The organism is Sorangium sp. So ce385 (assembly GCF_051474135.1).
GTDB lineage: Bacteria > Myxococcota_A > Polyangia > Polyangiales > Polyangiaceae > Sorangium > Sorangium cellulosum_D.
Genome location: NZ_CP150337.1, coordinates 10,093,593 through 10,151,263 on the forward strand (window position 1 = coordinate 10,093,593; position 57,671 = coordinate 10,151,263).

Here is a 57,671-nt window from a genome sequence, read left to right on the forward strand (position 1 = left end):
GCCGCGAGCCCCCCGGGAGGTCGCAGAGACGTCACCGGTGCAGGCTCCCCCTCGCGGCCCGGTGATCCCCTTCGCGGCAGCGGCTCCCACGAGGCCTGGCGGAGCGCTGGCAGCATCGAAGCCCGCTCCGCCGGCCGCAGCAGAGCTCCAGGAGACGTCGCTGAACCTCGTCATCCCCCGTGAGCTGCTGACGCACGCCGCGTCCACGCCGGCCACTGGGACCGGAGCTGCCGCAGCATCGCCGCTTTCCGGGCCCTCGAGCACGGCCGGCGGCGGAGGTGCAGCGCCCCTCCCCGACTCGCTGGACACGATCCTGCCGCTCGCCGCGTATGCCGCGCTCTGCGCGGAGCTGGCCCTGTCGCCCGCCACGGCCGAGGAGATCTTCCGGCGCTACGGCCTGGGTTCCGGCGAGATGCGGTCGGCGGTCGATGCGGCCTGGAAGGAGCGGCTCCGCGGGGACCCGGCGGAGCGCTCGAGGTGGCAGGACATCTACCAGCGCTACTACGCGCACTTCGCCAGGCGAGGCGCGCCCCCGCGGTGAACCGTCACCAGGACGCGTCCTGGTCCCCGCGCGACCGCGCTCGCCCGCGACCACGACGCGTCCTGGTCCCCTCGCGATCGCGCTCGCCCGCGACCACGACGCGTTCTGGCCCCCCCGCGACCGCGCTCGCCTACAACCACAACGCGTTCTGGCCCGTCGCGACCGCGCTCGCCCGCGACCACAACGCGTTCTGGTCCGTCGCGACCGCGCTCGCCCGCGACCACAATGCGTTCTGGTCCGTCGCGACCGCGCTCGCCCGCGACCACAACGCATTCTGGTCCGTGGAGATGCATCCTATGAAGAACGCTTGTCTTTTCACAGAAACGCAAGCCGCTTCACAGCATTAAGCTCGACTCACGCCGGATCGGCCAGGGCCTCCTCTTCCGCTTCCGGCGGCGCGGCGGGCGCGGAGGGCGCCTCGGTGTCGTCGCCGGCCTCGCTGCTCGATCCAGCGGGCCGCGACTCCCACGCCGCCAGCGGCGCGAGCAGCGCCGCGCTGACCTCCTCGCTGCCGGGCACGTCCGGATCCGCGTGCGCGGCGACCCGGGCCGCGTAGTCGCGCAGCGCCGCGAGCGTCGCCAGGAACGCGGCGCGCACGTCGCCCGTCGGCGCGCTCTCGGGCTTCGGCGCGGTGATGTGCAGGGCCCGGCCGTAGGCCTCGTGCGCCGCCTCCAGGTGAGCGAGGAACGCCTCGCCGCCCAGCTTCTTGAACGTCCTGTCGTGCCGCGCGCTCCGGATCGCGTCGAGGCGCGCCTTCGACTCCTTCCATTCGAGCTTGTACGGGAGCCGGGTAAACGAGAGGCCGTCCGGGTAAAGGAGCTTGAACAGCTCCTTCGCCTCTTCGAGGCTCGGGTTCCGCTCCGGCGGGAGCTTGCACCACCCTCCGAGCCAGTCGAACGTCCCGCTCCACGCGTTGTCGAGGAGGCGATCGGCCTTCGGCTTGGTCTTCGTCTCCACCGGATCGCCCCCTTGCGGCCGGGTGAGCGCCTCGAGCGTGGCGACGGCGGCGGCGAGGCGGCCCTTGGACCGCCCGATCGCCTCGGGGAGCTTCTTCGGCCTGAGCTGCTTCTCCCTCGCGTCAGCCACCGTGATGAGCTCCGTGGCGAGCACGACCGACTCGGCGGCATTGAGACGGGGGAGAGCGACGAGGTCCTGGGAGGTGAATGAACGAGCCATGGTGAACTCCTTCCCTGAAACGGCGCAATCGATCGCGCCGGGGAGGAGCGCCATGGCAAGAACGAAGCCACGCGCGGCACCTCGGAGACCCGTGCTCTCCACCGCCCCGCCCATGCTTCTGGCCAGGCTCGGCAAGCCAGGCCTGGCCGGCCAAGGCAGGCCAGAGGCCGGCCAGGCCACGTACACCGGGGATCATGGCTCGAGCGTGAACACTGCCCTCCGGCGCGCCCCCTCCCCCTCAGAACGTGGCGTCGAGCTGGAGGCGACCGACGTGGCGGCCCTCGGAGGCGTCCTTGCCGAAGATGTAGAAATAGTCGCCCTGGAGCTTCAGGGCGTAGCCGTTCACGTAGTAGTTGAGCCCGCCGCCCACCTGCTTTCCCTGCGTGTCGACGAGCTCGACGAGCTTCGGATCGGTGCCGCGCTCGGCGAAGATCTGGTCCCAGCGCGCGGCGATCTCGAGCCGCTCGGTCAGCAGGAAGCCCGACTGGACGAAGTAGCCGTAGCCCGACCGGGTCCACTCGCGCGCGGGCGCGCCGTCGACCTCGCCCTCGATCGCGTCCCGCGCGGCGTGGCGCGCGACCGCCTCGGCCGAGAGCGAGAAGCCGGCGTACTTGAAGACGAGATCGGCCGCGCCATGCAGGTAGTCGGCCGCGCCGAGCGAGAGCGTCGCGCCATAGGTGCTGTTCTGTCGGTTCGTCTGGTGGTTGTAGCCGCCCGCGACGCCAATCGCGAGCCGGGGCCGCGCCTCGCGGGAGAGGTCGCCCTCCTGGTCGTCGTCGAACGCGCCGAACGGGCGGAAAGACAGCCGCGCGACCGCCAGCGGCCCGTGCTTCTGGCCCCCGAAGCGGTTGCGCCCCTCGCCGCCGCCCACGAAGAGGTTGTACGATAGCCTGCCTTCGAGGCCGAAGAGGTCGGGCGACGAGAGCATCAGGCCGACGTCGCGATCGAGGGTCAGCTCGCGGACGGCGATCTGGCGATCCACCAGCTGGAGCGTGAACTCGCGCGTGGTCCGCGCCCGGTCGAACGGGACGAAGAACTGGCCGACACGCACGTTGAGATCGCGGATCCCCGTGTACTCGACGAAGGCGTCGAAGATCGGAGAGGCGCTGTCCTTCTCGAAGTCGTTGCCGCCGAAGGCGAGCTGCACGCTGTACTTGAGGTCGGGCGAGAGGACATGGCCGCTCGTCACGAGGCGCATCGTCTTGACGTTGATCTCGCTCGTGTCGTCCTCCGCCGTGTGCGTGATGGTCTCGCGGATCTGCACGCGGGCCCGGATCGTGGACGAGAAGGTGTCGTCCGCCGTCCTGACGGTGAAGCCCTTTCCGGGAGCGGCCGTGACCTTGACGTCGCCGCCCTTGTCCTTCGCCGGCTTCGGCCCGGCGGCGGCCTCCTTCTCGGCCGCCGCCCGGCGCTCCGCGTCGAGGCGCTCCAGCAGCGCGCGCTGCTGCTGCTCGAGCTCTGCGACCCGGCGACTCAGCGGCTCGACGCCCTCCGCCGCCCCGATCTCCTGCGGCGCCGGGGGCGCCGGGGGCGGCGGCGCGGGCGCCGGGACCGGCGGGGGCGCCGCGGGCGCCTGCGCAGACGCCCGGAGGGGGAGCGCGGCGGCGAAGAGCGAGAGCGCTGCCGCCGCGCGGACCGTGTGCGACTTCTTTCGATGGATCGATTTCAAGCGTCCTGTCCTCGGATCAGACCCTGTGCTGCGCGCCCGGCGGCACGAGCCGCCGGCGCGAAGGCGCACCACGCCCTCGCCGACGGCGACCCCGCGCTCCCCGCGGCCTGCGCTTCGCGCCACACGCGCAGACGCCAGACCGCCGCCGCGAGCGCCCAGCTGGGATCAGCCACGCCAGCGGAGAGCCACCGTGCAGACGTCCAATATAACGGACATCGACAGCTGTCAACACATCCTGAATCATCGACAATGGCGCTCAAAACCGAGGAATGTGCGCCAGAGCACGCGAGCGACACCATCCGTCATACCGGACACTTCGGCGCCGGCGGCGGCCGGCGGCGCCCGCCGGGGCGCGGCGGCGGAGGGCGGGCGCCGGGGGCGGCGCGGACGTCCGATCGCGCGAAAGAGTTCCAACCTGCCGCCGCCGGGCCACTAAGATGACCCCGACGCACGCACGAGGCGCTCCGATCGGCGCCCCGCCGCGGTGCGTAGGGATCTCATGAGCCAGAACCCGGACCGCCGCGATCCGCTCAACATCGCCGGAAGCCTGATCGCCGACAAGTACAGGATCGATCACGCCGTCGGCGAGGGCGGCTTCAGCGTCGTCTACAGGGCCGAGCACGTCATCTGGAAGCAGCCCGTCGCCCTCAAGTGCTTCACGCTCCTCGCGGACGCGCCGACCGACCAGCGCGAGCAGCTGCTCCAGGCGTTCATCCAGGAGGGCAAGCTCATGGCGGAGCTCTCCAGCCGCTCGGCCGCGATCGTCCAGGCGCGCGACATCGGCACGTTCAACGCGCCGGACGGGCAGTGGCTGCCCTACATGGTCCTCGAGTGGCTCGACGGCAAGCCGCTCGACCAGGTCCTCTACGAGGAGACGAGCCGGCGCGCGCCGCCGCGCGATCTGCTCGCGACCATCGCGCTGCTCGAGTCGGCGGCGGTCGCGCTCGAGCTCGCGCACTCGCGCGGCATCGCGCACCGCGACATCAAGCCGGCGAACCTGTTCGTCATCGGCTCGCCGCGCGACGCCTCGACCTTCGTGAAGGTGCTCGATTTCGGCATCGCCAAGGTGATGGCCGAGCACGCGGCGGCGGCGACGGCGCTCGCCCACACCGGCAAGGACATCACCGCGTTCACCCCGAGCTACGGCGCCCCCGAGCAGTTCAGCCGCACCCACGGCGCGACCGGGCCCTGGACCGACGTCTTCGCGATGGCGCTCATCATGATCGAGGCGATGCTGGGCGGAGCGCCGGCGCTGCAGGGCGACGACTACCTCCAGCTCGCGGTCGCGAGCCGCGATCCGTCGCGCCGGCCGACCCCGCGCACCCTGGGGCTCACGGTCAGCGACGAGGTCGAGGCGGTCTTCGAGAAGGCGCTCGCCGTCGCGCCGGCCGATCGCTTCCCCACCATGGGCCGCTTCTGGGCGGCGCTGCACCGGGCCGTCTTCCCGGACGATCCGGCCTGGGCCGTCGCCACGGGCAACGGCCCGCCCGCGCCCACCTCCGGGGCGCCGACGGCCCGCGGCTCCGCCCCGCGCATGTCCTCCGCCCCGCGGCTGTCCTATCCGCAGGTCGCGGCGACGCTGGCGGCGCCCCCGACGGCGCCCGGGCCCGCCGCCTCGGCCAAGCCGACGTCGGTCGCCGCGGCCGACACGAGCAGCACGGGCGGCACCGCGAACGACGCGGCGACGCAGCGGTCGGCGGCGGCGCCGCGATCGAAGGGCGCGCTGGCGCTGGGCGGCGCCGCGCTCGCGCTCGCGGCCGGCGGCGCGCTCGTCTGGGGCCTGCTCCGCTCCGAGCCGCCCGCGCCGGAGGCGGCGCCGGTCGCCCCGGTCGCCACCGCGTCCGCCGCGGCCGTCGCGACGGCGAGCGCCACGGCCGCCGCGGCCGCGGTCCCCGCGCGGCGGACCGAGTGCCCCTCCGGCATGGTGCTCGTGCCCGGCGGCAAGTTCTTCATGGGCTCCGACGAGCCGGGCTTCAAGCTGTGGCAGCCGGCGCACAAGGTGACGGTCGACACGTTCTGCATCGACATCCACGAGGTGACCGCGGGCGACTACAAGGCGTGCTCGGACAAGGGGGAGTGCAAGCGGCCCCCGACCGCGCCCGACTACCCGAAGGCGGACGGGGTGTCCGACCCCGAGCACCAGAAGACGCTCAAGGCGCTCGCCGAGCTCTGCACCTTCGGCAAGCCCGGGCTCGAGAAGCACCCGATCAACTGCGTGCCGTGGAGCCTCGCGGACGCGTACTGCGAGGTCAACGGCAAGCGCCTGCCGACCGAGGCCGAGTGGGAGTACGCGGCGCGCGGCTCCGACGGGCGCAAGTTCCCCTGGGGCGACGAGCCCGGCGACAAGACCTTCATGAACGCGTGCGGCACCGAGTGCACCGCGTGGGAGAAGGCGCGCGGGCTCACGCCGAGCACGCGCATGTACGACGCCGACGACGGCTTCTACGGCACGGCGCCGGTCGGCTCGTTCCCGAAGGGCAAGACGAGGTTCGGCGCCCACGACGTCGTCGGCAACGTCTGGGAGTGGACCGCGGACTGGTTCGAGACCTACAAGGACGAGGAGCAGGTGAACCCGAAGGGGGCGCCGGCCGGCGATAAGAAGGCGATCCGGGGCGGCGGCTACAACGGCGGCGTCCTGCTCTGGCTGAACCCGGCGTTCCGCTACCACCAGCTCGCGACGGCGAGCGCGCCGGGCATCGGCTTCCGCTGCGTGACGAACCTGTAGCCGTGCCGGTCCCCGCCTCGCAGCTCGCCAACCCCTCGATCGCCGGCCCGCTCGGCACGCTCGCGTTCTCGCAGGTCCGCCCGCTGAGCTCGTCGCTCGCGCTGCGCGCGATCCGCTGGCACCAGAGCCTCGAGCGGCTCGGGGTGGTGCTGCCGTTCGCGATGGTGCACGACGCGGGCCTGCTCTTCTCGACGCCGCGCGAGCAGCTCGAGATCGGCCCGCGCTGCGACGCGAGGGAGCTCGCGGGCCGGCTGCGCGACGCGGAGCGCATCCTGGAGGGGTACCGGTCGATGCTCCGGGAGCTCGCCGAGAGCGAGGCGGCGCGCTGCGCGGCGCAGCTCCGGATGAGCGACGATCTGGTCACGGTCGTGCTCTCGCGGCTCTTCGGCGCGGTCGCGGCGCGCACCCACGCGGCGCCGGCCTACCGCGCGATGCTCCCGGCGGACGCGGCGCTCTTCGAGGGGATCGAGCCGCAGCTGCGCGGCCTGTTCCTGTCGGCGCGGCGCGAGTTCGAGCAGCGGGCGCTGGAGGCGCTCGACGTCTCGCGGCTGTACGTGCTCACGATGTCGGACGCGCTCGACGTCGAGACGCTGCGCCTGTTCGGGATGCTGGGCTCGGAGGCGTCGGCCGGGGCGCTCGCCCAGGTCGACCTGCTCGCGGCGCTCTCGTCGCCCGAGGCGAACGACATCGTGAACTTCTCGCTGGAGATCCTGCCGAGCGTGCTCGAGACGAAGACGCGCCCGGCGGCGGGCACGTCGGCGGCGCACGGCTACTCGGGGCTCGGCACGCGCGGCTCGATCGACAGCATGGTGCTGACGGAGCTCGCCTGGGACGACGTGGAGCTCGCGCGCCGGATCGCCGACAACGAGGTGCTCTATTTCGCGCGCGAGCAGAGCCGGGACGAGCAGCGGCGCATCCACTACCTCCTCATCGACGCGTCGGCCTCGATGCGCGGCGATCGCCAGACGTTCGCCCGCGGGATGGCGATCGCGACGGGCAAGCGGCTCCTGCTCGAGGGCGAGGACGTGGCGTTCCGCTTCTTCGACGCGCGGCTCTACGAGCTCTACCGCGCGAAGAACGGCCAGCTCCCCACGGCGCACCTCCTGTCGTTCAAGGGGGAGCGCGGCAGGAACCCGGCGCGGGTGTTCGCCGAGCTGGCGACGGACCTCGACCTGACGCGGCACCACGATCCGCGCACGCCGGTGGTGCACCTGTTCACGCACGCGGCGCTCTACATCCCGCGCGAGATGGTGCAGGCGGTGCAGAGCCACGCGCACATCTCGGCGGTGTTCATGCTGCCGTCGGGGGGGCAGCTCGATCTCGACTACCTGGACCTCCTGGACGCGCACTGGGTGGTCGACCACGCGACGGTGGCGAGCGGGGCGGCGAGGGCGAGCGCGGCCAAGGCCATCCTCGTCGAGAAGGACCGGCCCGAGGAGGGAGGTGGCGGTGCACGGCGCCTGGGGGCCCCGCCGAACTCGCACGCGCCCTGAACCTTACCCTGCGGGTAAGGCTCAGGGCGCGTGCTCAGACATCGGCCCATCCCCCAGGCGCCGTGCACCGCCACCTCCCTCCTCGGGCCTACGGGGGTAAAAGGGGCGGGCTCGACGATCGCGGGGGGAGACGCGTGAAGGGGGCGATTTTGCGGGGGTGAGCGCGGCGGAGGGCTCGGGCGGATCGACGGGGTGGGAGCGCGGAGGAAGGTTCAGTGGCGCGCGACCATGCCCAGCACGTCGAACGGGCTCGCCTCGTACTCCTCCTGGGTCAGGAAGTTGTCGAGATCGAGCCACTCGACGAGCGGGCGGCATTCATGCGCCTTCCACGGGCTCATGAGCGCCGCCATCTCCTCGGGTGTTTGCGGGTAGATCTTGATGCCGGCGGGGGCCACGGCCTTGTTCAGCTGCTGCGCCGCGGAGGCGACGCGCGGCACGACGAAGCTGAGGGCCAGCACGCTGCCGGGGGCGCAAAACGAGTGCAGCCGCCGCAGCAGGTCGCGCGAGTGGTCATCTTCCATCATGTACACGATACCGATGCACCCCACCGCGATGCGGCGCTCCGCGCCGAAGAACTGCGCCGCCGCCGCGAGGAGGGACGACGGCTCCCGGAGGTCGGCCTGGACGTAGCGCATGTTCGGCTTGCCGGCGAGGATCTGCTCGCCGTAGATCACGCTCACGGGATCGATGTCCGAAAACAGGATGCGCGCCTCGGGCAGGTAGTCGTTGAGGTGGCCCTGCGTCGGGAGCCCCGAGGCGAGATCGAGCACGTTCGTGATGCCCGCGTCGGACCATCGCTGTCCCACGAGCTGGATGAACCAGCGGTTGAGCTTCGCCCATTTCGGATAGGTCGGTACGAGGTTCATGATCGCCGCGGCCGCGCGGCGATCGACGTCGTAGTTGTGGTGCCCGCCGAGAACGTAGTCGTAAACCCGGCCGATGTGCGGCTTGGTGATGTCGATCTCCATGGTGCCCTCCTAGATCGAGCGCGCGGCGCGCCCCTTCAGCGGCCGCGGTACGAGCGAGCAGCCCCGCGCTGCGGGGGCGGGCTGCCACACACGTCGAGCCCTTCCCGCCGCAGCGCATGCATGATGCCGCTTTGAAGGTTGGCCAGGACGACGATGCCCGCGAGGGGGATGCCCTGGTCGGTCAGCGCGCGGGCGGCCTCCGGGCGGATGCCGACCAGCACCGGGTGGGTGCCGAGGAGGTCGAGCGCGCGCGCGGTGCGCACGAGCGCGGCGACGGCCTCCGCGTCCATGGACGGCACGCCGGTCACGTCGATGATCGCGGTGCGCGCCTGGCGCTCCACCACCTCGCGCAGCAGCGATTCGGTGATTTTGCCCGCGCGCTCGGCGTCGAGCTTCCCGATGAGCGGCAGCACCAGGATGTGGTCGTGGACGGGCATGATCGGCGTCGAGAGCTCGAGGATCACGCGCCGCAGCTCGCGCTCGCGGTTCTGGATCGCGCGCTCGAGCGCGAGCTGCATCTCGTCGCGCTGGACGCCGATCTGGCGGCTCTCCTGCTCCGCCACCGCGTCCACGAGCAAGGTCAGATAGTCGTTCACGCGCGCCACCTGCTCCAGCGCTCCGGGCGCGTTGTCGGGCAGGCGCGCCAGGACCTCGCGCAGGAGAGCGCGGCTCAGCCCGAGGAGGGCGCGCAGCCCGAGCCCCTGCTGCCCGAGCTTGTGCCCGAGCGACAGGACGGGCGCCGCGTCGCCGGTGGCGAGGAACTGGAACAGCTCGTCCAGGATCTGCTGCGCGACCTGCGACAACCGGAACGGCGGGAGGCCGCTGCGGTTGTGCACGGCGTTGTCCTTGAGCGCCTTCGCGGCGCTCTTCGCCAGCACCTGGCGCTCCGGGTCGATCCAGATCTGCATAGGAGGTCGACTCCCTTGGCCCTGGCCTTGGCCATCTTGTGTCGTAGGGGTGCTCATGGAGTAGGAGAACAAGCCACCTTCGGATCGCGCAAGTCGAGCGGCGCGCCAGAGGAGGGTGAAGCTCGGCGCGATGCCGCGATCTGCTTGCCAGGCAGATGGATGTCGTGGCTTCGCAAGGTGCTCCCCCCCGGAGATGCGGCCTCAGGCGCGCGCAGTGTCTCTACATTACCAGTGTCCTGGCCCCCTGTGGTCCATGACAAACGCAGCCCGCGGCAGCGCAATCGCCGTACCAGGCAGGACACGCACCTCCCGCGTACGAGGACGGATCCGACGGGAGCGATGGCCGGCGACTCCTTCTTATGGATCCCTCGACGCACGGCGCCCTGGGCCTGCCGCGGCTCGGCTTCAGGACGTCAATGTCGTCCGATGGCGCACCCGGTACTATGTTGCCGACGTGAAGCGTCCGCGCCGGCCGGATTCGGTGCATCGTCCGGAGCCGGCGATGCGCGTGCTCGCGTGGCTCCGCGCGGAGGTCTTCCCGCCCCGCTGGCCGGCGAGATCGCCTTGCCCGGAAGCTCGACCGGTCGGGGTCGACCTCACCTCGAATTTTTCGGAAGGATTACGAGATGCGGCCGTAATACTCCGGCTCATTGCCGGGCTGCGGAGCTGCGATCTGCTGGCGATACGATCGTGGAATCCCGGTCGGCGCGCTCGGCAAGCGGGCACTACACCCTGTAGACCCACCAGACACGCATCACCCCGTCCCAGGGATCCAGCGCGGCAAGCACCCGGTACCGTCCGATGCGCAGGCGCACGATGATGGCATTATCCGCGGGGACGCGGTGCACGGCGCCCTCGCCCGTCGCGGCGAAGCGCTGCACGGCCGCGTCGATCCGACCGGCGTCGAGCCAGTGGATCTGGTGCAGCGAGGCGATGCCGGCGGGGGTCCATTCGACCTCCCAGCTCACCGAGGACGGCCAGCCGGCACGCGCGCGAGCGCGTAGATCTCGTCGAACTCCGCTCCGGCGCCTTCGGCCTCGGCCCTCTTCCGGAGCTCGGCGGTCACCGCTTCGCCGGGGATCCCCGGGCCGTCCACCCCCGCCTCCATCGCCGCGCGCTCCTCATCCGTCAGCGGCTCGTCGTCGATGGGCGCTCGTAGAACGGCCTGCCACACAGGGTCGTTCTCGGGGATCACGGGCTGCCGAGCAGGCGCGGCGCTGTCTCGTCGAGGGCTCATGCTGGAAGGGTACACCGGGCTTCGCGCAGGATCGACGGCGCCGGACATGGAAAATGTGCGCGGCGAACAGGAATACTCGCGCCTCAGCCAAGGCGCTCCCCTGTTTCAGCGTTCCTGGTACGCGATCGCGTCGGCGTCGGCGGCGGATCGGGTCGAGCGGCCGCCACGGCGAGCACTGGGACGTACGCCGGTTGTAATTTCTACGAAATTCGCCCGTAATACTCCGGCTCATTGCCGGGCTTCCACTTGATGTTGCACCCGATGCTCGGGCGCTGATCCGAGGGGATGGGCGCCGACGCGAGCACCGCGTCGATGGCGGCGCGGAGGTCGCGGCCGGTCACCGGGACGTCATTGCCAGGGCGGCTGTCGTCGAGCTGACCGCGGTAGACCAGCCGGCGATCCGGGCCGAAGAGGTAGAAATCCGGCGTGCAGGCCGCCCGATAGGCCTTGGCCACCTGCTGCGCCTCGTCGAGCAGGTACGGGAACGTATAACCGAACTCGCGCGCCTCCCTCGCCATCGCCTCGGCGTTGTCCGCCGGATAGGCGACGATGTCGTTCGGATTGATGGCCACGACGGCCACGTCCTCGGGGCGATAGTCGCGCCGCAGCCGGGCGAGCTCGTGACGGACGTGCTTGACGAACGGACAATGATTGCAGATGAACATCACGAGGAGCGCCCGCTCCCTGGTGAAGTCCGACAGCGCCACCTGCTTTCCGTTGAAATCCGGCAGCCGGAAGTCGGGCGCCGGCGTGCCGAGCTCAAGCATCGTGGACGGGGTGCGTGCCATGGCAGAAATCTCCTCTCGCTGTGACGGCGCGCACCATACCACGCGGCGAGACGGCCGCGCTCGCCCCGCGGACGGCGCGGCGACCCCGCGCGCACGCGCGGCGGCCCGCCTGCGCGCCGCCCCGGCCCCGCCCGAGGTCGCCGGCCATCGCTCCGCTCGGCCGCCCCGGGCCGGCTTCCCCGCCGGGCCGCGCGACCACGACCGCCCGGCAGCCGGCGCGCGACAGGCCGAGGCAGCGCCGGCGGCGCCACGAACCCCCGAACAGCCGGGCACGCCGGACAGGCACGTACAGAGAGACGACCTCGTCATGCCGCTGACGGACAACGCACGATGGAGAGACGCTGTCATGGCTCATCATGCCACGCGCACTACATTCATCGCATGCGGCTACAATCGCTGGACATCTTCCGCGGCATGACCATCGTCGCGATGCTCCTCGTCAATTTCCAGGACAGCTTCCCGGCCATCTATCCGCCCCTCGCCCACTCGTATTGGGATGGCTGCACACTCGCAGACACGATATTTCCCTGCTTCCTCTTCATCGTCGGCGTGACCCTGCACATCTCCATGTCCGGGCGCCGCGCGCGCGGCGCGACCGACGGCGAGCTCGCCCTCCAGATCGTCCGGCGCGGCGCGATCTTCGTCCTGCTCGGGCTGTTCCTGTCGGCGTTCCCGTTCTTTCCCGAGGAGCGCCTGACGGCGCTGCGCATCCCGGGCGTCCTCCAGCGCATCGGCGCCGCGTACGTGCTCGCGGCGCTCCTCTGCCTCAAGACCACCGCCCGGCAGCAGGCGGGCATCATCGCCGCGGCCCTGATCGGCTACTGGCTCGTCCTCCGGCTCTATCCGCTCGACGATCCCCAAAAGACGCTGGCGGCCCGGGTGGACCGGTATTTCCTCGACGGGCACATCGCGCGCAAAGGCTGGGACGCGATGGGCATCCTCCCCACCCTCCCCGCGGCGATGACGGTGATGCTGGGCAGCCTCGGCGGCCGCTGGCTCACCGCGCCCACCGGGCTCCGCGCGCGCGTCGCCGGGCTCCTCGCCGCCGGCGCCGCGGGGATCGCGCTGGGCGCCGCCTGGGCGCCGTGGTTCGCGTGGAACCGCAGCCTGTACTCGAGCTCGTTCGCGCTGTTCACCGCCGGCGTGGCCGCGGTCGTCCTCGCCGCCTGCGTGTGGATCGTGGACCTGAAGGGGTGGCGGCGCTGGGGGGCTCCGTTCCTGATCTTCGGCGCCAACCCCATCGCGGCTTACGTGGGCTCGACCATGATGGGACACCTGCTCTATCACGTGAGCAGGACCGGAGACGACGGCGCGAGGACGAGCGCGCTACAGCTCCTTTACACGCGCCTCTTCGCGTCGTGGCTCTCGCCGCTGAACGCCTCCCTCGCCTTCGCGCTCGCGGCCGTCGCCCTCTGGCTCATGCTCCTCTACCCCCTCCACCGCCGGGGCATCTTCCTCAAGGTCTGAGGCGCGCTCAAGGTCTGAGGCGCGCCGCGGTCACCTCGGGAAGTGGCGCTCGATCATCGAGAAGAACGCCGCCCCGCCCGGCTCGCCGCCGATGCTCCAGTACGTCACCCCGCCGAGCCCGCCCCGCCTGGCGGCGGCGACCTTCTCCTCGAGCGACGCGAGGTCCTCGAAGAACACGTGCTCTCCGCTCGCGAGGACCTGGTTCGGCGCCCTCCCCGCCGCGAACCGCGCGGCCCCGTCCTCCGGGCACCGGCGCATGTGGTCGGTGCTCGTGTCGTAGCCGTCGCCCGCGAGCTCCAGGCACTTGCCGAGCGGCTCGCACCCCACCACGGCGCCCCCGCCCTCCGGCGCCTCCGGCCCGAGCAGGCCGTAGTTCGGCAGGCCGAGGATGAACTTCTCCCGCCGCGCGCGCGGGTCTACGCCGAGCCCCCCGATGTACGCGACGGTCCGCTCCACCCACCCGAGCGGCGCGACCGGGCCCGCGTGCGCGCCGCCGCCAAAGTGATAGTCGTAGCTCATCACGTGCACGTGATCCGCCGAGGCGCTCAGCGCCTCGTAGTCGAACACGCCCGTCGCGGAGGCGACCGCCGGGACCGCGAGCGAGAGCGCCTTTCCGGCCGCGTGGAGCGCGCGCGAGAGCTCGTCCATGAACGCCGAGAACGCGGACCGCTCGGCCTCCACGGTCTCGCCCGGCCCGAGCACGGACGCGAGGTGCTCGTAGTCGATGTCGAGCCCGTCGTAGCCGTTGTCCACCGCGAGGGCCACGAGGCCCGCCACGTGCTGCGCCCGGAGCGCGGGATCGTGGATCATCGCGTGCACCGCGACGACGTCCGGCCGGTCGACCGCGGCGACGAGCGGGACGAGCCGGGTCCGCCCGCCGCCGCCCGTCGTGCGGTCGAGGACGCGCGGGTCGTGAAAGCCCGCGAACGGCGCCGACCGGCCGCGCGGGTGGTTCTCGAACGTGGTCGGCGAGGCGACGCGCCACCACTTCGGGTGGACGGCGTCGAACGCCTCGGCGCGGGCCGCGAAGGTGTCGTAGCCGAGCTCCGTCGACGCGGGATCGCCGAGGAACTCGTGCAGCCACCCGCAGAAGCGGTGATCGCCCGCCGCCCCCGCGCGCGGCGCCGCGGCGCCCGGCGCGTCGGGCGCCCCCGGCGCTCCCTCGCGCGGCGCCGCGGCGCCCTCCACCTCGACGACGAGCGGCGTGCGCTCCACCCCGCCGCCGCACGAGGCGGCGGCAGCGGCGGAGCAGATGAGCGGCAGGATCCGGAGAAGCTGCTTCATGGCGGCCGCCCCTCTAGCAGCCCGCCGCGAGGACTACAGCCGCGATCGCGCGGTTCCGCGGGGCGCCTCACGATGCGCCCGCGATGCGATGTTCTACGGCCGCTCCCTCGCCGCGCCCCTCCGGCCGCCGCCGCCGTGGTGTACTACGCTCGCTCCGCGCATGACCCAAGGCGTCCGCCCCCTGCACGAGCTCCGCGACGAGGCCCGCTCCGCGCTGGCCAGGAGCGATCTCTCCCGCGCGCGCGACGCGCTCTTCAGCGCCCTCCAGCACACCATCGCCCGCGAGGACGACTACGTCGCCATGACGGACGAGCTCCGCGACGTGCTGGTCCGGCTCGGCGACCCGAGGAGCGCCCTCACCGTCGCCTGGTACGCGGGCGGCGAGCACAGCCAGCGCCCCCTCATCGCGCACGTCCCGCCCATCGACCGCGCGCGCACCGTGCTCGCCTGGGCCGAGCGCGAGCAGGACCCCGAGCGGCAGAAGCGGCTCTACGCCCGCGCCGCCGACGAGTACGAGGCCGCCGGCCTCGTCGCGCAGGCCGCCATCGCCCGCGAGCGCGGCCAGGACTTCGCCCGCGCCCGCGCCCTCTGGTCGCGCCTCGCCCAGCTGCTCTCCTCGTCGGGCAGCGACCTCTACGCCGCCGGCCTCGCCCGCTTCAACCTCGCCCGCACCTCGCTCCGCACCGGCGACGCCACCGCCGCGCGCGAGGCCGTCTTCGCCTCCGTCCACCTGCTCGAGGAGGCCGCCGACCGGTACGAGACCATCGGCCAGCGCGAGCGCGCCTTCGACTGCTACCAGGTCCTCATCGCCGTCGGCCGCGAGAGCCGCGCCTTCGAGCACGTCCTCGAGGGCTACGTGAACGTCATCCGCATCCTGCGCGAGGACCACCTGCGCTACTACGCGCTCCAGTCCTACGAGGAGGCCGTCGCCGCGGCCGAGAAGCAGGGGGAGATCTCCGCCGCCGCCACGCTCGCCCGCGAGATGGCCGCGTACGCGCGGAAAGAGGGGCTCACCGCCGTCGCCAACTTCGCCGTGCTCGCGCAGGCCCGCCTCTGGCAGGAGGTGTCCGCCGTCTCGCAGAAGCGCGCCGCGCCGCCCGAGATCGCCGAGAACGCGCTGCTCGCCGCCGTGATCGCGCTCGGCGAGGCGGGGCAGTACAGCAAGGTGGGCAGCGTCTACCGCGCCCTCACGCAGCTGCCGCTCGAGGAGAACCGGAAGAAGCACTACGCCCGCGCCGGCGGCCGCTACGTCAACGCGCAGGACCTGCCGATCGACGCGTCGCCGCTGCCGGCGCACCTCCGCCACGAGCTCGGCTTCCCCGACGTCTGGCACATCGACCTCGTCGAGTGGGAGCAGGCCGGCAGCGCCAGCCAGGCGTGCGGCGACATCGTCCTCGACCCGGGGCAGTGGTCCGAGGTCACCCGCCGCCGCGCGATGCTCGCCCGCCTGACCGCGCTCGCCGTCGAGGGCGCGACGCCCGAGGCCGCCCCGGCGCCGCGCTCGCCCGCGCAGCAGCTCATCAGCCTCGCCGAGCAGCTCGCGACCGTCGAGCTCTACACGATCCTCTCGCCGCTCGAGCACCTGTTCCGCCGCCCCGAGCCGAAGATCCGGGTGGCCGTGGTCCGCGCGCTCTCCCGCTTCCTCTACAAGCGCACGTTCATCACGCTCCGCGACGCGCTCGTGGACCCCGACCCCACCGTCGTCCACGAGGCCGCCCGCGCGCTCGAAGAGCTCCGCTTCGCCCACGCCTTCGATCCGCTCGCCCGCATCTACCGCGAGTCGCAGGCGCCCGCCGTCCGCGCCAGCGCCGTGCGCGCGATCGCGAAGATCGACACGCTCGAGGCCGGCGAGATGCTCCTCGGCATCCTCCAGCACGAGGGCGCCGAGGAGCGCGCCGCGGCCGTCGAGGCGCTGAAGCGCGCGCGCGGCATGAAGTTCGTGGAGCTCGCCCGCGCCTCGCTCGCCGAGCTGCCCACGTCCGCGCAGGCCGTGGTGCGCGAGATCCTCCAGAGTCGCGGCATCAGCCCATGAGCGTACGAGCGCGCCTGTCCGCCCCCGGCCGCGCCGCCCCGCGCCGGGCGACGCCAGGGTAGTTGCCTGTCTGGACGGCGACAGCTGGCTGCGTCCGCTCCTCACCCCCGCTCACGCGCTGGAAAACCGCCTCCGACGAGCAACCCCGCGATTGTGCGCTGCGGCAAGGGGATTCCCCTAACGACTTTGTGTCTGGCGTCGCGATGGGGGGATGCGCTGCGCCCATGAGTCGGGATACCCTGCACGCGCCAATCCAACTCATCCCGAAAGCTTCTCGGCGCGCGATGTCGTAAGCATGGAAGCGGACGGAGCGCTTGGGGGAGCGCTGGGAAACCGCCGTCCGGGCTCCCGATGGTGCGCTGCTCGACAACGGTCGACTTCTCAGCGCGCCACCGGCGGCTCTTCTTGCGTGGCAGCAGCTGGGCGCCGCGGCGCGGCGCCCAGCTGCCCAGGCAGACCCTTCGCTGCCGGGGCGGATGGGCGCCCGCTCCGCCGCGGGCGCTCGTCGGCGCGGGGCTCTCGCTCAGCGGCTGAAGGCTCTCGCTCAGCGGCTGAAGATCGACTCGAGCGCGGGCATCAGCTGGGCGTAGCGGAACTTGTAGCCAAGCTCCTCCGCCCGCCGGGGATAGGCGCGCTGACCGGTGGTCACGATCTCGGCCGCGTCGCCCATCCCGAGCTTCACCACGGCCTCGGGCACACGGAGCCATGACGGCCGGCGGAGCACGGCGCCGATCGCCTGCGCGACCTCCTCGCCGGTCGCCGCGTGCGGCGCGGTCACGTTGAGCGGGCCGCGCACCGCGTCGCTGTCGAGGGCGAGCAGGGTCAGCGCCACGACGTCGTCGCGGTGGATCCACGGGATCACCTGCTTGCCGTCGCCGATCGGCCCGCCGAGGAAGAACCGGAAGGGCGCGATCATCTTGTCGAGCGCGCCGCCGCCCTCGCCGATCACCACGCCGATCCGCAGCTGCACCGAGCGGACGCCGTGCTGCTCCTCGATGGCGCGCGCGGCCTCCTCCCAGCGGACCACGACGTCGGCGAGGAAGCCCTGCCCGGGCGGGGCGCCCTCGTCGAGCACCTTCTCGCCCGGCTGCGGGCCGTAGTAGCCCACCGCGGAGGCGCAGACGAACGCGCTCGGCTTGCGCCTGGCCTTGCCGATCGCCTCGCCCATGAGGCGGGTCGTGTCGATGCGGCTGTTCACGATCTCGCGCCGCGCGTCCTCGGACCACCGCTTGACGATCGACTCGCCCGCCAGGTGGATCACGCCGTCCACCCCGTCGAGCTCCTCGAACCACGGCCCCGCGCTGTAGGGGCTCCAGGACACGACGCGCGCCCCGGGCAGCGACGCCTGCGTCCGCCCGACGTCGCGCGTCAGCACCGTCACCCGATCCCCCCGCGCGAGCAGCTCCTTCACGAGACCGCGCCCGATAAACCCGCTGCCGCCGGTGACAAGAACCGTCTTCACGGGATCCTTCTATCACGGCTCGGACGGAGCGGGGCGCCCCCTTCGGTCGCGACGGGGGAGCGCCGGGACGGGCGGCAGCTGTCCAGTCGTGACGCGGAGCGCGGGAGACGGTAAGACGCCGGACGTGATGGATGACCTAGAGACCTTCAAGAAGCTTCCTCTCGGCGGCCTGGATCGGCGCTCGTTCGTCGGCGCGCTGGCCGAGCACGGCGCGCGCGTGGCGAGCGAGCAGCTCGCGGCGCACCGCGCCCGCATCAGCCCGGCGGGCACGCAGATCGCCCCGGACACGGCGGTGCTGATCCTGGGCGGCTCGAACGGCATCACCCGGGCGCTCGCGCTGCAGCTGCTCTTCGGGGAGCGGGCCGCCGTGTTCGCGGTGCACTTCGACAGCGAGAAGATGCAGATCGGCCCGCACCACGTGAAGGCGATCACGGACGCGGCGGCGGCCGAGGGGCTCACGGCGCGCTTCTGGAACAACGACGCCACGAGGCCGCAGGTGATCGACGAGGTGGTCGCGGCGCTGAAGGAGCGGTATCGGGCGGTGCACCTCGTGAACGGCATCGCGGCCGGCGCGATGAAGCGGTACGCGGAGCACGGGCCGACGAAGGTGAAGGACCTCGACGTCGCGTTCGACCCGGTGCTCCAGGTGCCGGATTTCTCGCGCCCCGAGAACATCCGCAAGCTCGGGCTCGTCGAGGTGGACGTCGCGAACGACGCGGACATCGAGCGGACGAACAAGTTCATGGGCACGTCGTCGCTCCTGTGGGCCGAGCCGCTCGCCGCGGCGGGGCTGCTCGCGAAGGGCGAGAGCGTGGTGTCGTTCTGCGACTACGACTACCCGAGCGACGATCCGGTCTACGCGATGGGCCCGCTCGCCGGCGCGAAGAAGCTGCAGCGCCAGACGATGGCGGAGATCCAGGGGAAGTTCGGGGTGAAGACGGCGCGCATCTGCTACCCGGCCCTGGCGACGACGGCGCTCGGGGCGATCCCGGGCGGGCTGCTGATGTACGGGCTCAGCACGCAGATCCTGAAGGAGCGCGGGCAGTTCAGGGACGTCATCGACCTCGCGCGCGACACGATGGAGATCTGGCGGCCGAGCTGGGACGGGAGCGATCTGCGGGTGGACGCGGCCTATCAGGCCTGCCTCCCGGAGTTCAACGTGCGCAAGGCGCAGATCGGGCCGAAGGACGTGCCCGGCGCGTTCCGGCTGCTGTTCGAGTAACCTCGAGGGGGTCGGCGCGCGGGGCATCGGCGCCGCGCGCCTCGCTCCGCGGCCTCGCGGACCGGCCGCGCTGCGCGCGCGGTCTCGCGCACCGGCCGCGCTGCGCGCGGCCGGGGGAGATGGTCGCCCCTACCCTTCGGCCCGCGCGACCTCGGGCTCCAGCCGGGCGACCTGGACCTTGTCCGACATCTGGAGGATGCCCAGCCAGGCGAACACGCGGATGACCTGGTAGGCCGGGTCGATCTCGAACCACCGCACCGCGAAGTTCGGGCTCATCGCGTACTTGTGGTGGTTGTTCTGGAAGAGCTCGCCGAGCGTCACGAGGTCGAGGGCCAGCGTGTTGCGGGAGTCGTCGTCGCTGTTGAAGTTGCGGTAGCCGTAGCGGTGGCCGCACCAGTTCACGATCGCCCCGTGCAGCGGGCCCATGGTCCAGTGGAGCGGGAGGAACAGGAACTGCCACCAGTGCGAGGCGAAGGCCGCGTAGAAGACCACGTAGCCCGTGCCCCACGCGAGCCGGCTGATCCACGAGTTGCCGATGCGATCGAGCGTGCGCCACTCGGGGTAGCCGCCGCGGAAGCGCGGCTCCACGTCGGCCGTGCCCTCGTAGATCTCGTCGTAGCGCTTCGCGGTGTCGAGCATCATCGGGACGACGCTCGAGTAGTACCGCGGCGAGTGCGGGTCCTTCTGCGTGTCGCTGTACGCGTGGTGCATGCGGTGCAAGATCGCGTAAACCCACGGAACCAGGTACGAAGAGCCCTGCGTCAGGTACGTCAGGAAGTGAAAAATCCGCTCCCATCGCTTCGACATCGTGAACATCCGGTGCGAGGCGTACCGGTGCAGGAAGAAGGTCTGGAAAAAGACCGAAAGCGTAGAGTGGGCGATGAGGACGATCGCGATCTCCATGCTCGGGTCGTAGCCCGGTGGTCCGCGGCAGGGGGTCAGCGCACGGTCACGTTTCCATAACGGGGGCCGCGATCCCGCGTGTTTTCTCGCGGATCCGCAGGTCCCTGGGCTCTCCCGAGGCCGTTCGTGGTAACGGCGGAGCCGTGAAGGCCGTGATCATCGGGGCGGGCCGGGGCAGCCGGCTGCGTCACCTCACCGAAGAGCTGCCGAAGACGCTGGTGCCGATCCTCGGCCGCCCGATGCTCGACGGCATCCTCGACGCGCTCGCGGCGGGCGGCTTCAAGCGGTCGGACGTCGTGTTCGTCTGCGGCTACAAGGCCGAGGTGATCCGGGCTGCGTACCCGGACCTCACGTACGTCGAGAACCGCGACTGGGAGCAGAACAACATCCTGCTCTCGCTGCTCTGCGCGCGCGAGCACCTCGAGGGCGGCTTCGTCTCGACGTACGCGGACATCGTCTACCGGCCCGGGATCGTGGCGGATCTGGTGCGCTCCCCGCACGACATCGCGCTCGCCTGCGACACGGACTGGCGGCGCCGCTATGTGAACCGATCGCAGCACCCCGAGACCGACGCCGAGAAGCTCCGCGCCGACGGGGACCGCGTCGTGGAGATCTCGCGCCGCATCCCCTCGGAGGCGGCGACGGGCGAGTTCATCGGGGTGATGAAGCTCTCCGCGCGGGGCGCCGCGCGGTTCCTGGACGCGTTCGACGCCGCGCGCGCCGCGTTCTCGGAGCGGCCGGAGTTCCGCGAGGGCCGCTCGTTCCGGCGCGCCTACCTCATCGATCTGCTCCAGCACATGCTCCAGTCGGGCGCGGCCCTGCACAAGATCGACACGCACGGCGGCTACATGGAGATCGACACGCTGGAAGACGCGTCGCTGGCCGACGCGTGGTGGCGCGGCGGGGCCTGAGCCGGCCGGCGCGCGGGCGGCGGAGCGGCCCGCCCTAAAAAGCGTCGGCGAAGTCGGCGCCTTGCGCGAGGAGACCGGGGAGCCCGCCGGTGTGCAGGAACAGCACCCGCTTGCCCGCGAGCTCGCCCCGCTCGGCCATGTCCCAGAGCCCGCAGAACGCCTTGCCGGTGTACACCGGGTCGAGGATGAGCCCCGACAGCCGCGCCGCCTTCACGATCCGCGCCCGCTGCTCCGGCGTGGACACCCCGTAGGCCGGCCCCCGCGCGGAGTCGTCGATCACGAGGTGGGCCGGCGCGCCGAGGCGCGGATCGAGCGAGCGCGCGTCGTCCATGATCGCGACCGCGACGCGCGCGAACGTCGCCTTGTCCTCGCACACCGCCATCGCGCGCACCTCGCCGGCCACCTCGTAGCGGGCCGCGCCGAGCGCCGCGCCCGCCGCCGTCCCGCCCGACCCGCACGCGTGCACGACGACGTCGAACGGCTTGCCCCCCGCAATCCCGAGGTCGAGCTGCTTCCGGATCTCCTCCATCGCGCGCACGTAGCCGAGCGCGCCGAGGCCGTTCGAGCCGCCCTCGGGGATCACGTACGGCCGGCCGCCCGCCGCGCGGATCTCGGCGGCCGCCTCGGCCATGACGGCGTCGCGGCCCCGGTACGCCTCGGGCGAGATCAGCCGGATCTCCGCGCCGGCGAGCCGGTCGAGCAGCACGTTGCCCCCGAGCGGCGCCCCGGCCGACGGATCCGCGGTGCGCAGGAACAGCACGGAGCGCAGGCCGAGCGAGGCGCTGAGCAGCGCGGTCGCGCGCGCGTGGTTCGACTGCAGGCCGCCGCAGGTGATCACGCAGTCGGCGCCCTCCTCCCGCGCGGCGGCGAGCAGGTACTCGAGCTTGCGGATCTTGTTGCCGGCCTCCGCGCCGGCGGTCATGTCGTCGCGCTTCACGTAGAGGTCGACGCCGAGCGCCTCGGCGAGCCGCTGCGGGCGCTGGATCGGGGTCGGAAGGTGGCTCAGCGCGAGTCGTTTGCGCATCGTTTCTCTCCCATGTCTCTCCTCCGGAGGGCGAGGCCGCGGCCGGCGCCGTCGCCCGACCTCGACGAGCCGCGCGCCCGCCGCGCCGCACCCGCCACGCAGACGCCCTCTACCACCCTGGGCGGCCCTCGTCTGCCGTGTCGCGCGCGAGCCCGCGCGAGGGCCGGCGAGCCCCGGCCGGATCAGTGGATCACGCCCAGCTTGAGCGTGAGCAGGTACTGATCGGGGAGCTCCGTGCCGGCGACGTCGTCGAACGCGCCGCCGGGGAAGAGGACGCCGGCCTCGGTGCCGAGCTGGATGGTGACGAGCCTGCCCATCGCGATGCGCGCGTCGACGCCGAGGTCGAGCTCGACGCCGAGATCGCGGCGGCGCTTGTCCCCGCCGTCGTAGTTGGCGAGGAGGCCGCCCGCCCGGGGGTTGTGCGGGTCGACGACGTCGGCCGTCGCCTCGGCGATGACCGCGCCCGCCTTGAGGTCGAGCCAGCGCGCCGGCCGCACCACGATCCGCGGGTTCACGTAGGCGGCGCCGAACACGCCCCCCTTGGAGGGCAGCGACCTGATCCCGGGCTCGGGGGACGCGGCGAAGAGCTCCCGCTCGGCGATCGTGGCCGAGCGCGCCGTCTTCCAGGCGAGCACCTGGTCGAAGAGGATGAGCCCGACGTTGTGGCTCGGGTCGAAGGTGAACCGCCGCGACACGTCGTCCCTGGGGTCGTCGTCGCCCGACGCGTAGCCGGCCTCGAGCTCGGTCACGACGCGCCCCCACCGATCGGCCGGCCGCCGCCCGCGGCCCGCGACGTGCACCGCGCCGAGCGTGGCCGCGCCGCCGACCGAGCGCACCGCCACGGGCGCGCGCCCCGCCGCCGCGCCCGCGAGCGGCTCGGGCCCGCGCGGGACGAACGACGCGGAGCCCAGGATCACCGCGGCCTCGAGCGCGCCGTAGACGTGGGCGCCGCCCCCTGGCACCGGCGCGTCGAACTTGCCGGCCACGTCGATCACCGCCGCCGCGAGCGCCTCGGTGAACCGGGCCGGGCTCGTGTTCGCGCGGCGCTCGCGGGCTTGCCGCCGCAGGGCGCCGTAGATCCCGACCTCGCCGCGCCGCGCGCGCCAGAGCGCCGACACGACCGCCTGGACCGCGCGATCGCCCTCCCCTTCGTCCTGCCCCTCGACGTCGTTCCCGAGCAGGTCGGCCGCGTTGTCCTCGAACACGAGGTCGGCCGCGACGGTCACGACGAGCGGCCCGGCCCGCCCCATCGGCGTCGCCTCGAGCATGACGCGCTCGACGAGCGAGCCGCGCTCGTAGTCGCCGAAGAAGCTCGCGCGATCGCCGTCGTTGGCGACGAGCCCCATCCCCCAGTGCGCGCCCTGCTGGCCCACCCGGAAGACGCCGACGGACGACGGCAGCTCCAGGTAGAGGTAGCGCGGGTGCACGTCGTACCAGGCCAGGGCGGCGCGCGCGTCGCGCACCTGCTCGACGTGCCGCGTGGTGTCGCCGGCGATGAGCCCGCGGACGACGTCGATCTGGGCCACGATCGACGCCTTGTCCTTGTAGTGGAAGCGCGGCGAGAGGCGCAGCCAGTGAGCGATGTACTGGTTCTGCCCGAGCGTCGTCGCGCCCGGATCCGAGAGGCGCGGCGCCCGGAGCCGGAGGTCGGTCATGGCGCGGTAGCGGAGCTGGTACTCGCCCTGCACCGAGAACGTCGACCGGGTCGGGTCCGGCGGGGGCGGCGGCGAGCGGCCGGTGTCCAGCACGAGCCGCTCCTCGAAGCGGTCGGCGTCCGCCGCGGCCGGCGGCGCTGCCGGCCCCGCGCTCGCGCCCCGGGCGGGCTGAGCGGCGCTCGGCGAGGCGAGCGCGACGGCGAGCGCAAGGGGGGCGAGGTGGGCCAGGGCGAAGCGCATCGGAAGCAAGCGGCCGCGCGCCGGCGCAGGCCGGAGCGCGCCGGCAGGATAGGCGGATCGATCCCGGCGGGGCACTGGATTCTTCTTCCGTCGCCGGCGGGGCGACCCGCCGGCGGCGGCAGAGCACGATTCCGCGCTTTCCAGCCGGGGCGCTGCCGGGCCTCGTCCGCCGCCGGCGGGCGGCCGAGCGGCGCCGCGGATCGCGGCGTCAGCGGCTTTTCTCGAGGCATCCGCCGCTCTAGCGTGCGCTCCCGTGACCCTCTCCACGCCGCGCGCCGCCGTCTCTCCTTCTCGTTCTCCGTTGCTGCTGGGCCGCCCGTTCTCGCTCGCGGATCTCGAGGAGGTCGCGCGGCGCGGGCGGCCGGTGGCGGTCTGCGCCGAGGCGCGCGAGCGCGCCGCGGCCTCGCGCCGCGCGATCGACGCGATCGCGGCGGCGGGCGACGCCGCGCCTGCGGTGTACGGGATCAACACCGGCTTCGGCGCGCTCGCGGAGACGCGCATCGCCGATCACGACATCCGAGCGCTCCAGCGGAACCTCGTGCGGAGCCACGCCTGCGGGGTCGGGCCGGATCTCGGCGACGCCGAGGTGCGCGCGATGATCCTCCTGCGCGCGCAGGTGATCGCGCTGGGGCACTCGGGGGTGCGCACGGAGGTGCTCGACCTGCTCACCGCGCTGATCGAGCGCGGCGTGTGCCCGCGCATCCCGGCGCAGGGCTCGGTCGGCGCGTCGGGCGATCTCGCGCCGCTCGCGCACCTCGCGCTGTCGCTCATCGGCGAGGGGGAGGCGCGGCTCGAGGGGCAGCTCATGCCGAGCGCGGTGGCGCTCGCGAAGGCGGGCCTCGCGCCGATCGAGCTCGCCGCGAAGGAGGGGCTCGCGCTGATCAACGGGACCCAGTACATGACCGCGCTCGGCGCGCTCGCGCTGCGGGACGCGGCCGCGCTCTGCACGGTCGCGGACATCGCCGGCGCGGTGAGCCTCGAGGCGCTGATGGGCTCGAAGCGCCCGTTCGACGAGCGGCTCATGCGGGTGCGCCCGCACCCGGGTCAGGCCGGCACGGCCGGCAACCTGCGCGCGCTGCTCGGGGGCAGCGAGATCATGCAGAGCCACGCGGACTGCCCGAGGGTGCAGGACGCCTACTCGCTCCGCTGCATGCCGCAGGTGCACGGCGCGACGCGCGACGCGCTCGCCTGGGCCGCCGAGGTGCTGACCCGGGAGGTCAACAGCGTGACGGACAATCCGACGGTGTTCCTCGGGGAAGGAGGCGAAGAAGGGGGCGGAGAGGGGGTCGCCGAGCTGATCTCGGGCGGCAACTTCCACGGGCAGCCGGTGGCGCTGGCCCTGGATCTCGCCGCGGTGGCGGCGGCGGAGCTCGCGAACATCAGCGAGCGGCGGGTCGAGCAGCTGGTGAACCCCGCGCTCTCGACCGGCCTCACGCCGTTCCTGGCGCCGCGGAGCGGGCTGCACTCGGGGTTCATGATCGCCCAGGTGGCGAGCGCGTCGCTGGTCAGCGAGAACAAGGTGCTGTGTCACCCGGCGAGCGTCGACTCGATCCCCTCGAGCGCCGGCCGCGAGGACCACGTGAGCATGGGCAGCATCAGCGCCCGGAAGCTCGCGCAGGTGATCGAGAACGTCCGCAGCTCGCTGGCGATCGAGCTGATCACGGCGGCGCAGGGGGTGGACCAGCGGCGCCCGCTCCGCCCGAGCGCGGGGGTGGCCGCGGCCCACGCCGCCATCCGCCGCGTGGTGCCCGAGCTGGTCGAGGATCGGCCGCTCTACCTGGACATCGCGGCGGCGACCGAGCTCATCCGGAGCGGAGCGCTGATCGCCGCGGTGGAGGAGGCGGTGGGTCCGCTCAACTGATTTTTTCTGTTTCCACAATTACAACTGAGACGATCCTGTGGAAATCTGATGCGGCTCATCGGAATGCAAATGCTCCATCGAACGGCGAGTTGCTGTACATTGGCGCAGTGCCCATTCCGGTCAGCACCCCGCCGTTTCCATTCGATGCCGTTCGAGATCTGCTCGGCGTGGTGCGGGCGATCTATGCGGCGGCGAAGGACGGGGGGGCGTCGCGGGAGGAGCTCGCGCGGATCGCTCGGGTGGGTCGGGAGCTGAGCCGAGCGCTGGATCTGGCGGGGTCGCCCCAGCAGGGGGTGTCGGGTCATTCGGCGGCGTGGAAGGTGACGGACAAGGCGATGCTCCAGGTGAACGACCTGGTCGATCCGCTCACGCCGGCGGCGCCGCTCCTGCTGGCGGCGCGGAGCCGCGTGACGGGGAGCCGGCTGGCCATGCGGAGCAAGCCCCAGGGGCGGTAGGCGGCGGGCGAGGAGCCGGGCGGGGGCGGGAGAGGAGCCGGGGGGCGGCGGAGGACGCGGGGCGAGGGCGTCGGGAGGGGGCCGGGAGGGTCGGGAGGAGGTTCCGGGCGGATCGGCCCCCGGAGGGGCTGTTCTCCGCGCGGTGTGGGGGCCCCGCCGAACTCGCCTTTGCCTTTGCCCCTCCGGCAAGCCGGAGGAGCAAAGGCAAAGGCTCAGACATCGGCCCATCCCCCACACCGCGCGGAGAACAGCCCCTCCGGGGGCCTACGGTTCGGTCTGGAGCGAGGGACGACCGGTTCGGTCTGGAGCGAGGGACGGCCACAGCAGAGGCGCAACAAGCGGAGGCTCGGCGGGAACGGACAATCCAGCCGGCACGCTCAGGGGGCGTACTGTGTGGGTAGAATCGTCAGCTGCGGCCGAAGAACCTGCGGCTGCGGGACCGCTCGGCATCGCGCCGGATGCCCTGCATCACCACGCGAATGAGCTCGCGGGTGTAAGCACGCCTGTCATGACGCTTGTGCTCGGGCAGCCTGACGCCCAGAGCGTGTGCAAGACGTTCTACGTTCTCTACCTTCGCCTCACGCAGACAATCGATGTCCAGATCCATGTAGTGGCGCTCCCATTACTCGAGTCCGCTTGGTTTGTCGAGCCCCAGAGGACCCCCAGCGGGGTGCGCGCCCCTCCCCTTCAGACCGCGACAAGCGCCATCAGACCGTGACGGGCGCGCGACGTCCCCGGCAGGTCGGCACCTGGTCGGCGCAACGTGGGACACAGGGCGACCTGGTCCCGTTCGAAGCGGGCAGCGCCGCCAGCCTCCGGGGTGAGGATCGAGCCGCCCGGCCGCTTCAGCTGGCAGCACCGAACGCTCCCATCACGTCAGCGCGGGCCAGCTCGGCACGTTCCCATGAGGTAGCCCCGGCCGGACTCGAACCGGCACGCCCGCGAGGGGCCGCGGATTTTAAATCCACCGCGTCTGCCATTTCGCCACGGGGCCAAGTTGTTGATTTTACTTCTTTTATCCGGATTTTTGTCCCACCCCCACCCCTCTCTGTGCCGTTTCCTGTGCCTTTTCCCCCGAGCTCCGGGATCGCCTCGGCGAGGGAAGCTAGCTCGCCAAGGCCTAGCTCTGCAAACGTCCTGGCCGCCCGGCGATACCTCTGGATCATGATCGAGCTCCGGTGCCCGGTCCGGTCGGCGACCCAGGTCTCGCTGCGGCCGTTCGCCAGCGCGACCGTGATGAAGGTCGAGCGCGTGTCGTGGGCGCGCACCTGCTGGCGCTCGTCGGAGTCCTCGAAGAGCTCCGGGCGATCGATGCCGGCAAGCTGGAGATGAGCGCGGAAGCGCTCGGCCGCGTGCTCGACACTGAAGAGATCGCCGTCCTCGTTGACGAAGAGCGGCGCAGAGGGAGCCGGGTTGCCGCGGAGCGCGAGCCATGCGCGCAACGCCTGCGGCACGCCGGGCGACAGCGCCCATGCGCGCGGATCGTTGGTCTTGTTCTTCTCGAGGCGCAGCGCGCCACGGTCGAGGTCGACGTCCTGCACCTGCAGGCGCGCCGCCTCGCTGATGCGCGGGCCCTCGCGGTTCAGGAAGCCCCAGAGAACGCGCCAGCAGAGCGGGATCGCGGTGCAGGCCAGCAGGCGAGCGTCCTCGTCTGGGTAGAGGCAGGCCTTCGCCTTCGCAGGGCCGAGCTTCGGGAGGAAGCCGCGGGGGAGCGGGTTCGTCGCGAGGAGGCGGCAGGGGAAAACGGCCATCGCCATGAGCCGGTGCAGGAGCTGCGCGATGTGACGGCGCGACGCAGGCGACATCGCAGGAAGCGCGCGCATGACGCGCTCCGCGTCGTCGAGCGTGAAGGCCGAGACGGGGACGCGGCCGGCGATCGGATAGACGTGGCGGTCGAGCCGGTAGACGTCTTGCTCCACGCTGCGCTTCGGCTTGACGTGGTCGGGGTACATGCGCGCGAGCTCGCCCGAGGTCCAGAGCTCGCCGAACTGCTGGAGTGTGACCTGCTTCGGCACCGAGCCGACGCCGGGGACGACCTTTGCTTGTGCGCCGCCTTTGCAGACGACGTCGACCGCCGCAATGACGTCCCGGAGCGCCCTCCCCTCGCCCACCGCAGCACGCTCCAGCAGCGCGACGATCGCGTCGCGTGTGACGTTGCGCGAGGCGCGCAGGCGCACGGCCAGGTCGGCAACGAGCTCCTTGCGCTGCTCAGCCTGCTTCGCCGTCAACTTGGGGTCGAGCGGGAAGCTCTCGCGGTCGTTGTCGCCGACGAGGACGCGGACGTAGAGCCGACCGGCGTCGTTGCGGAAGAGCGATCCCGTGGGCCTGCGAGGCATGGCGGCTCTCTTCTACCGCGATTTGCGGCCGCGCTCACGCCTACGGCGCCCGCCAGCGTAGGGACCGGCGCGAGGCCGGCCTTACGGAGCACCGCCGCTGCGCCGCCGCTGTGCTCGGCGTCGTCCTCCGGGAGCGCGGGGGCGGCGTGATGCTTCGTCTCGAGCCGGGTCGAGCCGGGCCATCAACGCCGCTCGCCCGACAAGGTGATGACGAGCGGCACCTTCTTATACTTCTCGTTTACGACGTCAGCACGGAACGTCTGATATGCTCGTAATGTGCCCTCCTACCGCCGCGACCGCTCCGCCGCCGAGATCCTCCGCTCCGTTCCGCCGCGCGACCGCGCCCGGATGCTCCGGTTTGGCCTCGACCTGGACGACCCTGAGCACGCGGCGCTCTTCGTCTCGGGTGTCCGCGCCGCGGACGACGCGATCGCGGCGCAGGAGCGCTGGGAGCGGCAGAACGCGCTACGTTGAAGTGGAATCCCGCACGAAGAGATCATCGTCAAGGTAAGAGCGCGCCGGCCTCGATGACCTGACCTTCTGCTGCTGCTCTGAAGGCTCGGCATCGATTACTGCTACGATGCCGGCGTGCACAGGCGCAGGACCGCTGAGATCGCCTCTGTCAACATCGCTGCGCTTGCCAGTGCCGCCCGACGCGGCGAGGTCGATACGGATGTCGAGCTCGCCATCACCGGCACGTGCCTCGTGCTGGCCGGGACGATCACCGTGCAGCTCGAGACGACCCGCGTGGCCTCCGGCGGCCTCCGGCTCTGGGCGCGGTGTCCCGGCTGCTCCGCGCGGGCGGCCGTGCTGTACCTCGCTGCGCCGGGCCTGCGCTGCCGGCGCTGCGCCGGGCTCGTCTATCCTGCGACACGGCAGCGTCCCGAGGAGCGTGTCCTCGAGCAGGCGCTCGCACGGCGTGCGAAGGCGCGGACCGCGCTCGGCGCTGGGCCGGACCCGCGAGAGCCGATCCCGCGACGACCGCCGGGCGTGCGCTTCTCGATATGGGGACGTCGCCTCGACGAGCTCCACGAATCCCAGGCCGCGGTGCAAGCCGCGCTCGGCGCGCTCGTCGACCGGCTCGGTGCCCGCTCCGGAGCGCTCGCTCAGGACGCCGGCTCCCCTTCCCCGGCGCCGCCGCCCGCGCCCACGCCTGAGACGCCTTCGAGAGAGGGCCGGCAAGCTCGCGAAACCACCCCCTGAGGGACCTCCGGCGCCCTCGAGCGTGACGGTGCTCCACCTCGGGGCGGCCTCGCGCGGACTCGGGGCGGCCCCGCGCGGAGCGCCCAGCACCGGGAGCTGGGAGACCGGCGCTGTCGTAGCTGGCCCCCCGGTCTGCCACGCACGCCCACGCGACGCCGCTGGCAGCGCCAAGCGGACCCGCGCTACCGCGGCGGCAGCCTGCCACGCCTCGCGCCTTCGGAAGAGGCGCTCGCTCGGCCGGCCCGCGGCTGCCGGACCGGCTCAAGGCCGGCAGCCGCCAGCACCGCCGCAACCCCGGTCCGCTCGTCCTCCGCTGGGGCTCGACGCGGTCCCCGGTCACTGGCCAGCGCCTGGAGGTAGGCGACGAACGCCTCGCGCCGGACCAGGCGCAGCTTGCCGAGCTTCGCGACCGGTAGGGGAAAGCCCGGCGCGCGGATCGTATCGAGGAAGACGCGCGCCGGGATCCCGGTGACCGACTCGACGTTCTTCTGCGAGAGCATCTCCGGCTGCGGCGCCGTGATCGTGAGCCCGTCCAGCGGGATCGCAACCGTCGCCGTGGCCATGGCGGAGGAGCTGACGGCCCTGGGGCTCCGCGATCCGTCGACGGGCGTCTCCAGGGTCGTCCTCTCGATCGCGCGCATGCTGTTGTCAGACTCACGAAGAGCAAGGTGTGACGAGCCACGCGCGAGAGCCACCGATGCCATGCCGTACCTCCATCCGTGTAGGGTTCGTGAACAACCGTGACCGAGGTCTCCCGAGAGCGCCCGAAAAGGTATCTCGGAGACAAAGGTATCTCTGCACGAGATACCTTTGGACGCTCGTGGGGCAAACCGCTGTCATGTCGCTGGGTTAGGTGTTCCGGAAGGCGCTGCAGAACGGCCGAAAATGGGGGAAGCAAAGGGGGCGATTTGGTATCTCGGAGCGACCCCGCGGTGCCGCTTGGAGGCGACGGCGAACCGTGCGCCGGGACCGCCTGCGATCGCGGGCGTGGCCGGCCGTCGCGGTGGGGTTCATCGGCGGCACCACATCTCCTCCGTCGCACATTGGCGCTTGCTGCCAACGGAACTGCGTCAATTTCGTGCGGAGTCGCTCATGGGGCGCTCATCGTCGGCAACGAGCTCGGGCAGCCTCCATGCGCCCGGCGTGCTCGGCGAGCACCTCCAGCCGCGGGTTGGCCTCGTCCTCGGTCCGGCACGTCGGCGGGCTGGCCGTCCACGTGTTCGTTCGCAGCCGGACGGAGCCGGCGACGTTGGCGCGCCTTTCCCCTGCCCGCCTGCCCGGGCCACGGGAGGGGGAGGCCCGCTTCGCGCGCTCCGTCGAGTTCGCCAAACCTGACGAGTCCGTTACGGGCGCAGCTGCCTTCCCTGCCGATGAGGGGCGCCCACCAGAGCGGCTCGCCAGCGCCCGACGCTGGGTCGAACCTGCAGCAGGACCGATGGAGTAGGAAGAGCAGACGAGCGCTTGGAGCGCGCCCGTCAGCGCAGCGTGACGGCTCGCAGACGTCGTGCAGCCCCAAGGCGCGCGGCGGGCAGTGCGCTCTCACGGCGACGTCGACCGGCAGCCGGTGCCAGCAAGTCGACAAGCACTCGAGCCGCGCAGGCAGCTGCACGCAGGCGCACGCTCTGGACGGTACGACCCATGTCCATCGTGCTGTTCTCCCATAGATTCCGGTTGACGCCCAATCCTACCATCAGAAGGATGGGGCGCATCGCTACGTTGTCCGGGTATTGCGGAGGGGGGAACGAGATGGTGAGAACACTGGCCCGGCGGATCCCATCGACGGCGCTGGTCGCTCTCGTGCTTGTTCCGACGCAGATAGAAGCGTCCGAGCTGAGCGCCGGTGTGAGCCTCGGGTGGATCCAGGCCGGCACAGCCCTGCGCCTCGCCGTGGGGCCGCATGCGGGGATATCATGGCACATCGACCGAGACCTCTTGTTCAAGATTCACGAACTGTGCAGCGTCGTGCCTCCGATCCAGGTAGGTGGGGCCGGCGTTTACAATCACACCTCCATCGCCATTGGATATGCCTGGAAGAGCGGCAACTTCAGCGCGGGGCCGTCGGCTGCGATCTATTTCATGCCAGCGTGCGGCAACACCTTGTGTGGACGCATCGCCGGGATGGCGGTAGGCGGGCACGCGCAAACCAACGCGTACGTTGCCGGGCCACTTGGCGTGTCAGTCGACGCTAACGTGGACTGGATCCGCGGGAGCAGCCTTGTTCTTCCTGGTCACGTGTCGGTGATTGTTGTCGCCGGTCCAGTGCTTCGATGGAGTGCCCAATGAACGCGAAGCGAAGTTTGCTGCTGATCGTGGCCATCGCCATCTGGGTGCTGGCGGCATGTAACTGGACGGTCGGAGACTGCTATCCTCGCGAGGAGTGGGAGAAGGGTGGAGGGGCAGGTCCGCCGGTCCATGGGCCAGTTCCCGTCTTCAGCTCCAGCGCGTCGGGTGACTTCGGGGCGGAGCCGCCGGAAGGCGGCGAGCGCAAGATCCAGTGCAACAAGACGGAGGACGAAGACGAAGACGAAGAGGAAGAGAAGGAGGAAGAAGAAGCGCGCCCTACGCCCAGCCCAGAGAAGCCGGCAGATCCCTGCCAGCAGAGCGGCGCTCCGAGCATGGGGTGCGTGTCTATAAGGTTCAGGCCGTCGGATTTCAAGTTTGTCACGCTCGTTCCCGACGATGGAACTGATAAGGGAGGTGGTTGGCAGGAGGCAAAGACAGGGCTAGCCATCTACCTAGAATCTGGCGTAGCAACATGTTTTCTTCGCATCGGGATGCCTATACGAAATAGCCTTTGGGGGTTCATCTCAGCTGACAACGCAGCGATGTACAGCGCTGAAGTAACGAACGCGGTAGCAAGCGAGATGGAGAGAACGGGTCGTTTCGAGCTGCCACCTGGCATCTTCTGCTTAGAGTTCTATACGAAAGTAAAAGAGGTATTCGGAAAACAATACAGGAACCTTGGCGCGGTGGTCAACAAGTCATGAGACATACAATCGGTCAGCTGCTGGAAATCGCCTACCGATATCACCCCCGTGGGATCGGGGGCCCCGACCCGCACCAATTTTGGCAGGACGATTCACGCGGCGAACAGACGGAAGAACACGCCCGGCTCGTGGCCGCGCGGATCCAAGCATCCAAGGACGAACGCTGGCATGCTATGCGGCGTCGCATTTCAGAGCGATTCCCTGATGTACCACTCATGAACCGATCACTCCACCTCCCTGCCGGCCTCTATGATGCGTGCTATTCGTTCACAGTCGATCTGCCTAACGCGGCCGACCGTCGAACGCTTTGGTTTCATGTGAGCTTTCTGGCTCCGTACTATGTCGTTTACAGCTATCGCATGATCGATCTTGTCAGGCCGCCTGTCGGCTTTGTGGTTCCGTATGGCATCAATTTCTCCATTCCACGAAGTGCTTTGGGGCCCGATCTCGTACTGAACCCGGAGGATGAGAGGCTACATAGCGCGACCGTCACACGACATGAGATTACCTTCGATCTGACGCCCGAAGAACGGCCTTACGCGACGTGGATTGCCCATGAGATCGAGTCGACCTTCGGAAGTGAGCCCATGCCGCCGGAGGTCGGTACCACTCTCGTGCCGGACGTGGTGGTAGGCATGCGCGGTGCGACGCTTTACGATTGCCTTTTTACCATAGATCGTCAGTGGGTGGAGCCATCGCCATCCGAGAGCGGGGCGGTCGTGACGCTCGACCCGAGTAGCTTGACAGAACGGTTCATTACGGTGCTTACCGTGCTCCGCGCGCACCACCAGATTGGAATGACTCTCGCGTTACCTGAGCTGCTTCAGAAGATGCCAGAGCCATATCGAAAGTCGCCAGCGGTTTATTGGTCAGCATCTACAGACGGCTTCCTGCACAAGGATAAGATGCTGGCGGAGCTTGCGAACATGCGTCCGCACGACGAGTCGCCGGAGACTCTCCGCGCGATGGCTGCCAAGCGCGAGCTCGAAGCGCTGGTCGCTTCATGGGACGGTCACGGCGAGCCGCCGGCCGCCATGGTCGCTTGGGCCTCCAGGTTCCTCGCGAGTTGGCCCTTGGACTCGGTTCTCGAAGCTTCGTCCTAGCCGTCGTGGAGTTCCGTGCCGTCCTCCAGTGGTGTGCCTCGGGCTATTCGGGGAAGCGAAGCGTCTCGTGGCTCTCGCCGCTCGGCCCCATCGTCGTCGAGCCATCGTGATTCCAGCTCATGCCGCCACTGCCCGGCGGTCCGATCTCGAAGATGACGTCCTCCAGCGTGAGCTGGTCCTCGTCGAGGTAGGCGATGCCGATCGAGTCGCCGCCGCGCCCCGGGCCGCCGTAGCCGCCGGGTCCTCCCTGCCCGCCCCTGCCACCCAGGCAGGACTGAAAGCCGTTCCCCAGGGCGCCACCTGGAGCGCCCCGACCGCCTCGGCCGCCGTCCTGGGGTTCCCCGCCGTTGCCGCCCTGGCCGCCAGAAGGCGTCTTGATCTTGCTGTCGCGCACGGTCACCCGGGCGTGAAGCGCGAGGACGCCGATGGTCGCATGTCCGTTCTGTCCGCCGCGACCCCCTCGGCCGCCGCAACCGCCGGCCCCGCCCGAGCCTCCGCCTGCCCCCCCTTTGGACGCCACGCCGCACACGGCGAGCCCGCCCCGAGCACCGCCGCCGCCGCCGCCGCCCTGGCCGGGCGTGCCCCAGCTCCCCTCGGCCCCCGTGTCGCCCTTCCAGCCTGTCTCGGTGAGGCGCCCGATGCCCTCGCCGGCCGCGCCTTGCGTGCCCGGGAACCCCGGGGCCCCGTCGGATCCGCTGGCACAATCGCGGATGTCCTCCGCGTCACCACCGACGCCTGATGGCGAAGGCTCCCGCTCCGAGGCTGGCTCACCGTCGCCTCCGCCCTCGGCGCTGTCGGGCATCCCGTCCCCTCCCTTGCCGCCGACGCTCGTGAGCCCGCTCGCGCACCGGTTCACGACCGCAGGCCCGCCGGCGACGCGGGTCGCCGAGCACGCGTCCCCACCGAACATGCCGTCCGGTCCGTCCGGTTGGATGGATGGCCACGGCTCGCCATCGCTGCCTGACAACGAGCCGCTCGGGCCGATATCGCTCCGCACGATCTCCACCGCCGTGTTGGACAGGACGAGTATGCCGAGCGGGCCCCACGACTTCATCTCGATATTGGCGAGCGTCGAGACCCCGTCCGCGACTCCGCTGTCCTCCGGGCCCGCGGGCCCGATCGTCAGCATGGGGGCGATAGCCGACGTGGGCTGAAACGTGGACTTTGGGCGTAGGGGGTCGGGCACCCACTTCCAGCAATGAAAACCCCCGAGGAGGTCCACGCCGGAGGGCAGCGTGATGGGACTCACCCTGAATCCGTCGTTGCAGATGAACACGCGCCCTCGTCCAGCGCGCGCGAGCTCGACGGCGTGCTCGACGGTGTACACCGGCTTCGCCTTCGTGCCGGGGTTCCTGTCGTCGCCGCCCCCGAAATTTCCAGCGACGAACACGCCGCAGCCGTCGTCGAGGATACCAGCGGCGACGTGCTCGACGCAGACCGACTCCGGAGGCGGCTCGTCCTCGCACGAGGTGCCCTCGCAAGGCGCCACGCCGGGGTCGACCACGCTGGGCGAGGTTCCGCAGCCGGTCGCCCACGCGGACAACACAAGGAGCAGGGGAGCGGCGGTGGTCGTTCTCATGTGCATCTCCTGATGTGTGCCGCCGGCACAGGGCGGTTCATCGAGGCGGTTCCTGATGTGGCGCATCGAACCTGTACCAGAACAGCGTGGGCCCCTCTTGCCCCTGGCCTAGCGTATCGCCGAGCGTTGTATTGCCGCCGCGGCCACCCTGGCCAGGTCGCCCGGGCAAGACGGTCGCATCCTGCACGAGGGTCACGGAAGCGCTCATGGAGGCGATGCCGAAGGACGCACCCCCGAGACCACCGCCGCCGTCGCCCCCGCGACCGCCGTTGCCGCCGCCGCCGCCGGCGCACCCTCGCGACAGGTCGGTCAGAACAGCGTGTCCGCCGTAGCCGCCGTCGGCGCCCAAGCCTCCCCGCTGGCCCGTTCCGCCGACCCCGCCATCGCCGCCCTTGCCCCCGAGGACCTTGCTGGCCTCGACCGTGAGGGCGCTCCCCTGCAAGGCCACGATCCCGATGCTCGCGCCGCCGTAACCGCCACCCTGGCCCCCCTTGCCACCGCACCCGCCACTGCCGCCCGCTCCGCCGGCCGCACCGCCCTGGGGCCGATCCGCTGGACACGCGCTCGAGGGGCCGCGCCCTCTGCCGCCGCCGCCCCCGCCGCCACCCTGGCCGACGCCGCCCCGCTTCCCGTCCTCGCCGCGGACGCCGGTCCATCCGTCTACGCCCAGGAGGCCAGCGCCAGCCGCTCCGGCAGCGCGCTCCGCAGGGGCGCCGTCTGCTCCGTCTTGCCCGTCCGTGCACGGCATGCTGAACGCGCCGCCGCCCGCCAGGCCGCGAGCGTCGGCATTCCCAGCCGGTTCCGGCAGCCCTGACGTGCCGTCGCCGCCCCTCTCGATCCGGCCGTCGCCCCCGTAGCCGCCCGTCGACTCGATGCCGTCGTCGCATACGGTCACGACCGGAAGGGCGCCCATCGCCACGTCCGCGGTGCAGGCGTCCGCGGCGTCGTTCCCCATCACGCCAGCCGTCGCACGGAAGCTCGGCGCGTCCTCGCCCGGCTCTCCGTCCTTGCCATTGCCAGCGAGGATGTCGCTCTCCCGCACGGTCGCCCTGGCCCCCGGGCTCAAGATCATCGCGATCGACGACTTGCCATCGCTCGCGGCAGCGTCGGCCGCCACGGCGCGCACGCCGAAGATCATCGACGTCGCGTCGTCACCCGCTGTGACCGCGTCGTCCCCCGCGATGACACGCACCGGGATGCCCAGGAGCGGCGCGATGACGGTCAACTCATTCGGCCCGCCGAACGACCCATTATAGGACCAATCGCCGCCGTCACACAGACGGGCGCCCCAGAGGTCGACGCCCGATGGCAGCGTGATCGCCTCCTGGAACCTCCCGCCGCATGCGTATACGCGCCGGGTCGGCGCCTCGCCGTTGCCTCGGCCGCTCGCGGCGAGCCCGATCCCGTGCTGCAACGTCTTCACCGGCGCGCCCTTCGTGCCGGGGTTCCTGTCGTCGCCGTTCTCGCTGACGAACACCCCGCACTGGTCGAGCGCCGGTGCGCTTTCGGGCTGCCCCTCGCACGGTCCGGGCGGCGGTTCCGGATCGGGGGCGCACGCATACACCTCCCAGCAAACATCGGCGTACGTGCACGCCGTCAGTGAGCTGGCGCTCCACGCGCAGAGCGCGAGAGCCAAGACGGACGTCCCGGTGCTTCGGCCTCCCTGCGAACGCGTCTCCAAGGCTCCCGGCGTACTCACCACAGCCCCTCGATTCTCACGCCGACCGCTTGCCCGGTCGCCGCGGGCGAGACGTGGATCCGTTCCCGAGCCGGCGTGCGTCCCAGGAAGGAAAAGTCCGTAAAGAAGGACGCGGCGGTTGCCGCCCCGATAACACCCCCCACGATGACCAGGGCCGTGCCTGCGACTCCGGACAGATTGCGCTCGTCCCGCAGCCGGAGCAGCTCAGCACACGCCGAGCGTTGCGGCGCCTGCCAGCACATGGACGAGTTCGTTGTCGGCTCGCGGTTGAGCCCGTCACGCCGCTCGCTCAGATCGCCGTCAAGCCTGCTGGCCCGGATCATGAGGAGGCTGCCCACCGACACGGTAGCCGTCGTGACGGCGATCCCCGCGATACGCAGCGTCCCCGGCCACGAAGCCCACCGGCTGGGGGCCTGCGTCGGAACAGCCAGCGCAGAGCTCAGCGCCTTGGGGGCTTCCTTCGGTGCTGCCGCCGCCACCTCCTTGGTACTACCTGAGGAACGCGGCAGCTGCATCAGCATCTCGTGCTCCTTTCCCGGCATGGCTGTGAACACCTGGAGAGACTCCTCGCGTCCCGGCGCGCGGGCCCGCACCATGTGTTGCCCGGACTCGAAGAACAGCTTGTGCGTCCGCGCGGTCCTGCCTACGGGCTTGCCATCGACGAGCACCTCGGCGTCCGGCGGGTCGACCGCGAGCAGCAGCGTCGCAACGTGCGTCGTTGCCTTCCGCAGTCCTTCCTCGAAACGCAGTTGGAGCGCTGCAGGAAGCGCCTCGCGCTGCTCAAGGCTCCAGGCCAGGTGCTCGGCTGCCTCGCGGTACTTGCGCAACACAAGCGCGCAGAGCCCGAGCTCCCCGGTGATCTCCGCGCGCTCTCGCTCTGTGGTCGACGCTGGCTCTGCTGCCTCCAGGGCTGCCTTGTAGGCATCATATGCCTCGGTCCACTTTCGCGCTGCACGAGCCCTTTGCCCAGCGCGTACAAGGTCTATCACTGTCGAACCGTCGCTCCGTCGCGGCGTCCCAACGATGCTCTGAGCGCTGGCCGGGCTCACAAGGCCGGTGGCGGCACCCAGCATCAAACAGATGAACAGTGAATGTGGAGCGCACCGCACGTGGGCGACGGTACTGACGCCAGCCTCGCGGCGTCAACCCTCAGGGATTTTCGTTAAATGCTCCATGGACGAGAAAAAAACAGAGCAATCCCGGAACGTGCTGGATCGTTCCACCACGACGGAACTGGAGGAGGGGCGCACGACCCTGCTACAGTGGCACACATTATCCGACCGAAGTTGGCCGTCCCTTCATTTTCCTGAACCCTTCAGGGCGGCTCAGGTGTGCTACCCGCCGTGGCCAAGCGCGCGCTCACGTCCATCGGCTTCGACCTCTTCCGGCGCCTGGCGATCCGTCGCGGTGTCCCGGCACGAGACGCGGAGGACGTCGCTCAAGAGGCGCTGCTGCGCGGCTTGGAAGCAGCTCAGCGGATCGAGCCGGGCAGGGACTCGGCGCCGTACCGCGTCACGATTGCCCTCAATCAGGCGCGCAACCACGTGCGCGACGCGGGCCGCCGCGGCGAGGTTCTGACGTCCTTCGACGAGCGCGAGCTCAGAGGGGAGGATCCCACGCCGGAAGACCTGCTCCGCCTGCGGCAGCGGGCAGAGCTCACGCGGCGCCTGATCGCTCAGGTTGACCCCAAGTACCGGGACATCCTCATCAGGCACGAGCTGGAGGAGACGCCGCTGGTCGAGATCGCGGCCGAGCTCGGGCTCAGCATCCAGACGGTGAAGACCCAGCACCGGCGGGCGCGCGAGGAGCTGGACGCGCAGAAGCGACGGTGGGATGCGCAGCAGCATTCCCACGGCTGGGACGACGATGCCTGCGTGGTGGCACCGCTCGCCTTCGGGTCTCGCGATCGCGCGTCGTGGGTGGCCACCCTGCGCCGTCTGGGGCAGAGAGTCGTCGTGCAGGGGGCGTTCGTCGTTCTGGCGGGCGCGCTCGTCTCCGGCGTGGCGCCTGTGCCTGGCCTGGCATCGTGGCTGCGATCGGCGGCGGTCCACGCGCCTGAGAGCGCGCCCGCCGCAGCGGACGTCAGGGAGCCCGCGGCGGGCGCGGTCTCAGATGGCGCCGCCATCCCCGCGCACGCGGTCTCGTGGTCGGCGAGAGCTGGCAACGCGGGCGCTAGGGTCGCAGTGAATAGCACGCCCGCTTCCCCGGTGATGGCAGCTCGTCATGCCGCGTCGCCGGGGAGCGTCGTGCGCTCCCCCGTCGGCGAGCGGGAGAGAAGCCTGGTCAACCAGGCCCGGAGGGCAATCGAGGCCCATACCGCCCTCGGTTACCTCGAGGCGCGCCGGCTGCTCGAGGCCCACGCGCGGGAATTTCCGCGCGGGCCGTTCGCTGCGGAGCGCGAAGCGCTACTCAGGCAGATTCGCTGAATCGTCGGCTGTTCACTGACGGTTAACAGGCGGTAGCTCCGATGCTGTCGTCGACAGCAGAAGGCCGAGATCCGTCTCGCGTCGGGCAAGAGGCGCACGTCCAGGAGGAGGAACACGTGGAGGAAGTGCTGGGTGCGATGTGGCTCATCTCGCCGATCGTCCTCGCGATGATGGCCTGTGTTGCGATCGGGTTCGCGGTGACCGCCCGCGAAGCGCTGGGCCGGGAGCGCGGGCTCCGCGAGGCACGCGAGCAGGCGCACGAGGACGAGGAGCTGGCCCTCACCGAAGCCAAGGAGAAGGCAGAGCGGGAGCTGGAGCGATACCGGCGCCTGCTCGACTGCCATGTGGACGCCCTCATCGCGGCGACGACAGAAGTCCGCGCGCGCCACGTCCCATGGCCAGGCAGGGTCCTCGAATCGTTCTGCGCGACGATTCCCTCGTGGCAGCACAAGCTGGCCGAAAGCACCGGACTAGAAAGACGGAACCTCGAGCGGCTGCTGAACAGCGACCACCCGATGACGCCCGGCCTCGCACGGCAGCTGGAGGTCTTCACCGGCACGCCTGCGCGGTACTGGGAGCGCCTGTGGCGTCTGCACGATGACTACCGGGCGGACGCGGAGGACACGTTGGTAATCCAGTTCGGCGAGCCCGCCGCCAAGCGCGAGCGCTCGGCGTGTGCGGCGGCGTCGTCATCGTCAAGCACGACGTCGACGAGTCCGGCCGCCGTTCCCCCTCGGGCGCCTGATGTTCCCCCGCCCGTGCTGCCTTGCTCTGACCTGGCTGCCCAAAGCCCAAGGGCCAAGCTCCAGCCGCGGCTTCGGTCGCCGCTCCCCGCTCGCACGATGTCGGGCGCTGAGTTCGCGTGTCCCGCTGCCGCACTGACGAGCTTTCCGGTACAGCACGACGACGGTGGATCCAGCCTTGCACGAGGGGCCGATTGGGAGGACATCGAGCGCTCTGCGTTGAACACGACGCTGCCAGGTGTGGGAAGCCATGAGGTCACCTAGCGTGAGTCTCGCTCGAGATACCTAAAATCGGCGCCGCCATCGAAGCCACATTAGCAACGTGCCACACATTGAATACGTCAGGAGTGGGCGATGTTGACGTCCAATGTACATGCTCGATCGTGGATGGACGACCGACCGTCTGGCGATCAAGGTCGGCGGAGTTGCTGATGGCGACGAAAAGGATATGCGGCGAAAGGAACGTCGATGATATCGATTGCTCGGATTGCGCGTCGGCAGCCGATTGATCGACTCGGCGGAGTGGGCACCCTGTCATTGCAGGGCAGGAGATTGCCAGGGTAGAACCATGTGTTGCCTGCCGAATGAAGACGAGCGCGCCGCCGCGCGCGCGCAACTATTTTCTCCGATGCTGGTTCGTGCCGTACTGCGCTGGCTGGCGATGCTGGGGGTTCCACAATGCCACCGTGACGACGTTGCGGGCCAAGTATGGGTTCAGGCGTGGGAGAGCTGGCCTAGCTTCGATCCGAAGCGGGGCAGGCCGGAACGCTGGCTGAACGCGATCGTCGTACACGTCGCAGCACACTACCACGAGCGTGCGCAGCACCGCAGAGAGGAGCTCCTGGACTCTCTCAATGCCATCGAGGTGCTCGATCCAACGCCGGACGCTGCTGCAATGATGGATCTTGACGACGTCAGAATCGGCACGATTCATGCTGTGAATGAGCTCGATCCGCATCTGCGACTTGTTGTCGTGGCTCACGACCTGAATGGGATCCCGATGGTCCAGCTAGCCGAAGATGCAAACTTGTCTCTCTCTACGCTGTACCGAAGACGTGCGAAGGCCATCGAAGCGCTGCGCGATGTCTTCTGCCGCCGGGAGCGGTGGAGGTCATAGTAGCTGTGGCATCGGCCACCGCTCAGGAACCGAGCCTTATTCCGCAGAGCCACTCTACTGCTGGCCCCTAAGCACCAAGGTTGCGGCATCAACGCCTCGCATGACCCTCAAGATGGGTGTTTGCTCTTCCGGGATCTGCTGAAGCTTCAGTTCATTGCACGCAAGCCGAAATGCTCTCGCGACGGGCTCGTGGAACGCGAGCGCCTGGTAGAAGGAGACGGCGAACGCTATCGCCGCATCGTCGCCGATAGCCTGGCGCATGCCGATGGCGCACTCGACGTGCTGCACCAGCGCCTTGGCGAGCGGCTCGGTGTCGCAGGCATTGAGCACCACGAGCCGCAGGCGGTGCTTGAGAATCCCGATCAGGTCGGCTAGCGCCTTCTTCGAGACAGGGGCGGCGTTCCCTTCGTCGTCCTCGAGGAAGAGCTGCGCGCGCGTGGAACCGTGGCTGGAGATGTGGAGCACGTGGGGCTTCTCTTCGAGGAGCAACCGCTGTAGGTCACTGCGCCGGACCGCCCATCGCGTCACGAGTTCGAAGGCGTCCCGGTGCTTGCCGACCCCGAGCCGATCTTCGATCCGTCGCACCTCGCGGGTGAGGTGGAGCGGGGTCGTCGAGTTCGGATTGGAGGCGAGGATGAGAATCTTGATGCGATCGCTGGCCGGCGGCCTAACGGGCTCGGCGGTGGTGGCGGCCGGGACGGCAGGAACTCCGGTGCCGCGGGCGGACGTAAGAAGGGGGGCGCCGCTGACCGATGAGGTGAGAATGTTAGTTGTCACCGGGACATGTCGCGTCGCGAGCCCCGGGTTGAATTCGCGGTGCTGCGGACGCGCCTCCGTCGCGTCGCGCACGGCGGCGAGCCGCGAATCGAGCGGTCCGCGCGCTTCGGCCGACGGAGAGAGCCAGTCGAGGACATGGAGGCTGCCGGCACCGTCGCCCGCAAGGAACGTGCAGCCGTCGGGATCGACGGCGCAGCTCAGGAGGGGCGCGTGCGCTTCGAGCGTGGCGATGCAGCTGCCGTCGGAGAGATCCCAGACTCGGAGGGTGGCGTCCTCCGACGTGGAGACCGCCAAGCGCCCGTCCGGTGTGACCGCCACCCCGGTCACCGTGCTGGTGTGACCAGTGAGGGTGTACGTTCCCCGCCCTGTCGCGAGGTCCCACACCTTGAGCGTCTTGTCTTCCGACGCAGAGATGACTAGATGACCATCCGGCGTCACCGCCACTCCGGTCACTCCCAACGTATGGCCGGCAAGCGTGCGGACCTCACGACCGCTCGACAGCTCCCATACCTTGAGCGTGGCGTCCTCCGAAGCGGACACGGCCAGACAACCATCCGGCGTCACCGCCACCCCGGTCACTCCCAACGTATGGCCGGCAAGCGTGCGGATCTCACGGCCGCTCGACAGCTCCCATACCCTGAGCGTGTTGTCCGACGAAGCGGAGACGATCCAGCGCCCGTTCGGTATGACCGCCACCCCGGTCGCGCTCCACGTGTGACCGGCGAGAGTGCGAACCTCACGGCCGCTCGGCAGCTTCCACACCTTGAGCGTCTTGTCCTCCGACGCCGAAACCGCGAAGCGCCCGTCCGGTGTCACCGCGACCCGCATGACCAGCGAGGTATGTCCCTTCAGCGTGCGGACCAGAGCACGGCTTGACAGTTCCCACACTTTAAGTGTTCTGTCCCAAGATGCCGAGACGGCCAAGCGGCCGTCCGACGTCACCGCAACCCCGGGTACGGCGCCCGTGTGTCCTTCGTGCGCGCAAGCCGCGCGCCCGCTCGACAGTTCCCACACCTTGAGCGTGTTGTCATGAGACGCCGAGATAGCGAGGCGACCGTCCGGCGTCACCGCTACTTCCTTCACGGGCTCGGAGTGACCAGCAAGCGTATGGATCTCGCGGCCGCTCGACAGGTCCCAGACCTTGAGCGTGTGGTCTGATGCGGAGATAGCGAGGCGACCGTCCGGCGTCACCGCAACCCCGGCCACCCAGCCGTCGTGACCGGCGAGCGTGCGGAGCTCACGGCCGCTCGACAGATCCCATACTCTGAGCGTGCTGTCCGCCGATGCGGAGACGACGAGGCGACCGTCCGGCGTCACCGCAACCTCCATCACCGAATCGGTATGGCCGGCAAGCGTCCGAACCTCACGCCCGTTTGCGAGCTCCCACACCTTGATCGTGCTGTCCTCCGAAGCTGAGATGACCAGACGTCCCCCCGGCGTCACGACCACCCCGTTCACAGCAAGACCATGACCGGTGAGTGTGCGAACCTCGCGCCCGTCTGTGAGATCCCACACCTTGAGCGTGCTATCTGCCGACGCGGAGATGGCGAGGCGACCGTCCGGCGTCACCGCCACTCCGTACACAGAAGAAGCGTGGCCGACTAGCGTGTGGCGCTCACGTCCGCTCGCGAGCTCCCACACCTTGAGCGTGCCGTCCTCTGACGCCGAGACGGCGAGGCTCCCGTCTGGCGTTACCGCTACGCCATTTACCTCTGAAGCGTGACCAGCCAGCGTGCGGAGCTCGCAGCCGCTCGATATCTCCCACACTTTGAGCGTGCCGTCGTGAGAAGCGGAAATTGCCGAGCGCCCGTCCGGCATCACCGCAACCCCCCACACCGAGGAGGTGTGGCCGGCCAGCGTCCGCACCAGCGCGTCGGACTCCCGACTGGTGCGCAGCCGCTCGCGCAGCCACGTCCACCTCCGGGCCTTCAGCGTTGCCTCGGCTTGCTCCTGCATTTCTTCGATCCCTAGCTCGAAGCTGACGTTGCGAACCTGCTGCAAGAAGAACCCGGGCTCCCGCACCGGATCCCACCGGCGTAAGCAGTGTGCCTCCCGATCGAGCGGGCGTAGCAGCCGCCGGAATCTCTCCCGCCCTTCCGCTCCCACCAGTTCTTCCCCGAGCCTCAGATCTGCGAGCACGGCATCCAGCCCCCGCGCCCGGACCTCAGCGTCGAGCCGCCCCGCCTCACCAAGCGCCTCGCCGAGCTGCCTCGCGCACGCCGCGGCGAACGCTTCGCGTTGCTCGATCCGCGCCGCGGCGAACTCCCGCACGAGCGGGTGCAGCCGGATCGCCTTCTGCGTCAGCTCTTCCACAAGCGACCACTCCGAGAGCTCGTTCAGCGCCTGCTCGAGCGGTGCCGGATAGCCATTTTTCGCCTCGTCCGAAAGTCCGGTGAGGTGCGCGAGCGTCGCGCGCGACACGTGCGCCGCGTTGCGAAGCAACGCCGCCACCTTCAGCGCGTGCCGTGCCTCAGGTGTCGCGAGCGCATCCCACTGAGCTCGCAGCGTCGCCTCCACCACGGCGGCGTGCTGTGTCGCCAGTCGGAGTGGATCCACCTTGGCGGCGTCGGTCGTGGTCAGCCCACCTTCCCGGCGCAGCCGCTGGAGGTAATCGGAGAGTGCGAGGCCCGGTGACTTGCCGAGGTACGCGGCCGCCAGGACGATCGCCAGCGGAAGGTGGCCCAACGCGCCGCAAATCGCTCTCGCCGCCTGAATCTCATCGGCGCGGCCGCCTTCAAGGAGCGACCGTCGCGCCTTGCTTGAGAGGAGCAGGCGGAGGGCGGCGTCCTCGCTGAGCACGCCGACGGAGACGCTCTCAAAGGGGGCATCAGAATCGCGCCGACGGGTGGTGAAGAGCAGGTCGCAAGGCAGCTCCCAGGGGATGATGCCGGCCGTGGGCTCACGTAGCGAGAGCGGATCTGCGACGTTATCGAGGATCACAAGCGCGCCCGGATGCTCCTGGAGGTGCCGCTCGAACGCGCGCAAGCGCTGCACGGGACGCTCCGCCTCCGAGGTGGTGTCCTCGCGAAGCCCCAGCCTCTCGGCCAGTGCTCCGAGCTCGGCCACAAGGGGTGCTGCCGCGTTCACCCAGTAAACGCCGCCTGGATAGTCACTCCGGCGGCGGTGGGCATACTCGACGGCGAGCTGGGTCTTGCCAACACCGCCCATCCCGACGAGCGCCGCGCGCCGGACGCCGATGGTGCCGTTTCTCAGGAGCCGGTTGAGACGCTCGAGATCGGCGTCGCGACCGACAAATTCCGGATCCATGGCAAAGGGCACCAGGAACGGTGCCCTCTGCTCCGCGAAATCGCGGAGTATGGGGTTGTCGCGGTTCCGCCGGCGAGCCTCCTCGAGCAGCCGTTCAAGCTTGCCTCGGGCCTTCGCCCACTTGAGAACCTCAAAAACCGCCGCCTGCAAGTTGTTATCGGACGCGATCGTATCGAGGTCCTCATTGAGGCCGAACAAGATCAACCGTTCGAACTCGACGCGGGACGGGAAGGCGTCGAGTAGCGCCTCCTGGAACCTCTCCAACCGCGCACCGTCCCACTTCCCCATCGTCCCCATGCAGCACCTTCGCTCGATCGTTCCGCCGAGGCTCGCCGCGACGTCGCTGGCGGAGCCCACCTTCCCTCAGCGCGGCCGCCCTCACCCGAGACGAGCGCGCGAGGCCGCGGCGCGCCTGAGGACTTCCGCCTCATCGGGAGGCGACGGGGGATGGTGCGACAGGCAGAGCGGCACCGCGATTCTGGTCGGCGCTGGCATCCCCTTGCCGGCCAGGTAGAAGCGTCCGGAGGGTAGCCGTGCCACATCGACCTTGGTGGCACCGCGCACGCGGAGCTGCTCCTCCACGGTGTCGATCGCCGCCGGCGAGCTCGCCTTCCCGTAGAACTGGGTGCTCGCGTTGGCGATCACGTTATGGTCGATGCTCTTCGGCGCCTGGGTGGCGAACACCACGCCGAGCCCGTACTTGCGACCTTGCGCGACCAGACGGATCAGGCTCTCCTTGCAGGGGGTCGAGCCCTGAGAGGGCACGAAGTCCTTCGCCTCGTCGATGACCAGCAGACCGCGAAGCGGCCGGTTGCTCGGACAAGGGTTCTTCTTCACCCACGTGAAGAGAGTCATGGCGAGCTGGTTGACGAACTGGAGCGGCGCGTCGAGACCCGGCAGGCCCACCATGCTGAGAACGGAGACACGGGCGCGTGCAGAACCCAAGCCGAAGAGGATGCCGGGATCGAGCGGCTCGCCCTCCTGATGGAGGAGAGGATTCGTCTGCACCGCAGCGCGCAGAGAATCGCAGAGGGCGGTCGCGACCTTCCTGGCGGTGGAGATCTTGAGGCTGGCCTCCTCGGGCAAATCTCCGAGCAGGTCGAGGAAGGAGGTGAGGTCGCCGCCACCTTGTTGCGCAAAGACGCGGAGCGCGGAATCGAGGATAGCGCGCGCCTTATCGTCGGTCCTCCTGCCAGCCATCGCCGCCAGCGTGGACGCCGTCATCGCGACCGTCTGCGTGAACTCGTCGGGCTCGTGCGCTACGGCGGCGAAGTCGGGGAGCAATCCCAGGTGCAAGGGGTTGCCGTTCGATCGCCCAGGCGTCCACACGATCACGTCCGTCTGTGCGTGGTAGCGGGCAGCCTTCTCAGCGTCCTCGTCCGTGAACGACGTGGGGCGCACGGGCCAGGGGTCGCCGAGTCGGGCGAGATCGTTGGCACCGTCGACGACGATGGACGGGATGCCGAGCAGCGCGGCCTCCTCGATGAGCCGCCGGAGCAGCACCGTCTTGCCCGAGCCGGCGCCGGCGAGCACGACCACATGCTGTCTAAGATCCTCGGCGAAGAGCGTCTGGGGTGCGGCCAACCGTTCGCCGATGAGCTGATGGCCGACAGCGATCACGGGCCTTGCCGCCGGCGTCGGCGTGAGCACGGGCGATGCGGGCGGCAGGTGTGGAGCGCGCGCGGTCGCCTGACGCACCGCCGGGGTCGGCGTGGGTACGGGCGCGGGCGACGCGGGGATCTGGTGGGGAGCCTGCACGGGCGACGCCGTCGGGGGCTGCGCCTGCGGCGGAGACGCAACGGGCGCCGTGGTCTGCGGCGAGCGCCCGAGCCAATCGACCACGGGCTTCATCAGGGCGAGCTGCGAGGCGGGACGGCGTGCACGCAGCCACTGGTCGAAGGTTTCGCGCTTGTCCCCCTGTGCCTCGCGCAACCTGGCGAGCGCGGCCAGGGCGCGGAGGTCGTCCTCGCTCGCCGGGATCAGCTCGGCTCCTGCTGATCGCGCCTTGGTCATGAGCGCGGTCGTCTTGGCGCCGCCCGGCACCGGCGCGTTGCGCACGAGGAGCAGCTTGCGGAACTCGAGCTGGCGATCGATCCCCGACGCGGTCACGGCCGCGGTGAGCCGCGCCTGGAAGGCGATGGCGTTGTCCTTCCACAAGGCGCGCAGGCAGAGGTGCCGCTCGCGGTCTTGGTGGGCGGTGAAGATCTGGCGCACGCGCGCGTGGAGGGCCGGATAGCCGCGTCCCCCGCCGCTCTCAGAGTCGATCGAGATGTGCACGGTGGGATCGTGCGCCTGCTCGGTGACCACGAGCTCGCAGCCAGTGAGCAGGAGCTTTCCCAGCTCGTCCTCACCGTCCGTGGCGGGCGTGTCCTTGGGGACCTTGACCGACGTGCGGAGGCGCTCGAGTTGCGTGTCGAGCGCTTCGAACTCGGGGCGATGAGGTACGGCCGTCGGGTTCCGCGGTGGCTCCGTGCCCGAGAACGTGGCGAGCTCGCTGACCCATCCGTCGTCGATGCACTTGCGGCGATGCTGCTCGCAGCGGAGGAGGAGTTCGCGGGGCGACTTCCCGGTCGCGGTGACGAACGCAGAAGGCGCAAAGGGCCACCGGGGATACGGCGGCGTGAAGCCGATGCGCGCGTAGCTCGGGTCCACGCGCGCGCTCACGATCTGCTCGGCCGTGACTGCGTCGCGCAAGTTATGGAGCGGGCGCTGATCTTCGTAGCGATGCGTCGACGACTTGAGCGCGGTGTCCTTGAGCTTGCCCCACGTCTCCTGCAGGCACGAGACCACCGCCAGCGCGCGGCGCGTCACGTCGCGCAGCTCCATCAGCCCACGGGCCACGCTGTCGATGATGCTGCGCGAGACGAGCTGTCGAGCGGTATAATCTTCAGGCAGGTCGCTCGCCGTGGCGAGCAGATGGTGCTCGGTCACGATCGCGTCGAGCTGATCGAGGGCCACGACCATCGGGCACCGCAGGCTGATCAGCCACGAGAGGCCCTCGACGACGGCGCTCGGCCTCTTCTCGCGGATGTTGAAGCCGAACACCTCCATGGCGCTCTCGTCGACGCCGTAGCCCTGAAGCCAGGCGTATCCCAGGTTCGACAGCTCCATGTCGTTGGAGTTGAGCAGCACCAGTGCGCGGAGCGTGTCGGCGTGCTTCAGCGTCTGGGCCCTGTGCGTGCGCCCGAGGCGCTGCACCAGTTCATCCATCTCCCGGGCGAGCCTGGGCGGGCGGAGCGACGCGAGTTCGTGGGTCAGGGCCGCGCCGTCGTCACCCCGCGCCTGCGCGGCGATGTGCTGGACGACGAGCTGCGCCTGGGTGCGATCCGTCGCGCCGGCGGGTCTCTGAAGCGAGTCGATGAAGCCGAGGAGCGCCGTCTCCCAGAAATCGCGGACGTCGCTCATGTCGACCAGGATGAAGCTCGCCGGCACGCCCAGGACCTCGCGCCTGATCGCGGACAGCAGGTGCGTCTTGCCGATGCCCGCCGGGCCGACAAACACCCAGCCGAGCGGCGAGCCCGTCTCCGTGCTCGCGGCCATCGACCGGACCTTGGCAAGCACCGCCTGCCGCTCCTTCTGGTGGAGCGAGGGCACGTCGTAGCGCGGGTCGTGCCAGACGCTGTCCATGCTCTGCGTCCACTGAAAATCGACCGCTTCGAACGCACTCAACGCATCCATCGGGTCACCCCTCGATACAAAGCAGATCACGTCGTTCGCCGGACACCCGGAGCGCGGCGGCATCGTCCTCCGGGCGGATCCGCTGCGGGTCGTCGATCGGGTAGAGCACCGCGCCGCCCTTCTCCTGCATCCCGCGGAGGACCGCATCGACGGCCTCGACCGGCTCGTCTCGGAGCTGCGCGCGGAGGAGGGCGAGCCTGACGTACTGGTTGAGGGCCCCTCCCGTCACGTGCAGGTACGCGGCCCGGATCCGTTCCTCGAGAGCGGCCGGAGCGGCTTCGCCGGGAGCGGCCGGAGCGGCTTCGCCCGGTGCCGGTCCGGCCTGGAGCGCGACCGCTGTCGAGGCTACCCCGTCTTGTTCCTTGTCAGCCGGCCGCGGTCGCAGCAGGTGGGCGAGCGCGAGGTTGTGGTACTCTAGGTAGTTGCGAACCTTAGCGAGGAGCGCCTCGAGCACGGGCACCGCGGCTTTGGTCTGCGAGAGGCGCACCGCGAGCCCCTGGCGGTTCGCCCAGTCCCACGCCGCGTCGGTGAGGTGGAGCTTCGCTCCATGAGCTGGGTCATTCTTCCGCTTGCCACTCTCGACCGTGATGAGGCGGGCGCTCTCCAGGCCCTTCACATCGGCTCGATCGAGCTTGACGGAGCGCTGTGAGGCGGTCTTCCCGTCGCCCTTGATGACGAGCTCCCACAAGGCGAGCGCCTGCTTCCGCGTCAGCCCGCCGTTCCCTTCCTGCGCGTCGCCCTTCTTCGGTTTTCTGGACGCGCGAGTCGTTCGTTTCGTCGTCGCGAGGCGCTTCGCCTTGTCCTTCGTCGTCATGGCCCCTCGTGGTTCGCGGTCTGCGGAGGCTCGAGCGCTCCGGTTGATCATGGCCGGAAGACACCATCGCTCAGATGGCAGACGAGCTCAATCCCCTCCGCAGCATCTCTCAATTGGCACGGCGACGACCAGAACAATGAGGACCTCGTCGCGAGGTACGCGCGGCAGCGGGGCCCGACGCCGTGGAGGCGGGGGAGGCGCGCCGATCTCGAAGGGAGCCACGCGTTCCCGGCGGGAGTCAGGGTGCGCGATGCCCGGCCAGCGGCTCGGGCGCGGGCGATGGCACCTCGCGCAGCCGGTCGAGATCCGCCGAGTACTCCGCCTGAAACCGAGAGAACCGATCGGGATGGCACGTGAGCAGGATGATCTGCAGCTCGCTGGCAGCGTCCCGGAGGATCTGCACCATCGACAGGAACCGCGCGTCGTCGGTCCATCCCATCGTATCGTCCAGGATGAGCGGGAGCGGCCGCTTGTCCCTGGCCATCACGCGGGCGAGGCTCAGCCGGACGATCACCGAGAGCTGCTCGCGCGTGCCGCCGGAGAGCTGACCGAAGTCCTCCTCCGCGCCGCGGCGCACGACTTTATCGAGCTTGAGATCCCTTGTCATCCGGATCTCGGTTCCCGGGCGCAGCTTGGAGAGGTACGGCGACGCTTCCTTCAGCACGGGCGCGAGGAAGAGGCGCTGCGACTCGGCATAGGCGTCCTCCACGACCGTGGACAGGAGCCGGGCGGCACGGGCCTCGCGCTCGACCCGCGCGAGCGCTTCGGCGGCTTCGAGCTGCTCGACCTGCGCCTCCCCAAGCTCCTCGAAGTGCCCTTCCACGGCGGCCTGATCGAGCAGCGTCTTCCGTCGCAGCACCTTGTCGTGCAGGTCGGCGATGCGCCTCCGGTGCGAATCGATGGCTCCCTTGGCGCGCTGCACCTCACCCCGGAGCATCTGCGGGGCCGCCGCCTCGAGCTCTGCGGCAGCGTTCCGAGCGCTCGCCAGCGCCTGTTCAAGCTCCCATTGCGCCGTCGTGTTTCGCTGCCAGAGGTTCGTGTCCGGCACGTTCTCACGCAGTACGGCGAGCTTGTCGATCACGACGTGGACCCGCGCTGCCTTCTCGTGACGAACGGCCGCGGCCTCGCCAAGAGAGCCCTCCAGCACGCGAAGCTCTCGCTCGGATCGATCCGAGAGCTCCGCCGCGTGCTCCGCGCTGGCCTCCCGCGTGCGCACCTCCTCACGCCGCTCGTCCACTGCTGTCTGCAGCACGGCAACGCCGGCCGACGCCTCGTCGCCGGCGGTCGTGGAGTGCGCCTCCTCGGCGTTTCCGAACGCCGCAGCGCGCGAGCGCAGCGCGTCCAGCCCGTCCGGCGCCAAGCTCCTGAGCTGCTTGCGGAGTTCAGCGAGCCGGACGACCAGCGCCAGTCGAGCGCGGAACCGCGCCTTCGCAGCGTCGAGGTCGGGCACGTCCGCCCGCTCCAACGACTCGCGGAAGCGCCGCTCGATCCCGTCGACATCGAGCCCGCTACCAAGCTCCCCGGGGATGATCTCCCAGGCGAGGTTCTGCACCATCTCGGGTCGCACGGCTCGCGTCACCGCCCACTCGCACCGGGGGCCCGCGGCGACCGGGCCGGCGACGGCGCGGACGCGAGCCTGTAGCCTCTCGATCGCCAGCTCTGCATCGCCCAGCTCGCGTTCTAGCGTCATCAGCCGCGCGAGCCCGTCTCCGGTGACGCGGTTCTGCGAGAGCTCGACCTCGATCTGCGCGCGGCGCGCGAACGCGCTCCTCGCGCTGGCGAGGGCAGCCTCGGCGACGAGGCTCTGGGCGCGAACCGCCCCCACCTCGGCACGGAGCGTCTCGAGGCCCCGCGGGGCCGCCTCCACGAGGCGCTCCTCCGCCCGCTTCCGCGCCGCGTCGAGCCGGACCCAGGCGCGGGCAGCCTCCGTCGCGTCCTCTACGCTGGCGACCTCGAGAGCCTGGAGCGTCGCCGCGAGGTCGCGCTCGGCTCGGTCAAGCCTCGCCCGGGACTCGGCGAGATCCTCGCCGCGCGGCTCGAGTCTGATCTCGGCAACCTCATCGAGGACCACGGTCGTACCCCGTGTCAGGATGAGCGCCCTGCGCTGGCCCGCGGTCAGCGGCTGCAGCGCCTCCCCATCCCCGGTGCGAATTCGCAGCCCGGTGAGCGCGAGCATCTCTACTCGCGTGCCGATCGCGTCGCAGGCGGCGCGCAGGGCGACCACGTCCTGTTCTCGCCGCCGGAGCCCGTCGAGCGCCGCCTCGTCGAGGCGGTTGGCCGCTAGACCGCGCAGGCTCACCTCGCGCTCGCGGTCCGCACGCGCGGCCTCGTCGAGCGCGGCCTCGAGCCGCGCGCGCTCGGCTTGGTGCCCTCTCACCTCGTGTTCGAGCGCGTCCAGCCCCTTCGGGGCCAGCCTCCTCATCTCTGTGCCGATCGCCTCCGCCTCGCGCTCGGCCTCCATCCGCATCGCGTGACGCGCGCGCGCCGCCGGCACGTCCGCGACGCCGAGCGCAAGGAGCGCCTCTTCGAGCTGCAATCTCCGTCTCTCTGCGTCCGCGAGCGCCTGCGCCAGACCGGGGCGAGCCGGTTCGACGTCCAGCACACCGATCCCCGGTACGTCGATCCTCGCCGGACCGCCAACCGAGCGGACGAGCGCCTCCCCCTCGGCCGGGTACACGACGATGCGGGTTCCTTCTGCATCGAGGCGAGCGCGTAGCGCAGCCGCGCTCGCGGCGAGGCATTCGAGCTGCTCGAACGCGCGCTCGTCGATCGTCTCCTTCTCCAGACGGCGAGTTGCCTCGGCAATGTCGCCGTCCACCGCTTCGGCCGCTCGCAGGTCCCTGGCTGCGCGCGCGGCCTCGTCGCGCCGGCGCGCCCGATCGAGGTCATCCGCCGCGGTATGCAGTGCTGCCCGCGCGTCGAGGGCCGCCGTCCGCGCCTGGGCAGCCATCTCGCGGGCCGCAGCCGCCGCCTTCTTCGCGTGCTCGAATGTCTGCGACAGCTCGCCGGTGGCCTCGTCGATCTTCTTGATCTCCGCGCCGAGCTGCTCCGCCTCGCGCGCCAGCGATGCGCGGACGTCGACGTCCTGCTGAACCGCCGTGACGACGGCCCTGGCGGTCGCGACGCGTGAGTCGGCTTCGCGCAAGAGGCCCTCGAGCTGGTTCAACCGGTGCTCCGCGGCGACCGCGTCGGCGTGCTCTCGCTCGAGCCCAGGGAGCTTGTGCTCGGCCTCGCGCAACTGCTCGCAGAGCGCCTGGTGCTCCGCCGCCAGGTTCTCGACCGCGGCCCTCGCCTCCTCGATCTTCTTCACGCGGGCGCTCGCCTCTTTCAGCTTCTCCTCGGCTGACCGGTACTCGCCGGTCGTGGTGCCGATCTTGGCCGTGAAGTAGCGCGCAGCATGCTCGATCACCCGGATGCGCACGCGCTCGCCATGCTTGCCGCCGAGGACCTGGCCGACCTGCCTGCCGATCGCGTCCGAGAGCGCCCCGCGCACGTTCGCATCAAGGGCATCGCCGGGATCGGTGTAAGCCGTCTCGTCCTGTGCGACCCACAGGAGCCCCCACAGCCCCATGTCGTTCCGCGTGGCTCCCGTCCTGCCCGGACGCCGCCCCTCGAGCTTTGCCACCAGGAGATCCTCCGCGTCCGCGCCGTGCACGACCGTGTCCTCGCGGTGCAGGCGCACCTCAGCAAAGCGATTCTCGAGGAATCGTTTGTGCACGCTGACGCGCTCGCCACCGATGTCCAGCTCGACCCAGATCTCGGGAGCGTTGCGCGTGCCGTGCGTCTGGAGGGCCCTGATCTTCTGGTTCCTGGCATCGTGCCGCTCGAAGAGCGCCGCCCGCAGGGCCTCGACGAGGGTGGACTTACCCGCCTCGTTCCGGCCGCTGATCACGTTGACTCCGTCAGCGAAAGGGCCCACATCGATGCGCCCGGTGAGTGCGCCGACGTCCTGCACCGAGAGGCGGACGAGCTTGATTCCGTGGCTCATGACACCGCCTCGTGAAAGTAATGGAGCAGGCGAAGCGCCCGGGAGCGCTCCAGCTCCGATGTCCCTTCGATCTCGCCGCGGAGCCGCGCGACGGCCTGCCCGAGCCAGCCTTCGGTGGGGAGGGTCGCCAGATCGGCTTCGCCGAGGAAGGTCTGTAGCTGTTCGTCGCGTACCCGCAGGAAGCGGAAGCGGTCGCGCGCGTTGTCGAGGATTTCGGCGTCGAGACGAGCTCGCACGGACGCGTCAATCCTCCCCGTCAGCGTGAGCTCGAGCAGCGTGGTGTCCTTGCGGGCAAACCCGTCGAGGAGGCGCTGGAGGACGGCGAGCTCGGCGTCTCCGTCGAGGCGGAGCTCGGCCTTCTTCCATTCGAGGCCGGCCACGGTGTACGGCGTGACGCGCGGCACCGCGCCCGGGGCGTCGATCTCCACCGCGAGGACGTTGCCCGGGTTCTTCTCCTTGAATTTTGTCGCCTCCGGAGTGCCGGAGTACCACGTGCGGTCGTCGATGCGGAGGAGCCCGTGCCAGTCGCCGAGCGCGAGGTAGTCGAGGCGCGCGCGGGCGGCGCGGTCCGCGGGGATGGCGTTGTTGAGCGGCTCGTCATCGCCGACCAGGCGCTCGAGGATCTCCTTGATGCCGCCGTGGGCGACGCCGATGCGCACGTGACCTCGCGGGCCGAGCTCGGGCGTGAGGTGCTCGGTGACGTCGCCGAGGGTTTGCCGTTCCAGGAGGGGGCAACCGAGGAGCGCGACGCCCTCGCGGACGATCACCGGCTCTCGCGAGCTGAAGACGTGGACGTGGCGCGGGCACTCCCGCTGCCAGAGGTCGCCGCGGTAGATGGAGTCGGAGCTGAGCGGGTCGTGGTTGCCGGGGAGGAGGTAGATCGGCACGGAGATCTGGGTCATCGCTTCGAAGGAGCGGCGAAGGGTCTCCGGGCGCAGGCCATGATCCTCGAAGACGTCTCCAGCGACGACGATGAACTCGGCCTTGGTCTCTCGTGCGACCGAACCGATGCGGTGAAGGGTGCGGAGCCGTTCGTTGCGCACGACGGCGCCGGCGTCCCCGGGGATGAAGCTGGCGCGCAGGCCGAGCTGCCAATCGGCGGTGTGGAGGAAGCGGGTGGGGGGGAGCATCGAACCCGAGCAGGTGGTGGTGGAGGCTGCTTGGCGGTCCGAGGAGCCGGTGCCTCGCGCCTCGCTCAGTGCCCCCCTGTTTGGCCGAAATCACGGGGTGAGCGCCATCCGCAAAGTTGCGTACCCGTGCGTCGGCAGGCGGGGCGCGACGGCGCCCTGCCGTTCGTGTCACGCGCCGCGCATCGCCCAGTACCGGAGCATCTTGCGGCTTTCCATGCCGAGCTTTTGGAAGATGTGTTGCACGTGTTTCTTCACCGTGTTCGGCATGCAGCCCAGCTCCTCCGCGATCTCGTCATTGCTCCACCCGCGGAGCATGCACGAGACCACCTTGCGCTCGATCTTCGTGAGGCGTGCTTCCCACGCGGTAGGCACGGGCGGGGCAGGAGGGAGCGTTTCGAGCCGCTTGGCGCGACGCGCTTCCTTCGTGAACGACCAGCAGTTGCGGACGGCGTTGGCGATGGCTGGTGTGAGCAGCTGCAGCATCCTCTGCTCACGCTCGGTAAACGGGCGCCGCCGCTCCCGGTACAGCGAGAGCCCGCTCCGCAGGCCACCTCCGGCGTGCAGCATGACAGCCATCACCTGCTCGATCGGGGAGCCCAGCTCACGCGCGCGGTGGTACATCATATTCCGCTGGAACTCCCGCCGGTCTATCATCTCGGAGTCGCACACGACGACCTGCATCTTCGCCTGCACCGAGCTGTGCACAAAGTCGTGCGGCGCCATTTGCTCGTAAGATCCGAGGAATGCCGGTGGCAGGTTCTCGACGATCCACTCGAACTGATCGGGACGCTCCGACCAGGTCACGGCGAGCGCGCCGTAGTCGGCACCGACGAGCGGCAGGAGCAGGGGGTATGCGTTTTTCAACACCGCGTGTAGATCGAGCGACGCGCTGAGCGCGCTGCTCAGGTCCCACATCGTCCGCTGCTCGCGGCTACCGACCCCCATCCCCTTCCGCATGGCTCCAGCCTACCATGAGGCCGGGCGCCTGCAGCTCACGGATCGCTGAGGGAGCGCAGAAACGCCCTGGTGCGCACGACGTCGGCGAGCTCGACGACGAGCGGCAGCGAGCACACGGTGTAGCCCCGTTCGCGGATGGGCGCCCCCATGTAACGCGCTGCAAGGTGGGCGAAGGTCTCCAGCGTGCGCGGCAACCGCATCCCCTGGAGGTCGCCTGCGCGCGCCCGGGCGCGCTCCACCGGGGTGTAGAACGGCCGCGTCGAGGGTCCGTCCACGCTAGCATTGGGCCTCGGGGCGACGCGCCAGCGACGGCTTACGAGACCGCGGTGCTCCGCGATCCGGTACGCCACCTCCGCGTCTTCGAGAGCATCGGTCTCCGCGTTACCCGCGCCGACCCAGTGCGTCAGACCGACGCGCACGCTCTCGTAGTACATGGCGAGGTACAGCTCGCACAGCACGGCCGTGCCCCGATACTGCGGGACGACGCACATCCGCGACACCTCCGCCAGCGAGATGCCCGCGGCCGCGAACGGGCCCATGTCGTAACGCGAGGCGAGATCGATCCCGAGCGGCTGCCCGATAGCTCGCGCCACGTCCAGGTTGGGCCCGATGAGGCGTGCGGTCGCGACTGGAGCATCATCGACGTAAGCGATGAAGTGAAGCGTCGTCTCAAGATCATCGTAGATATCCATCTCCCGATCGATGGGCGTGGCGTGACGGCTCAAGAGCCCTTTCTCTCTCACGAACACCTGCTTTCGTACGCGCTGGGCGTCCGCAATCCCCATAGGGGTATCGGCGATACCGGCGCGAATTCGTTTCTTCATGGCTCCTCCGCAAAAGGTCTGGTAGAGCGGGCAGACGGAGGCATCGGCGGCGCACGCCGCTCTCCTGGCGGCGTGCGCGCCGCTGCCCCCGCTGCGGCCGCTTGTGGTCGTCGAACGCTGCCGGTTCAGCGAGGTGACGAGAAGAAACCGGGGAAGTACAGCCGCGTGCGGCGCGCCGAGCGAAGGATCGCTTCGGTGTCCTCCGGAACGGTGAAGCCGCGCAGGAGGCTGGCGAGCCGGGCGATATGACCGCGGTCCTCCTCGCCGTGTGCCCGCAGGAAGGTTACAGCCCCCTCAATTCCGGGGATCCGGCTCCTCAGGAGAAGGTTCCGCACGGTGCTCGACGCCCGGCGCGCCGAGAGCGCCTCGAGCACGTACGCGGTGCCAAGGAAGGCCGCGCCGGAGCCCATCTCCGCCTCGAAACGGTGACCGAAGATGTATGCCTGGACGGCAACGTTGGGCCCCGAGCCAACCGCCCCGAGCCCGAGGGCCATGCGATCGTCGCGCGCCCATGCGTCATGGCCGGCCTCCTCCTCGGACTTCTCGATCAGCAGGCGCGCGAGGAGCGGGAGCCGGTGCATCGCGAGCAAGCGCTCGCCGGAGGCGCGGAGCAGTTCGTGGGCCACTCCGACGTAGTGCTGCGTCTGCTCGAGATACTCCGCGTAGTGATCGGCGGCGATGGTCCCGGCGAAGAGCGTCCGCGCAACGGGGTGCGTATCGAGGCTGTCGATCAGCTTGTCTACCTCGCGATCGAGCCGGAAAACGAGATCTCTCATGGCTTAATGTCTCCCTCGCGGCGAAGCGGGAGGCTCCGGAGCGGGCCCGTCGTGCTCGCCGCCGCGGGGACGGTCAGAGCAGCCGGCGGACCAGCTACAAAACCATGAAAAATCGAGCTGTTGCGCTTGCGCTCGGCCGAGGCCCCGAGCCCAATTTGCTGCAAACTGCGGCAGCACGTAGCGGGTCCACCCGCCCGGGGCACGTACTCCCAAAAGTAGTATTTCGCTCCTGGGTCGCATGGCGCA

General features: G+C 70.3%; 41 protein-coding genes, 1 tRNA gene and 1 pseudogene (1 of these 43 only partly in view). 16 read left to right on the forward strand and 27 right to left on the reverse strand.

From position 1 onward, the window contains the following. On the forward strand, positions 1-541 hold the end of the coding sequence (locus tag WME83_RS36840; protein ID WP_437314384.1) for a hypothetical protein. Its footprint begins 932 nt before the window's first position; only the last 541 of its 1,473 coding nucleotides appear in the window; the start codon falls outside the window, past its left edge; the stop codon is at positions 539-541. A gap of 354 nt (positions 542-895) precedes the next feature. On the opposite strand, the gene WME83_RS36845 is transcribed toward WME83_RS36840, so the two are convergent. Together WME83_RS36845 and WME83_RS36850 are read right to left on the reverse strand one after the other, a co-directional pair. After that, a complete protein-coding gene (locus WME83_RS36845; RefSeq protein WP_437314385.1) occupies positions 896-1,717 on the reverse strand; it encodes a hypothetical protein in 822 nt (273 codons plus the stop codon). A gap of 238 nt (positions 1,718-1,955) precedes the next feature. Beyond that, on the reverse strand, positions 1,956-3,386 hold the full coding sequence (locus WME83_RS36850) for a porin (protein ID WP_437314386.1): 1,431 nt from the start codon (positions 3,384-3,386) through the stop codon (positions 1,956-1,958). A gap of 499 nt (positions 3,387-3,885) precedes the next feature. On the opposite strand from WME83_RS36850, the gene WME83_RS36855 reads away from it, so the two are divergent. Continuing rightward, positions 3,886-6,111 carry an SUMF1/EgtB/PvdO family nonheme iron enzyme gene (locus WME83_RS36855; protein ID WP_437314387.1) on the forward strand — a complete coding sequence of 742 codons (2,226 nt, stop codon included), beginning with the start codon at positions 3,886-3,888 and terminating at the stop codon, positions 6,109-6,111. Between the two features lie 2 nt (positions 6,112-6,113). Next, positions 6,114-7,604, forward strand: a complete 1,491-nt coding sequence (locus WME83_RS36860; RefSeq protein WP_437314388.1) for a hypothetical protein — start codon at positions 6,114-6,116, stop codon at positions 7,602-7,604. A gap of 212 nt (positions 7,605-7,816) precedes the next feature. Here the strand turns inward: WME83_RS36860 and WME83_RS36865 are convergent, their stop codons facing one another. The 5 genes from WME83_RS36865 to WME83_RS36885 all read right to left on the reverse strand — a co-directional run bounded on the left by WME83_RS36865 (position 7,817) and on the right by WME83_RS36885 (position 11,505). After that, entirely contained in the window at positions 7,817-8,572 is a 756-nt protein-coding gene (locus WME83_RS36865; protein ID WP_437314389.1) for an SAM-dependent methyltransferase, read from the reverse strand. Positions 8,573-8,607: 35 nt separating this feature from the next. Then, on the reverse strand, positions 8,608-9,480 hold the full coding sequence (locus WME83_RS36870; protein WP_437314390.1) for an STAS domain-containing protein: 873 nt from the start codon (positions 9,478-9,480) through the stop codon (positions 8,608-8,610). 725 nt (positions 9,481-10,205) lie between these two features. Continuing rightward, positions 10,206-10,448 (reverse strand): hypothetical protein, encoded by a 243-nt coding sequence (locus WME83_RS36875; protein ID WP_437314391.1) that lies wholly within the window; start codon positions 10,446-10,448, stop codon positions 10,206-10,208. After that, positions 10,445-10,717, reverse strand: coding sequence for a hypothetical protein (locus tag WME83_RS36880; RefSeq protein WP_437314392.1), 273 nt, complete (start codon positions 10,715-10,717; stop codon positions 10,445-10,447). The genes WME83_RS36875 and WME83_RS36880 overlap by 4 nt, the downstream gene beginning before the upstream one ends. A 200-nt stretch (positions 10,718-10,917) precedes the next feature. Beyond that, the gene (locus tag WME83_RS36885; RefSeq protein WP_437314393.1) at positions 10,918-11,505 is read right to left on the reverse strand and encodes a thioredoxin family protein; all 588 of its coding nucleotides are present in this window, start codon (positions 11,503-11,505) and stop codon (positions 10,918-10,920) included. A 381-nt stretch (positions 11,506-11,886) separates the two neighbouring features. On the opposite strand from WME83_RS36885, the gene WME83_RS36890 reads away from it, so the two are divergent. Beyond that, a complete protein-coding gene (locus tag WME83_RS36890; protein WP_437314394.1) occupies positions 11,887-12,972 on the forward strand; it encodes an acyltransferase family protein in 1,086 nt (361 codons plus the stop codon). Positions 12,973-13,002: 30 nt separating this feature from the next. Here the strand turns inward: WME83_RS36890 and WME83_RS36895 are convergent, their stop codons facing one another. After that, entirely contained in the window at positions 13,003-14,256 is a 1,254-nt protein-coding gene (locus WME83_RS36895) for a glycosyl hydrolase family 18 protein (protein ID WP_437314395.1), read from the reverse strand. Between the two features lie 160 nt (positions 14,257-14,416). On the opposite strand from WME83_RS36895, the gene WME83_RS36900 reads away from it, so the two are divergent. Next, positions 14,417-16,288: a HEAT repeat domain-containing protein gene (locus WME83_RS36900; protein WP_437314396.1), complete on the forward strand. Its 1,872-nt coding sequence runs from the start codon at positions 14,417-14,419 to the stop codon at positions 16,286-16,288. A gap of 544 nt (positions 16,289-16,832) precedes the next feature. Here WME83_RS36900 and WME83_RS36905 read toward each other — a convergent pair. Then, positions 16,833-17,750: a TIGR01777 family oxidoreductase gene (locus WME83_RS36905; protein ID WP_437314397.1), complete on the reverse strand. Its 918-nt coding sequence runs from the start codon at positions 17,748-17,750 to the stop codon at positions 16,833-16,835. 127 nt (positions 17,751-17,877) lie between these two features. Here WME83_RS36905 and WME83_RS36910 point away from each other — a divergent pair, with 127 nt between their 5' ends. Next, positions 17,878-18,972, forward strand: coding sequence for a hypothetical protein (locus WME83_RS36910; RefSeq protein WP_437314398.1), 1,095 nt, complete (start codon positions 17,878-17,880; stop codon positions 18,970-18,972). 129 nt (positions 18,973-19,101) lie between these two features. Here the strand turns inward: WME83_RS36910 and WME83_RS36915 are convergent, their stop codons facing one another. Further along, entirely contained in the window at positions 19,102-19,875 is a 774-nt protein-coding gene (locus WME83_RS36915) for an acyl-CoA desaturase (RefSeq protein WP_437314399.1), read from the reverse strand. Between the two features lie 143 nt (positions 19,876-20,018). On the opposite strand from WME83_RS36915, the gene WME83_RS36920 reads away from it, so the two are divergent. Then, a complete protein-coding gene (locus WME83_RS36920; RefSeq protein WP_437314400.1) occupies positions 20,019-20,786 on the forward strand; it encodes an NTP transferase domain-containing protein in 768 nt (255 codons plus the stop codon). A 34-nt stretch (positions 20,787-20,820) separates the two neighbouring features. Here WME83_RS36920 and WME83_RS36925 read toward each other — a convergent pair whose 3' ends face one another. Next, positions 20,821-21,810: a D-cysteine desulfhydrase family protein gene (locus WME83_RS36925; RefSeq protein ID WP_437314401.1), complete on the reverse strand. Its 990-nt coding sequence runs from the start codon at positions 21,808-21,810 to the stop codon at positions 20,821-20,823. Positions 21,811-21,992: 182 nt separating this feature from the next. Further along, the gene (locus WME83_RS36930) at positions 21,993-23,705 is read right to left on the reverse strand and encodes a hypothetical protein (protein ID WP_437314402.1); all 1,713 of its coding nucleotides are present in this window, start codon (positions 23,703-23,705) and stop codon (positions 21,993-21,995) included. A 301-nt stretch (positions 23,706-24,006) separates the two neighbouring features. Between WME83_RS36930 and hutH the strand changes: the two genes are divergently transcribed. Both hutH and WME83_RS36940 read left to right on the forward strand, forming a co-directional pair. Beyond that, the gene (hutH, locus tag WME83_RS36935) at positions 24,007-25,566 is read left to right on the forward strand and encodes a histidine ammonia-lyase (RefSeq protein WP_437314403.1); all 1,560 of its coding nucleotides are present in this window, start codon (positions 24,007-24,009) and stop codon (positions 25,564-25,566) included. Between the two features lie 107 nt (positions 25,567-25,673). Further along, on the forward strand, positions 25,674-26,021 hold the full coding sequence (locus tag WME83_RS36940) for a hypothetical protein (protein WP_237244389.1): 348 nt from the start codon (positions 25,674-25,676) through the stop codon (positions 26,019-26,021). Positions 26,022-26,427: 406 nt separating this feature from the next. Here the strand turns inward: WME83_RS36940 and WME83_RS36945 are convergent, their stop codons facing one another. The 3 genes and pseudogenes from WME83_RS36945 to WME83_RS36955 form a co-directional block, all read right to left on the reverse strand. After that, positions 26,428-26,628 carry a hypothetical protein gene (locus tag WME83_RS36945; protein ID WP_020739114.1) on the reverse strand — a complete coding sequence of 67 codons (201 nt, stop codon included), beginning with the start codon at positions 26,626-26,628 and terminating at the stop codon, positions 26,428-26,430. A gap of 303 nt (positions 26,629-26,931) precedes the next feature. Then, positions 26,932-27,015 (reverse strand) — tRNA-Leu (locus WME83_RS36950). A gap of 205 nt (positions 27,016-27,220) precedes the next feature. Further along, positions 27,221-28,357: pseudogene (locus tag WME83_RS36955) on the reverse strand (tyrosine-type recombinase/integrase); the annotation flags it as partial. Between the two features lie 276 nt (positions 28,358-28,633). Here WME83_RS36955 and WME83_RS36960 point away from each other — a divergent pair. After that, a complete protein-coding gene (locus WME83_RS36960) occupies positions 28,634-28,831 on the forward strand; it encodes a hypothetical protein (protein ID WP_437314404.1) in 198 nt (65 codons plus the stop codon). A gap of 911 nt (positions 28,832-29,742) precedes the next feature. Here the strand turns inward: WME83_RS36960 and WME83_RS36965 are convergent. Continuing rightward, entirely contained in the window at positions 29,743-30,201 is a 459-nt protein-coding gene (locus WME83_RS36965) for a hypothetical protein (protein ID WP_437314405.1), read from the reverse strand. A gap of 997 nt (positions 30,202-31,198) precedes the next feature. On the opposite strand from WME83_RS36965, the gene WME83_RS36970 reads away from it, so the two are divergent. From WME83_RS36970 to WME83_RS36980, 3 genes are all read left to right on the forward strand, one after another. Beyond that, complete coding sequence (locus WME83_RS36970) at positions 31,199-31,843, forward strand: hypothetical protein (RefSeq protein WP_437314406.1); 645 nt, start codon at positions 31,199-31,201, stop codon at positions 31,841-31,843. After that, complete coding sequence (locus WME83_RS36975) at positions 31,840-32,547, forward strand: hypothetical protein (protein ID WP_437314407.1); 708 nt, start codon at positions 31,840-31,842, stop codon at positions 32,545-32,547. The genes WME83_RS36970 and WME83_RS36975 overlap by 4 nt, the downstream gene beginning before the upstream one ends. A gap of 215 nt (positions 32,548-32,762) precedes the next feature. Continuing rightward, positions 32,763-33,650: a hypothetical protein gene (locus tag WME83_RS36980; protein ID WP_437314408.1), complete on the forward strand. Its 888-nt coding sequence runs from the start codon at positions 32,763-32,765 to the stop codon at positions 33,648-33,650. Positions 33,651-33,693: 43 nt separating this feature from the next. Here WME83_RS36980 and WME83_RS36985 read toward each other — a convergent pair whose 3' ends face one another. The 3 genes from WME83_RS36985 to WME83_RS36995 form a co-directional block, all read right to left on the reverse strand. Continuing rightward, the gene (locus WME83_RS36985; RefSeq protein WP_437314409.1) at positions 33,694-35,229 is read right to left on the reverse strand and encodes a hypothetical protein; all 1,536 of its coding nucleotides are present in this window, start codon (positions 35,227-35,229) and stop codon (positions 33,694-33,696) included. 37 nt (positions 35,230-35,266) lie between these two features. Then, entirely contained in the window at positions 35,267-36,706 is a 1,440-nt protein-coding gene (locus WME83_RS36990; protein ID WP_437314410.1) for a hypothetical protein, read from the reverse strand. Positions 36,707-36,924: 218 nt separating this feature from the next. Further along, a complete protein-coding gene (locus WME83_RS36995; RefSeq protein WP_437314411.1) occupies positions 36,925-37,758 on the reverse strand; it encodes a hypothetical protein in 834 nt (277 codons plus the stop codon). A gap of 513 nt (positions 37,759-38,271) precedes the next feature. Here WME83_RS36995 and WME83_RS37000 point away from each other — a divergent pair. The 3 genes from WME83_RS37000 (at position 38,272) to WME83_RS37010 (ending at position 41,214) form a co-directional block, all read left to right on the forward strand. Continuing rightward, positions 38,272-39,354, forward strand: a complete 1,083-nt coding sequence (locus WME83_RS37000) for an RNA polymerase sigma factor (protein WP_437314412.1) — start codon at positions 38,272-38,274, stop codon at positions 39,352-39,354. 116 nt (positions 39,355-39,470) lie between these two features. Next, on the forward strand, positions 39,471-40,361 hold the full coding sequence (locus WME83_RS37005) for a helix-turn-helix transcriptional regulator (RefSeq protein WP_437314413.1): 891 nt from the start codon (positions 39,471-39,473) through the stop codon (positions 40,359-40,361). Between the two features lie 304 nt (positions 40,362-40,665). Further along, the gene (locus WME83_RS37010; RefSeq protein ID WP_437314414.1) at positions 40,666-41,214 is read left to right on the forward strand and encodes an RNA polymerase sigma factor; all 549 of its coding nucleotides are present in this window, start codon (positions 40,666-40,668) and stop codon (positions 41,212-41,214) included. A gap of 54 nt (positions 41,215-41,268) precedes the next feature. On the opposite strand, the gene WME83_RS37015 is transcribed toward WME83_RS37010, so the two are convergent. The 8 genes from WME83_RS37015 to WME83_RS37050 form a co-directional block, all read right to left on the reverse strand. After that, complete coding sequence (locus tag WME83_RS37015) at positions 41,269-45,546, reverse strand: effector-associated domain EAD1-containing protein (protein ID WP_437314415.1); 4,278 nt, start codon at positions 45,544-45,546, stop codon at positions 41,269-41,271. Between the two features lie 90 nt (positions 45,547-45,636). Continuing rightward, positions 45,637-48,936, reverse strand: coding sequence for a helicase HerA domain-containing protein (locus WME83_RS37020; RefSeq protein WP_437314416.1), 3,300 nt, complete (start codon positions 48,934-48,936; stop codon positions 45,637-45,639). 4 nt (positions 48,937-48,940) lie between these two features. Beyond that, a complete protein-coding gene (locus WME83_RS37025) occupies positions 48,941-49,750 on the reverse strand; it encodes a hypothetical protein (protein WP_437314417.1) in 810 nt (269 codons plus the stop codon). Between the two features lie 238 nt (positions 49,751-49,988). Further along, a complete protein-coding gene (locus WME83_RS37030; protein ID WP_437314418.1) occupies positions 49,989-53,738 on the reverse strand; it encodes an AAA family ATPase in 3,750 nt (1,249 codons plus the stop codon). Next, positions 53,735-54,868 carry a metallophosphoesterase family protein gene (locus WME83_RS37035; RefSeq protein ID WP_437314419.1) on the reverse strand — a complete coding sequence of 378 codons (1,134 nt, stop codon included), beginning with the start codon at positions 54,866-54,868 and terminating at the stop codon, positions 53,735-53,737. The genes WME83_RS37030 and WME83_RS37035 overlap by 4 nt, the downstream gene beginning before the upstream one ends. A gap of 168 nt (positions 54,869-55,036) precedes the next feature. Continuing rightward, positions 55,037-55,825 (reverse strand): LuxR C-terminal-related transcriptional regulator, encoded by a 789-nt coding sequence (locus tag WME83_RS37040; RefSeq protein ID WP_437314420.1) that lies wholly within the window; start codon positions 55,823-55,825, stop codon positions 55,037-55,039. Positions 55,826-55,860: 35 nt separating this feature from the next. Then, on the reverse strand, positions 55,861-56,649 hold the full coding sequence (locus WME83_RS37045; protein ID WP_437314421.1) for an N-acyl amino acid synthase FeeM domain-containing protein: 789 nt from the start codon (positions 56,647-56,649) through the stop codon (positions 55,861-55,863). A 125-nt stretch (positions 56,650-56,774) separates the two neighbouring features. Continuing rightward, a complete protein-coding gene (locus WME83_RS37050; RefSeq protein WP_437314422.1) occupies positions 56,775-57,425 on the reverse strand; it encodes an iron-containing redox enzyme family protein in 651 nt (216 codons plus the stop codon). Between the last annotated feature and the right edge of the window lie 246 nt (positions 57,426-57,671).

Bases quoted from the DNA above. Each gene is read 5' to 3' on its own strand.
- WME83_RS36845 (WP_437314385.1), bottom strand. From the start codon at position 1,717: ATGGCTCGTTCATTCACCTCCCAGGACCTCGTCGCTCTCCCCCGTCTC.
- WME83_RS36855 (WP_437314387.1), top strand. From the start codon at position 3,886: ATGAGCCAGAACCCGGACCGCCGCGATCCGCTCAACATCGCCGGAAGC.
- WME83_RS36865 (WP_437314389.1), bottom strand. From the start codon at position 8,572: ATGGAGATCGACATCACCAAGCCGCACATCGGCCGGGTTTACGACTAC.
- WME83_RS36870 (WP_437314390.1), bottom strand. From the start codon at position 9,480: ATGCAGATCTGGATCGACCCGGAGCGCCAGGTGCTGGCGAAGAGCGCC.
- WME83_RS36880 (WP_437314392.1), bottom strand. From the start codon at position 10,717: ATGAGCCCTCGACGAGACAGCGCCGCGCCTGCTCGGCAGCCCGTGATC.
- WME83_RS36885 (WP_437314393.1), bottom strand. From the start codon at position 11,505: ATGGCACGCACCCCGTCCACGATGCTTGAGCTCGGCACGCCGGCGCCC.
- WME83_RS36890 (WP_437314394.1), top strand. From the start codon at position 11,887: ATGCGGCTACAATCGCTGGACATCTTCCGCGGCATGACCATCGTCGCG.
- WME83_RS36895 (WP_437314395.1), bottom strand. From the start codon at position 14,256: ATGAAGCAGCTTCTCCGGATCCTGCCGCTCATCTGCTCCGCCGCTGCC.
- WME83_RS36900 (WP_437314396.1), top strand. From the start codon at position 14,417: ATGACCCAAGGCGTCCGCCCCCTGCACGAGCTCCGCGACGAGGCCCGC.
- WME83_RS36910 (WP_437314398.1), top strand. From the start codon at position 17,878: ATGGATGACCTAGAGACCTTCAAGAAGCTTCCTCTCGGCGGCCTGGAT.
- WME83_RS36915 (WP_437314399.1), bottom strand. From the start codon at position 19,875: ATGGAGATCGCGATCGTCCTCATCGCCCACTCTACGCTTTCGGTCTTT.
- WME83_RS36925 (WP_437314401.1), bottom strand. From the start codon at position 21,810: ATGCGCAAACGACTCGCGCTGAGCCACCTTCCGACCCCGATCCAGCGC.
- WME83_RS36930 (WP_437314402.1), bottom strand. From the start codon at position 23,705: ATGCGCTTCGCCCTGGCCCACCTCGCCCCCCTTGCGCTCGCCGTCGCG.
- WME83_RS36945 (WP_020739114.1), bottom strand. From the start codon at position 26,628: ATGGATCTGGACATCGATTGTCTGCGTGAGGCGAAGGTAGAGAACGTA.
- WME83_RS36965 (WP_437314405.1), bottom strand. From the start codon at position 30,201: ATGCGCGCGATCGAGAGGACGACCCTGGAGACGCCCGTCGACGGATCG.
- WME83_RS36970 (WP_437314406.1), top strand. From the start codon at position 31,199: ATGTCCATCGTGCTGTTCTCCCATAGATTCCGGTTGACGCCCAATCCT.
- WME83_RS36975 (WP_437314407.1), top strand. From the start codon at position 31,840: ATGAACGCGAAGCGAAGTTTGCTGCTGATCGTGGCCATCGCCATCTGG.
- WME83_RS36980 (WP_437314408.1), top strand. From the start codon at position 32,763: ATGAACCGATCACTCCACCTCCCTGCCGGCCTCTATGATGCGTGCTAT.
- WME83_RS36985 (WP_437314409.1), bottom strand. From the start codon at position 35,229: ATGAGAACGACCACCGCCGCTCCCCTGCTCCTTGTGTTGTCCGCGTGG.
- WME83_RS37010 (WP_437314414.1), top strand. From the start codon at position 40,666: ATGTGTTGCCTGCCGAATGAAGACGAGCGCGCCGCCGCGCGCGCGCAA.
- WME83_RS37015 (WP_437314415.1), bottom strand. From the start codon at position 45,546: ATGGGGAAGTGGGACGGTGCGCGGTTGGAGAGGTTCCAGGAGGCGCTA.
- WME83_RS37020 (WP_437314416.1), bottom strand. From the start codon at position 48,936: ATGGATGCGTTGAGTGCGTTCGAAGCGGTCGATTTTCAGTGGACGCAG.
- WME83_RS37025 (WP_437314417.1), bottom strand. From the start codon at position 49,750: ATGACGACGAAGGACAAGGCGAAGCGCCTCGCGACGACGAAACGAACG.
- WME83_RS37030 (WP_437314418.1), bottom strand. From the start codon at position 53,738: ATGAGCCACGGAATCAAGCTCGTCCGCCTCTCGGTGCAGGACGTCGGC.
- WME83_RS37035 (WP_437314419.1), bottom strand. From the start codon at position 54,868: ATGCTCCCCCCCACCCGCTTCCTCCACACCGCCGATTGGCAGCTCGGC.
- WME83_RS37040 (WP_437314420.1), bottom strand. From the start codon at position 55,825: ATGCGGAAGGGGATGGGGGTCGGTAGCCGCGAGCAGCGGACGATGTGG.
- WME83_RS37045 (WP_437314421.1), bottom strand. From the start codon at position 56,649: ATGAAGAAACGAATTCGCGCCGGTATCGCCGATACCCCTATGGGGATT.
- WME83_RS37050 (WP_437314422.1), bottom strand. From the start codon at position 57,425: ATGAGAGATCTCGTTTTCCGGCTCGATCGCGAGGTAGACAAGCTGATC.